Raw genomic sequence first — 57,373 nt, 5'->3', positions numbered from 1 at the left:
CGCGGCTACGACGACGATCGCCCGCGCCGCCGCGACTACGATGAGGACCGCTACGACCGTCGCCGCGACGACTTCCGCGGCGGCCGCGGCGGCAGCATCTGCGTCACCGCCCGCGGCAACTGCGTCACCCGCCCGGCGCCGTTCAACTCGTCCTGCGGCTGCGAAGTCCCGGGCTTCGGGTTCAAGCGCGGCGCCATCGGCCGCTGATCGGCGCGCTTCCGGATCGCGAGAAGCCGTCCGTCTCTTCGAGGGGCCGTCCAGCCATCCGGGTCGGGCGGCCCTTCGTGCTTCGGAAGCCCGTCGATCGGGATCCCCCCCGCGACTTCGTCCCGAGGCGCGCCCACCAGGCTGACGCCGCGACGGATGCGGGTGCGGGCGGGCGACGGAGCGTCCCCTCCCCCGGTCGCCGATCGGCGCGCCCCGGCCAGGGGGAGCCGGCCCGAGTCCTGAAAGGCGGCCCGCTTCGCTCAGGCGGCGCGGACGCCCGCCAGGAAGGTGCCGATCTCGGCGCGCAGCCGTGCCGACTGGTCGGCGAGCTCTTCGGAGGCCAGCAGCACCGCCGCGACCTCGGTGCCGGCGGCGTCCGCCGCGCGGGCGACGGCGGCGATGTCCGCCGTCATGGCGCCGGTGCCGGCCGAGGCCTGGCCCATGTTGCGCACGATCTCCTGGGTCGTCACGCCCTGCTCCTCCACCGCGGCGGCGATGCTGGTCGCCACCTGGTTCATCGCGTCGATCCGCCCGGTGATCGCGTGGATCGCCCCCGAGGCCTCCCCCGCGGCGGCCTGGATCGAGGCGATCTGCTGGCCGATCTCCTCCGTCGCCCGCGAGGTCTGCGCGGCGAGGTCCTTGACCTCGGCCGCCACCACCGCGAAGCCGCGGCCGGCCTCGCCCGCCCGCGCCGCCTCGATCGTGGCGTTCAGGGCCAGCAGGTTGGTCTGCCCGGCGATGGTCGAGACCAGGCCGACGACGTCGCCGATCCGGGTCGCGGCCGCAGCCAGCGCATCCATGGCGGCCTGCGTGCGGGCCGCCTCGCGCACCGCGCCGTCCGACATCTCCGCCGCCTGCTCGACCTGCCGCCCGATCTCCTGGACCGTGGCCCCGAGCTCCTCGGCCGCCGCGGCGACGGTGTTGACGTTGCGGGCGGTCTCGTGGGCGGTGCTCGCGACGCTGCTCGACCGCTGCGAGGTGCCCGCGACCGCGTCGCGCATGCCGCCCGAGGCGACCTGCAGGCCAGCCACCGAGCCCGCGACCCGCGCGACGATGCCGCCGACCGACCGCTCGAAGCGCTCGGCGAGGTCGCCGAGGAGGGCGCGGCGCGCCTGCGCCTCGCGCAGGCGCGCCGCCTCGGTGGTCTTCAATTGCTGCGCGGCTTCCTCGAGGGAGACGTCGCGGATCGTCACCACCGCCCGGGCGATGTCGCCGATCTCGTCGCGCCGGCCGCTGCCGGGCACCTGCTCCAGCGCCTGCCGGGCGGCCAGGGCCTTGAGCGCGGCGGTGAGCGCGCCGAGGGGCCGCGCGATCGACCGGGCCAGCAGCAGGCCGAGGATGGCGGTGCCGGGCCAGCACCCCGAGCCCGACCAGCGCCAGCGTCCGCGACAGGGTCGAGACGGCGCCGATCGCCTCGTCGAGGCTCTGCTCCGCGATCACCGTCCAGGGCGCGCCGAGCACCGACACGACCGAGGACGCCGCCAGGTGCCGGCCGTCCGCGCCCGAAAAGTCGAACGGCCGCCCCTCCGCGAGGCGGGCCGGGGCGATCCCAAGCGCATCGAGGGGGCTGCCGGCCTTGGCGTCCGGGTTCAGCGGCGGCCGGGTGCGCAGCAGGCCGTCGGCGCCGGCCGAGAGCGTCTGCCCGGTCTCGCCGAGGCCGGTGCGCTTCGACAGGGTGGGATCGAACAGGGCCGGCCCGACCCGCATCACGACGTAGCCGATGCGCTCGGCCGCCTGCGCCGTGCCCATGGCGACGTTGGCGCGCTTCGTCACCGCGCGGCCGATGAAGGCGGAGGGCCCGGCATCGACCGGATAGGCCGCGAAATCCTCGAACAGGGCGGCCTCGGGGTCGGCGGCCTTCAGGCGCTCGAACAGCCGCGCCAGCCCGGTTCCCCGCAGCGCCGGATCGGAGACCGGCCGCGCGAAATCCTCGCCCTTGGTGGTGGTGTAGACGATGCGCCCGCCCTCATCGAGCACCATCAGGTCGGCGTAGCCCGCCTGCGCCAGCAGCTTGCGGGCGACCTCCTGCACCTTCGCGTGCCGGCGCCCGTACATCGTGTTGGTCGCCGTGCCGTCGAGCGCGATGCGCGCCGCCGCCGTCTCCGGCGCCCGGAAGGCGGCCAGGAGGCCGGCATAGTCGGGCTTGGACGGGTCGAGGGTCTCGATCAGGTCGGCGACGTTCGACACCACCTGCGGGTGCGCCGCCACCGTGAGGAAGTCGGCCTGCATCCGGTCGGCGACCAGCTCGACCCCGTCGCGCCGCGCGTCGGCGGCAAGTTGCAGCCGCTCGCGCGCCGCCTCCATCAGCCCGGCGCGGGCCTGGTGCCAGCTGAAGCCGCCCATCGCCGTGGCGCTGAGGAGCGCGAGCCCGATGGTCATGGCGGGCAGGCGCGTCTCGAGACGTGAGAATGCCGACATCGATCCGTCTCGAAAATGCTCGGAGAGCTTGAGCCGGTCCTTAGGCGGGCGCGCGTTAAGATTCCCTGCTCGCGCGAGCCGCACAAGACAAGACGACGATTCTATAAAACCGTATCGATTGGGATTATCGGCGGTCTTCGCAGCCGCATCCGCCCGCGCTCGACTGCCCGGGCCCGGCCCGCGCCGCGCGAATGCAGGCGGGCGGGCGCTCGATACGGCGGGCGATTCAGGCCCGCACGCGCTCGATCCGCGCGCCGCAGCGGGCGAGCTTGGCCTCCAGCGCCTCGAAGCCGCGGTCGAGGTGGTAGACCCGGTTGATCTGGGTCTCGCCCTCCGCCGCCAGCCCCGCGATCACCAGCGACACCGAGGCGCGCAGGTCGGTCGCCATCACGGGCGCGCCCTTGAGGCGGTCGACGCCCTCGACGATGGCGAGGTCGCCCTCGAGGCGGATCCGGGCGCCCAGGCGCGCCAGCTCCTGCACGTGCATGAAGCGGTTCTCGAAGATGGTCTCGCGGATCTGCGACTGGCCGTTGGCCAGGGTCATCAGCGCCATGAACTGCGCCTGCAGGTCGGTGGGGAAGCCCGGGAACGGGTCGGTGGTCACGTCGACCGCCGCGATTCCCGCCCCGTTGCGCCGCACACGGATGCCGCCGGGAACCTGGGTGATCTCGGCGCCGGTGGTGGAGAGGATGTCGAGGGCCGAATGCAGCAGGTCGGCGCGGGTGTTCTCCAAGACCACGTCGCCGCCGGTCATCGCCACCGCCATGGCGTAGGTGCCGGTCTCGATCCGGTCGGGCAGCACCTCGTGGCGGGCGCCGTTCATGCGGGCGACGCCCTCGATCACGATGCGCGGGGTGCCGGCGCCCTGGATGCGGGCGCCCATCTTGGTGAGGCAGTCGGCGAGATCCACCACCTCCGGCTCGCGGGCGGCGTTGGAGATCACCGTGGTGCCGTAGGCGAGGGAGGCCGCCATCAGCGCCACGTGGGTGCCGCCGACGGTGACCTTCGGGAAGTCGATCTCGGCGCCGCGCAGGCCGTTCTTGGTCTTGGCGACGACGTAGCCGGCATCGATCTCGATCTGCGCGCCGAGCCTCTCCAGCGCCATGATCAGGAGGTCGACCGGCCGGGTGCCGATGGCGCAGCCGCCGGGGAGCGAGACCTTGGCCTCGCCGAAGCGCGCCAGCAGCGGCGCGACCACCCAGAAGCTCGCCCGCATGGTCGAGACCAGCTCGTAGGGCGCCGTGGTGTCAATGACGTTGGAGGCGGTGAGCCGGATGGTCTGGCCCGTCTCGGTGGTCTGCCCCGGGCGCTTGCCGACCACCATGTGGTCGACGCCGTGGTTGCCGAGGATCCGCGTCAGCGCGGCGATGTCGGCGAGCCGCGGCACGTTGGCGAGCTCCAGCGTGTCGCCGGTGAGCAGGCTCGCGATCATCAGCGGCAGGGCGGCGTTCTTCGCCCCCGAGATCGGGATCGTGCCGTTGAGCGGCACGCCGCCGGTGATGTGGATGCGGTCCATGGTCTCGTGATCCTCACGCGCCGCGCTTCGTCCCGCGCGCCGCCGGCCCTGCCCCTCGGGCGCTCGCCGCCCATGCTCGAGCGCAGCCTATAGGCGAGTTTTGTCCGAAAGGGGACCGCGCCGGCGCGCCGGGTCTTTGCTCGGTTCGCAGGCCGGCCTCGGAGGCGGGAGCATCGCGGCGCCGATCCGCGCCGCCCCTTCCGCTTCGCCCCGGACGATCCGGGAAGGACCCGGCCCGGCGACGGGACGCAGGCCCCTGCCGAGCCCGGCGAAACATGTCTCGCCTCATCCAAGAGGCGTCGCGGAAGAGGCGGCTCGACGGGCTCGGCCTGCAGACGCAGCGCCGATGCCTCGCGTGCCGCCTACGACGACGGCGCGTCCGACGGGGCCGGGTCGCGGTCGTCCGGCGGCTCGGCGGCGTCCTCCGCCGCGGCCTGCCCCTCCTCCTGCGCCGCCTCTTGCCCCGCCGGCTCGCCCCGGCCGCGGACCTGGCGCTTGCGCCGCCGCAGGTTCTCGCGCAGGGCCGCCTTGAGGCGGGCGGCCCGGGCCTCGTCGTTCTTCGTCGTCATGCGTCACGCGACCCATCGTCGCCTTCGACTCCTAGATCGTCCGCCGGCACCTCACAATCCATCCGTCGGGGCGATGGCCCCGGCGGCGTTCAAAGGGTCGCTCGAATGCCGGCGGCGGCCCCCCGTCGGCCTGCAAGGCAGGGATGACGCCCCGTCACCTTGAACCGATTCCAGATCCGGCTGTATCTTCCGGTCCGACGGCGCCACGCGACGCCGCCGGATTCCTCTCCACCCGATGCGCGATCGGGCGCGCCGGACCGTACCGGTCCTCGGCCGCGCCTTCCCGCATCCCGAACAGGCCCGGCCGACGACGATCCCGCGCCTCGGCGCATCCGACGCCCGGCCAGCCCCCAAGGACATCCATGCCCGAGACCCGGCCCGCCTCCACACCGGCCCCCATGCACGCGCACGGTTCCGAACGCGGCCCGGGCTCCGTGCAGGGCCAGATCGCGGCGCGGCGGGTGGATTACGAGGCGCATTTCCGCGGCGCGCTGGAGCGCCTGCACGGCGAGCGCCGCTACCGGGTGTTCGCCGACATCGAGCGCATCGCGGGCCGCTTCCCGATCGCGAACTGGCGCCGGCCGGACGGGGCGACCTCGGAGATCACCGTGTGGTGCTCGAACGACTACCTCGGCATGGGCCAGCACCCGGAGGTGGTCTCCGCGCTCACCGACACGGCCAAGCGCTGCGGCGTCGGCGCCGGCGGCACCCGCAACATCGCCGGCAACAACTCGCCGCTGGTCGACCTCGAGCGCGAGCTCGCCGACCTGCACGGCAAGGAGGCGGGCCTGGTCTTCACCTCGGGCTACGTCTCGAACCAGGCCGGCATCTCCACCATCGCCAAGCTGATCCCGGACTGCCTGATCCTGTCGGACGCGTTCAACCACAACTCGATGATCGAGGGCGTGCGCCACGCGGGCTGCGAGAAGCGGATCTTCCGCCACAACGACCTCGCGCACCTGGAAGCGCTGCTGGTCGAGGCGGCCGGCCGCAACGTGCTGATCGCCTTCGAGAGCGTCTACTCGATGGACGGCGACGTGGCGCCGATCGGCGCGATCTGCGACCTCGCCGAGCGGTACGGCGCGATGACCTACCTCGACGAGGTCCACGCGGTCGGCCTCTACGGGCCGCGCGGCGGCGGCATGGCCGAGCGCGAGGGCGTGATGCACCGGGTCGACGTGATCGAGGGCACGCTGGCCAAGGGGTTCGGCTGCGTCGGTGGCTACATCACCGGCTCGGCCGCGCTCTGCGACGCGGTGCGGAGCTTCGCCCCCGGCTTCATCTTCACCACGGCGATCCCGCCGGCGATCGCCGCCGCCGCGCGCGCCTCGGTGCGCTACCTCAAGCGCTCGACGGCCGAGCGCGAGGCGCACCAGCGCCAGGCCGCCGCGACCAAGCGCGCGCTGGAGGAGGCCGGCCTGCCGGTGCTCGCCACCGAGACGCACATCGTGCCGGTGATGGTGGGCGACGCCGAGCTGTGCAAGGCGGCCGCCGACCACCTGCTCGAGCGCCACGCGATCTACATCCAGCCGATCAACTACCCGACGGTGCCGCGCGGCACCGAGCGCCTGCGCATCACCCCCTCGCCGTTCCACGACGCCGCCCGCATCGCCACCCTGACGGCGGCGCTGGTCGAAACCTGGGACACCCTCGACCTGCCGCGCGCCGGCACGGTGTTCGCGCAGGCGGCGGAGTAGGCAGGCGCCGCCGGAAGAGCCGGAGGCTCAGTTCGGCTTCGGCTTGTTCCCGCCCGGCACCCAGCCGTGCGCCTCGGCGGTCGCGGCGAGCTTCGCCTGCATCTCGCCGGCCAAGCTGCCGATCCAGTGCTGCATGCCCGTCAGCTGCGCCTGGGCCAGCTGCGGCTGCGCCTTGGCCATGTTGCGGCCGGCCGGCGTGTCGTAGAACGCGGCGATGGCCTCCAGGTCCGCCTTCGACAGCACGGCCGCGAACGAGATCGCCTGCAGGTTGAGCAGCTCGTCGTAATGCTCGGAGAGGATCGGCATGATCACCTCCTGCACCATGACCTTGGCCCGATCGGGCTGCTTGAGCCCCATCTGCTGGACCATCGCCGTCATCGGCGCGGTCATCGCCTGGAGCGTGGTGTCGCGATCGCCCTGGGCGCGGGCGACCACCGCCTTTGCCGCCGCCAGGCGGGCCGGATCGAGGGTGACTTGAGGCGTGACCTGGGAAGGGACTTGGGAAGGGACTTGGGGAGCGACTTGGGGAACCGCCTTCTGCGGCGCCTGGGCGCGGGCGGGTCCCGCCAGCCCGAGGGCGAGGGCCATGAAGGTGAGGCTGGCGATGCGCATCACGCGTCCTCCGGAGACGAAAACCGCCGGCCGCGAATCGGGCCGCGCCGAAGCATAGGCGGTGCCGGCGGATCGGCCTAAAAGCTCGGCCGCGTTGCATCCGCGCGCCGGATGCGCTGTGACTGCGCCCGCACGAATCGAACGGGGAGCGTTGAGCGGATGTCGGGTGGTCACGGAGCGGGCGGGACGTCGAACAAGCGCGTCGCGCTGCTGATCTCGGTGCTGGCGCTGTTCCTCGCGTTCAGCGAGACGCTGGGCAAGGCGGCGCAGACCGACGCGATCGGCGCCAACGTCGAGGCGGCCAACCAGTGGGCGTTCTTCCAGGCGCGCACCATTCGCGCCACGGTGCTCAAGACCGCCGACGAGGCGGTGGCCCTGGTGCCGCCGGGGCCGAACCAGGACGCGATCGCGGCCAAGCGCGCCGAGTGGGCGAAGACGATGGCGCGCTGGGATTCCGAGCCCGCCACCGGCGAGGGGCGCAAGGAACTCGCCGAGAAGGCGAAGACCGCGCAGAACAACCGCGACCTCTCGCTGCTGCGCTACCACCATTACGAGCTGGCCTCGGCCGCCTTCCAGATCGGCATCGTGCTGGCCTCGGCCGAGGTGATCACCGGCATCGTCGCCCTGGTCTTCGCCGGCGGCCTGCTCGGCGCGGCCGGCGCGGTGCTGCTCGGCTTCGGCTACCTCGCGCCGCACGCCCTGCCGTTCCTCCACTGAGGGGACGGCCTCACCGGTCGCCGAACCAGTCGTCGAACCCCGGCTCGATGCACCGGTAGCCGACGAAGCAGCTCGGGTCGGTGCGTGTCGGCGCGTAGGCGGATCGCGTCACCTCGGTCGCCGCGCAGAAGCTGCGGTCGCGGACGAAGCGGTCGTAGGTCGGGCCGCCGGTGCCGAGCACGATGCCGCCGGCGCGGGCGACGGCGCCGCGGGCCTGCGCGCAGGTGAGCGTCGTGGTGTCGACGCGCTGCGCCTGAGCCGGGCCGGCGGCGGCCAGCAGCAGGGGGACGGCGAGAAGCAAGGGAGCGGCGATCGGCGGGCGGGTTGCGATCGGGCGGCGCACGGGCGGTCTCCTTCGGTGTGCCGGAGGAACGCCGCGTGCCGCCGCGCGGTTCAGGCCGCCCGGCGCACGGGGTCGGCGAGGCTCGGCTCCGGCGGCCGGCCGGACGGGGCGAGCAGGCGCCGGCGCAGCCGGGCGCAGGGGCGCTCCACCGCGACCTGCATCAGCGCGCAGAGGGCGAGCGTCGGCACCAGGCCGGCGGCGATCAGCACGAGCGGGCCCGAGCCCGGCCGCAGATGCAGCAGCAGCGCGATCACCGTCGGGTGCACCAGGTAGAAGCTATAGGAGTACAGCCCGAGCCGGCGCATCGGCGCGGAGCCCAGGGCCCGCACGACCCATCCGCGCCCCTGAAGCGCCGCCGAGAACGGCACGAGCAACGCCGCGCTCTGCAGGGTGTAGCGCAGGGTCTCGCGGAAGGCGGGGTCGCGCACCGCGAGGGTGGCGAGGATCACGGCGCCCGCCGCCGCCACGTGCCAGGGTTTCGGCCGCCAGGCGCGGTCGGCCGGGATCACCGGGTTGTTCCACAGGCCGAGGCAGCAGCCGAACAGGATCGCGTCGATGCGGGTGTGGGTCCAGGAGTAGTTCAGGCTGTAGTCGGCGAGCCGCCACACGTTGAGGCCGCGGATCGCCAGCACCGCACCGCACAGCGCCAGGCACGCCACGGCCGCCCGCCGCGGCGACAGGCGCCCGAGCCACGCGAGGTAGGCCAGCGGGAACAGCAGGTAGAAGTGCTCCTCGATGGCGAGGCTCCAGAGCGGCACCGGCAGCACCCGCTCGGTGCCGAGAAGGTCGGGATAGTTCGTCAGGAACGTCGCCTGCCCGAGCACCGCCACCGCGTCGACCGGCATCCAGTCGAGCAGACCGAGCCCGTGGAGCAGGCCGGACAACGCCAGCGCCAGGTACATCGGCGGCAGGATGCGCAAGCTTCGGCGCAGGTAGAACGCCGGCAGCGAGACCGTCCCGGTCCGCCCCCGCTCGATCCGCAGCAGCGTGGTGATCAGGTAGCCCGACAGGAAGAAGAACACCGTGACGCCGAAGCCGCCGGGCACGACGTGGCTCAGCCCGCAATGGGCGACGTAGACGATGGCGATCGCCAGCGCCCGCACCCCGTCGAGCTGCGGCAGGTAGGGCATCGCGGGCGGGACCGGGGCGGTGGGGCTCGGGATGGCAGGCTCCTCGCGGATCTTTCGACGATCGCCGGACAGGACAAGCAGGAAACCGGAAATTTTCTGTCCGCGCCATCCGCGCCGGCGCCGGAGGCGGGCGCCGCATCGTCCCTCCCCTTTCGTGGGGGAAGGGTGGGCCTCGGCTCACGCCAGGGTCGGGAAAGGAGGGACGAGGCGCGCGAATCTCCGCGAGGCTATCGCACCGTCCGCACGGGGATCGGGCCAATACATCGGCCGGTTCGTGCGCCGCCGCTGCATGCGACACTCGCGCGGTTGCCGTCCCGGTCGGGATGTATACGATTCTGCCATCGCGGCCCCAGTATTCGGCGCTCCGCGCCTGAGAGACGGATGCGCTCCCGCCTTCCACGCGTGGACAGCCTGTGCCCCGTTACTTCTTCGACATCCACGACGGCTTCCACCAGCGCGACGACGTGGGCACCTTGTGCGAGGACGTGCAGGCCGCCGCGCTCCAGGCCAAGCGCCTGCTGCCCGCCATCGCCGTCGACGAGAGCCCGGCCGAGGGCGAGCGCCAGACCATCACCGTGGTCGTGACGGACGAGGACGGATACGCCGTCTACTCGGCCGCCCTCGCCTTCGTCGGCACCTGGCTCCTGCGCTGACCTCGGCGCCTGCGCCGACCAAAGGCCTGCGCGCGCAGCTTGACCCTGTGAAAGGCCGCGACGGGCGATGAACGGAAGTCGGCTTGGCGCTTGAAAGCCGACGTTCGATTTCCTCCCCCGCTCGCTCGGCTCGCGCCGGCGGGCGCGGCGCAGGTCGCTCACGGCCCGAACCCTCTCGGATGCCCTGCGCCTCGGCCTCGGCGAGGGGCATTTGCCCACTTTGAATTTAGAATATTTTCAGATTTGAACCGTTTTAAGTGCTCGATCTATAACACGTTTTTGGCTTGCTCGCGGATCCGTGAAGGACGATCACACGGGTACTGCGCTCGTCCGAGCGCGCGCCAGCGTGATCCATGTCCCACCGCTCCTCGCTCCTCCCCGTCCTTCTCACCACCACAATCCTCGCCGGTCCCGTGGTGGCACAAGATGGCACCGTTCAGCTCAACGAGATCTCGGTCGAGGCGGTGGGACCCGGCAACGCCGCGCCGGCATCGGCCGGCTCCGGCGGCCTCAACGTCAGCGCCGGCGACGGCGGCACGGCCGCCACCAGCGGCGGCGGTGGCGGCCCCTCCGGGATCACCGGCTACACCGCGCGCGTCGCCACGGCCGCCACCAAAACCAACACCCCGCTGATCGAGGCCCCGCAATCGGTCTCGGTGGTCACCCGAGAGCAGCTGAACGACCGCAACGTCCAGACGTTCACCGACGCGGTCAACTACGTCCCGGGCGCCATTTCCGCCCGGTCGGGCTTCGACCCGCGCTTCGATCAGATCTTCATCCGCGGCTTCGACGTGCTCACCAACCAGGGCATCTATCGTGACGGCCTGCGCGTGATCGGCAGCGGCTTCGCCTTTCCCAAAAGCGAGCCCTACGGCGCCGAGGCGCTGACCATCCTCCGCGGCCCGGCCTCCGGCCTCTACGGCCTCGGGTCGCCCGGCGGCATCCTCGATATCACGAGCAAGCGCCCCGTCTTCGTGCCGTTCGGCGAGGTGCAGTTCCAAGCCGGCAGCTTCGGACGCTTCCAGGGCAATTTCGACGTCGGCGGCCCGGTCGAGGGTTCGGACGGCACCATGGCCTACCGCCTCACCGGCGTACGCCGCGAGGCCGGCACCTTCATCGGCCTCGGCACGAACGACGACCAGCTCAACATCGCGCCCGCCTTCACCTGGAAGCCGTCGGCCGACACGACGTTCACGTTCCTGAGCGAGTTCCAGGTCACCAACACGCCGGCGGCGACGTTCTTCTACAACGACCCGGGCTTCCGGGTGTCCAACTTCTACCAGGGCGATCCGCGCTTCATCGGCCTCGACCAGACTCAGTATCGGGTCGGTTACGCCTTCGAGCATTTCTTCACGCCGGACCTGGTTTTCCGCCAGAACTTCCGGCATTACGGGCTGTTCCTCAGCGCGAAGTACGTCGACATCAACAACGTCAACGACGCGCGCACGATCGGCACCCGCGACACCGGCTATATCCGCGAGGGCCTGGTGCAGCAGACGCTGGACAACCAGCTGGAGGCGCGCTTCGCCACCGGCCCGGTCGCCCACACCGTGGTCGGCGGCGTCGACTACGCCCGGTACAGCCTGAGCGCGCGCTTCGGCTTCGGCCTCGCCCCGGACCTGAACCTCACCACCCGGAACTACGGCCAGCAGTTCATCGCGACGCCGCCTCTTGGGTCCGCCTCGCGCCAGACCCAGGATCAGGTCGGCGTCTACCTGCAGGATCAGGCCAAGTTCGGCGACTTCATCCTGACCGTGAACGGGCGCCACGATTGGGTCTTCCAGGACAACTACGCCACGCCCGACAGCGCGGTCTCGCGCCAGGACAACAGCGCCTTCACCGGCCGGGTCGGCCTGGGCTACGTTCTGGCGCCAGGGCTGGTTCCGTACGCGAGCTATGCCACGACCTTCACCCCGCAGGTCGGCCAGGACCGAAACGGACAGGCGTTCAAGCCGGCCACGGGCGACCAGATCGAGGCGGGGGTGAAGTACCTGATTCCCGGGACCAACATCCAGACGGCGTTTGCCGGCTTCGACATCAACCAGTCGAGCATCCTGATCCCCGACGCGAGCAACATCGCGTTCCAGACCGCTGGCGGTGCCGTACGCTCGAAGGGCTTCGAGGCCGAGGCGACCGTCAACCTCGCGCCGGGCACGAACCTGACCATCGCCTACACGCATGTCGACATCCGGTTCGTGAACTCGACCTCGTTTGCCGGCGAGTCCCTCAACGGGAACCGCGTCTCCGGCATCCCCAGCGACACCTACGCGTCGTTCCTGACTTATGCCTTCCCGCCCGCCTCGGCCTTGCGCGGGCTGCAGATCGGCGGCGGCATCCGCTACATCGGCTCAAGCTACGCGGATGATCAGAACACCGTGCGCAATACCGCCGTGACGCTCTACGACGCCCTCGTTGCCTACGACTTCGCCGCGCTCGACCCGAAGTACAAAGGCTTCCGCGCGCAGATCAACGGCTACAACATCTTCAACCGAAACTACACGACCTGTTCGTTCGGTTTCTGCAACTTCAACCAGCCGGCAACGGTCATCGGCAGCCTGATCTATCGGTGGTGAGAAGGCTCGCCTCCGGCGGTCGGGGATCGACACGCCGCGCGCAGCGCCGACACGACGACCGAAGTCCGCATGGTGGCCTGCACTCGAAACGACGTGTGGGCGAGGCCGTGACGCGCCCGAGATCGGCCTGCCCCCGAGCCACCACGCCCCCTCCGCCTCGCTCGACTCCTGAAGCGCGCAGCGTCTCGGCCTGAAACCGTCGCGGTCGCGTCGGCATCGGCCGTATGTCCGCAACCGTGGCGGCCTGATCCTTCCCGGTCGCCAGGACCTCGTTCGCCAGGACCTCGGTCGCTAGGACGAAGTGCTCGCTTGGGACGGCGACAGCCCGATCTCGCTCCTGTCGAGAGACTTCAGCCCGTCATGGCCGATCGGCACGCTTCGATGCCGCGAACGATGGAACGTATGAGCGGTGGAGAGAGGGTCGCATCGGGCGCCGACCATACGGGCGGTCGGCAGATCTTCCGCGGATCTGAAACGCATCGAACGTGACCCTCGCGCGGCCAAGCCGATGGGGGCCGAACCCTCGGGCGGCCACAAGGGATCGGTAACCATCGGGCCGGCATGATCCGGCTCGGAACCGCCCGGTCGCGGGGCCGAGATCGGGGTTGCGTGATGTTCTCTGCCGCCTTCCTGCGCGCGGGCCTGTCGCCGCTGGCGCTCGCCGCCGCGCTGAGCGCCGCGGCCGCGCAAGGCGCGCCGCCGCCCGCCGCGATGCCCGCCCCGGCGCAGCCCGCGCCCGCCCTGCCCGCCGTGCCGCCATCCGCGCCGCAGGGCGTGCCGGCGCCGGCACCGCTCGCGGCCGCCGCCCCGGAGGCGGCGCCCCGCGAGGCGGGGAAGCGCAGGCCCGAGCCGGAGCTGGTCTACGCCACCGTCTCGGCCGACCCGCGCCCGACGCTGACGCAGAAGACCTTCACCGACACCCTGCGCGCGGCCGACCTGTACCAGGCCTTCGCCGATGCCGGCGGCTGGGCGCCGGTGCCCGAGAGCACGGTGTTCAAGCCGGGCGCGTCGAACCCGGCGATCCCGGCGCTGCGCCACCACCTCACGCTCACCGGCGACCTGCCCGCAGACGCGCCCCCGAGCGACCGGCTCGATCCGCCGCTGATCGCGGCGGTGACGGCGTTCCAGGCCCGCCACGGCCTGCCGGAATCCGGGCTGATCGGCCGGCTGACGATCGCCGCGCTCAACGTGCCGGCCTCCGTCCGCCAGCGCCAGCTCGCGGCCTCGGCGGCGCGGCTGATGGGCTCCAAGTTCCCGTTCGGCGAGCGCTACGTCGTCGTCAACATCCCGGCGGCCACCGTCGAGGCGGTGGAGAACGGCCAGGTCGCGCGCCGCTACGTCGCCGTGGTCGGCAAGCCCGACAAGGCGACCCCCAGCGTCGAGACCCGGATCACCGACATCAACTTCAACCCGACCTGGACGGTGCCGGTCTCGGTGGTGAAGAACGAGATCATCCCGCGGATGCGCAAGGAGCCGGGCTATCTCGCCAAGAACCACATCCGCATCCTCGGCCCCGGCGGCGTCGAGGTCGACCCGACGGCGGTGAACTGGAACACCGAGAAGGCGGTCGCCTACACGCTGCGCCAGGATTCCGGCTTCGACAACTCGCTCGGCCAGGTGCGGATCGACATGCCGAACCGCTTCGCGGTCTACATGCACGACACGCCCTCGAAATCGCTGTTTTCCCGCAACGTCCGCTTCCACAGCCACGGCTGCGTCCGCGTCGGCGGGGTCAAGGAGCTGGTCGGCTGGCTGCTCCAGGGCGTCGAGGGGCCGAACGGGCCGGGCTCGGCCTGGGGCCCGATCGAGATCGAGACCGGCATCGCCGACGGCGAGCGCCGCGACCTCAAGCTGGTCAAGCCCGTCCCCGTCACCTTCGTCTACCTCACCGGCTACGCCACGCCGGACGGCCGCGTCCATTTCCGCGACGACATCTACGGGTTGGATACGCCGGGCGGGCCGGTGCCCTCGGCGGCGACCGAGCCGGCCGCCACCGGCGCGATCGCGCCGCGCGCCACGATCCGCCCGGCCAAGCCCGACCAGCGCCCGCCGGTGGCCGCCGACCTCAAGCCGGCGGTCGCGCCCCGGGCTGCCGTGCCCGCGCCCGCGCGGCCGGCGCCGCGGCCGCAGGCGACGCAGCTCGGCGACGGGCCGGCCCCGCGGCCGCCGGGCGCGATCCCGAACTGAGCGGACCCGCGCCGCCGCCTGGAATGGTTCCAGCCTGTGCACCAGCGGCACCCCTGCCCCGCGCCGCGGGCCGGCCCTGGAACAATCGCCGCCACCGCTCATTCTGCCGGGTGAGGGATGCCGGGGCCGTCGCGGCGGCCGCCCGGCGTTCGCCCCCGACAGACCCAAACGGAGCGACCACCATGGCGAAGGCCAAGCCCATCACTCGCATCGAGAGCGATCGCCTCAACACCCCGACCGACCTCGACCCGGCCGACACCAAGAAGATCGCCGAGGGCCTCGCGGTCCTGACCTCGGACCTGTTCGCGCTCTACATCAAGACCAAGAACTTCCACTGGCACATGAGCGGCCCGAACTTTCGCGACTACCACCTGCTGCTCGACGAGCAGGGCGAGCAGATCTTCGCGATCATCGACGACGTGGCCGAGCGCGCCCGCAAGATCGGCGGCACCGCGCTGAAGTCGCTGGGCCAGGCGAAGTCTCTAACCCGCGTCGCCGACAACGACGCGGAGTACGTCTCGCCGCTCGACATGCTGCGCGAGCTGCGCGACGACAACAAGACGCTCACCGCCAACATGCGCGAGCTGCACGAGGTCACCGACGAGGCCAACGACGTCTCGACCACCTCGCTGCTCGAGGAGTGGATCGACCAGTCGGAGGAGCGCACCTGGTTCCTTTACGAGTCGACCCGCAACGCCACCGAGGGCGGCCACTGATCTCTTACGCGTGACGCGAGATGCGGCCCCGCTTCCGATGAGGAGGCGGGGCTTTTTTCATGGCGCCCGCGGCGTCCCGAGCACCTGCAGCGCATGGGCGGGATCTGCGGCCACCAGGGCCAGCAGCGTGCGCGCCGCGGGATCGGGTGGCGTGCGGCCCTGTTCCCAGTTCCGCACCGTCCCGATCGGAACCCGGAGCAGGGCGGCGAAAGCGGCCTGCGTCAGGCCCAGGGTCCGCCGCAGGTCGTGGGGAGGCGGAACCAGCCGGTAGCCCTCGGCCTCCGCATCGGGGTCGTCGCCGTCGGCGACGGCCTGCGCGCGGATCTCCGCTTCCGTCGTCGCCAGGATGCGCGCGCGGTCGATGTCCGGCGGCGACGCGAGGAGGTCCGTCAGCGATGTCCGAGCCGATGTGCGAGCCGATGTACGAGTCATGGCCGTCTCCCCTCACCCCCGCAACCCCAGCCGCACCTTCACCACGCCGACGTCGTCCGGGTCGCGGCTCTGCGAGAAGCCGAGGCGGCGGCACACGGCGAGCATCGCGCGGTTCTCGGCGAGCACCGTGCCCTCGACGGTGCCGATGCCCTCCGAGCGCGCCCAGTCGAGCATGAGCCGCATCAGGGCGAGCGCGAGGCCGGTGCCGCGGGCCTCGGAGCGGACGAGGATCGCGTACTCGCCGCTGGTGCCGTCGGCGTTGGCGTGCAGGCGCACCGCCCCGAGCATGCGCTTCGCCCCCTCGCCGGCGCCCGCCTCGGTCTCGTCGAGGGCGACGAAGGCGATGGCGCGGGCGTAGTCGAGCTGGGTCAGGCGGGCGAGGAAGGCGTGGCTGAAGTCGCGCACCGGGGCGAAGAAGCGCAGCCGCACGTCCTCCGGGTCGATCGTGGCGAAGAAGGCCCGGAACAGCGGCTCGTCCTCGGGCCGCACCGGGCGCACGGCGATCGCCCGGCCCTTCAGCGTCAGCGCCCGCACCCATTCGGCGGGATAGGGCCGGATCGCGAAGCGCGGATGGCCGCCGGCCCGGCGCGGGCTGGCGCGCAGGCGCACCCGGGCGTCGAGGGCGACGACGCCGTCGGCGTCGGCGAGCAGCGGGTTGATGTCGAGCTCGCGCACGTCCGGCAGGTCGGCGGCGAGCTGGGCGAGCTTCACCAGCGTCAGCGCGATCGCGCCGCGGTCGACCGCCGGCACGTCGCGATAGGCGGCGAGCCGCCGGGCGACGCGGGTGCGGCCGATGAGGTCGTCGGCGAGCGCGAGGTCGAGGGGCGGCAGGCCGAGGGCCCGGTCGTCGATCACCTCCACCGCCGTGCCGCCGCGGCCGAACACCACCACGGGCCCGAAGACCGGATCCTCGGCGAGTCCCGCGATCAGCTCGCGGCGCTGGCCCTTGCGCACCATCGGCTGCACGGCGAACCCCGTGACCCGGGCATCGGGCCGCTCGCGCCGGGCGCGCACCAGGATCTTCCGCGCGGCGTCGCGGACGTCCTGCTCGCTGGTGAGGTCGAGGTGGACGCCGCCGATGTCGGACTTGTGCACCACGTCGGGCGAGACGACCTTCAGCGCCACCGTGCCGCCGGCGGCGATGATCGTCCAGGCGGCCGCCGCCGCCGCGTCGATGTCGGGGGCGAGCGTCAGCGGCACGGTCTCGATGCCGTAGGCCGCGAGCAGGCCGGCGACCGCGACCGGATCGAGCCACGCCGCCCCCTGCCGCAGGGCGGCGGCGACGATCGCCTCGGCGGCCGCGGTGTCGGGCGAGAAGTCGCGCGGCAGCGAATCCGGCGTGCGCATCAGGTCGTCCTGCGCCTCGCGGTAGCGCACCAGGTGCAGGAAGCCCTCGATCGCCTCGGAATCGGTGGCGAAGTGCGGGATGCCGGCGCCGGCCAGGATCGCCGCGGCCGCCTCGCCGTGGGACACCGCGAAGACCGGCTTCTTGCGCGCCTGCCCGCGCCGCGCCCGCGTCACCGTGTCGGCGACGGCCTGCGCCACCGCGGCCGCGTCCGAGCGGGCGGTGGGGACGTGGACGGTCAGCACCGCGTCGCCGGCATGGTCGGCCAGCATCGGCGCGAGGGCGGCGGCGTAGGCCGGCCCGTCGGCGGTGATGCCGAGATCGACCACCGGCCCGTCCGCCGGGACGCCGCCGCGGTCGGCGAGCCGGTCGGCGGCGAGCAGGCCGATGCCGCGGCCGTTGGTGAGGATCGCGAGGCGCTTGCCCGCGAACGGGCGCTGGTGCGACAGGGTCTCGGCGGCCGAGAACATCGCGTCGAGATCCTCGACCGCGAGCAGGCCCGCCCGGCGGAACGCGGCGGCGTAGACCGCGTCGGGCCGGGCCAGGGCGCCGGTATGGGTCTCGGGGTTCCGCCCGTCGCGGGCATGGCGGCCGGCGCGCAGGATCACCACCGGCTTGGTGCGCGCGGCGGCGCGGGCGGCGGACATGAAGCGGCGGGCGTCCGACACCCCGTCGAGGCACAGCAGGATCGCCCGGGTGCGCAGGCAGTTGGCGAAGTGGTCGAGGCAGTCGGCGATGTCGACGTCGCAGGCGCTGCCGAGCGCCATCACCGCCGAGAACCCGGCCCCGTGCCGGGCGCCCCACTCGACGATCGCCCCGGCGACCGTGCCCGATTGCGAGACCAGGGCGAGGTCGCCCGCCCGCGGCGCGCGGGCGAGCAGGCTGGCGTCGAGCCGGTGGCCCGGCACCGCGAGGCCGGCGCTGTCGGGCCCGAGCAGGCGCAGGCCGTGCTCCCGCGCGATCCGCGCCGCGCGCGGGCCGGGATCGTCCGGCTCGGTGCCGAGGCCGGCGGTGAGCAGGATCGCGGCGCGCACGCCCGCCCGCCCGGCCTCCGCGACGATCCCGGGGATGCTCTCGGGCGGGCTCGCCACCACGGCGAGGTCGGGCACCGCCGGCAGGTCGGCGATCCGCGCCACGCAGGCCACGCCGTCGGCCTCGGCATCCTGCGGGTGGACCGGGTGGACCGGCCCGGGAAAGCCGCCCGCGCGGATCTTGTCGAACACCGCGCGCCCGAGCGAGCCGGCGCGGGCGCCGGCGCCGACCACGGCGACCGAGCGCGGGGTGAGCAGGGCCTCGAAGCGGTAGGTGCTCACGCGGGGCCTCCGAGCGGGGGGCCGGCCGCCCGGCGGAAGGCGGTCACGGCCGGTCCATCGGCATCATGCGATCCTTCTCGTCTGCCCGCCCGGTCGCGAATCGACGGGGGCGGGCCAATCGTCCGGTGCGCCCGCCTCTTCAACAGAGCAACCCGCGCCAGGGCAAGTCCTCATGTCGGCGCGCGCGGCGGCACGACCGGTCGCGCGGGTGCGGCCGCGCGGACCGGCGGCTCGGGAGCACGGGCAGGCCCTGGCCGCTCCGCCGCCGCCCGCGCAGGATCGCTCGCGATCTCGTTGCGGACACAACGAAGTTTTCAAGCCCGAGGCCGGAATCGAACGAGGGTATTGGCGCGCCGGGACGGAAAAGCAGGCGACTAATACCGAATCCGCGAAGGCTCCGGCCGTCTCGACGACCGGCTCCGCCATTGGACACCAGCGCCGCAGGGGGTCGGACTGGACTCCGGGTGCGGCGCTACACTCGTTTTTTTGTGTTGGAAGCCTTTCCATCAAGTTTAATCGAACGGAAACAGACCTTGCGCATTGCGTTGAGATGTTAGACATCATAGCCGCCTTGCCTGAACAAGCTGGCGTCAGCTGAAAATTTCCCAACCCTTGGGCTGCGTTGACGTCGGACGTGTCGAGGGAAGTCGGACCGGGGAACGATCGATGATGAACGACAACGGCATGGAACCGGATTACATCGCTCTGGCGGCAGAGATCGTGTCGGCCTTCGTGAGCAAGAATTCCGTTCCGGTCCCGGAATTGAACGGGCTCATCGTCTCGGTGCACACGACGCTGGCCCAGCTGGGGAACGGCGCCGCCGCCGAGAAGGTCGAGCCGCCGACGCCCGCGGTCTCGATCAAGCGCTCGGTCACGCCGGACTTCATCATCTGCCTGGAGGACGGGAAGAAGTTCAAGTCGCTGAAGCGCCACCTGCGCACGCGCTACGACATGACCCCCGACGCGTATCGCACCAAGTGGAACTTGGCGGCCGACTACCCGATGGTCGCGCCGAACTACGCCGCCGCCCGCTCCGAGCTCGCCAAGACGATGGGCCTCGGCCAGCAGCGTCGCAAGACCCGCGGCAAGGCCGCGCCCGAGGCGGCCGCCGCTTCGGCCCCGCGCCGCAGCCGAGGCCGCAGCGCCGCCGAGGGCTGATCGCCGGGTTCTCCCGGTCGGGCCCGGCAGAACCCGCGTCCCGTCCCCCGTGGGAGACGGGCGGGTTGCGGGGCACGACCCGTCCGGGTGGGTCATGCCCCTCGCCCCGGCCCTCTCCTCCGGGAGGGGGAGCCGGACAGCGCGACGCGATCCGCTCGCGGGCGCCCGCCCCCGGGAAATCCACAGCTTTCCGCGGCGCTCGCCGGGCCGATTCAGGGATCGGGCATCGCCGGGTGCGATGGCTGTCGGCGAGGAGCCGGCCGGTGGGGCCGGCCGCGTGAGGCGTCGTTCATGCCCGGCCAGCCCAGCCTCGTCGCCCGCCTGTTCTGGATCGCGGTGGTCGGCGGCGGCCTGTCGCTCCGGTACGGGCGCGGCGGCCTCCTGCTCTCGGGCGCGGCGCTCGGCCTCGTCCTGCTGCGCCATCTCGGGCGGCCCCGGCGCTTCCGCGCCCGGGTGCGCAAGCTCGCCCGCCGCCACGCCCGGACGCTCGCCCTGCGCCGCCGGCAGGAAAGCTTCGTCGACGCCTACGGCAACCGCATCGTCGACGGCTGGCTGCGCGAGCGCGACTACTTCGTCGCGCGCACCGTGGTGCCGGACCTGACCGCGCGCGGCTTCGCGGACCTGTGCGCGGCGCGGGCGGACACGATCCTGTCCATCGTCGAGGCGGTGGCCGAGGCGGTGGACCTGCCCGAGGACGACGCGGCGCCCGAGGAGGGCGTGCCCTACGAGCGGTTCTGCGCCGCGCGGCTCGAGCGTGCCGGCTGGCGCACGCACCCGACCCCGGCGAGCGGCGACCAGGGCGCCGACATCGTCGCCGAGCAGGGCCGCACCCGCCTCGTCGTCCAGTGCAAGCGCTACGGCCGCCCGGTCGGCAACGCCGCGGTGCAGGAGGCGGCCGCCGCCGCCCGCTACTGGTCCGGCGACATGGCCGCCGTGGTCACGAATGCCGGCTTCACCCCCGCCGCCCGCAAGCTCGCCGCCGCCACCGACGTGCTGCTGCTGCACCACGACGATCTCGACGACCTGCGCCCGATGCGGACCGTCCTGGCCGCGCGGGGCTGACGGCTCTTCTCCTCTTCCCTCCCCCGACGGATCTCGGGCTTGCCCGAGGTCCGCACCCCGTGTGCCCAAGTCGGGCAGGCCCGACTTGGGTGCGGGGGAGGGAAAGACGCGTCGCGTGCGCCCCTAGAACAGCCCGTCGATCTGGCCGTTCGCGTCGAGGCGGATCGTGTCGGCGGCCGGCACCCGCGGCAGGCCCGGCATGGTCATGATCTCTCCGCAGATCACCACGACGAAGCCGGCCCCGGCCGAGAGGCGCACGTCGCGCACCGCGACCACGTGGCCCTCGGGGGCGCCGATCAGGGTCGGGTCGGTCGAGAACGAGTATTGGGTCTTGGCCATGCAGACCGGCAGGTGGCCGTAGCCGTCCTTCTCGAAGGTGGCGAGCTTAGCCTGAGCCTTGGACTCGATCTGGATGTCGGCGGCGCCGTAGAGCTTGGTCGCGATCGCCTTGACCTTGTCCGACAGCTTGGCCTCGGCCTCGTAGGTGTAGGCGATCGGCTTCGGCGCGCCCTGGGAGAGCGCCACCACCGCATGGGCCAGGGCCTCGGCGCCGGCGCCGCCCTCCGCCCAGTGCTTGCAGGTGATCGCCTCGACGTCGAGGCGTTCGCGACAGAGGTCGCGCAGCTTGGCGTGCTCGGCATCGGTGTCGGCGTGGAAGTGGTTGACCGCCACCACCACCGGCAGGCCGAAGCCGCGCACGTTGGCGACATGGCGCGCCAGGTTGGCGAACCCCTTCTCGAGGGCGTCGACGTTCTCGGCCCCGAGGTCCTTCTTGTTGACCCCGCCGTGCATCTTCAGCGCCCGCACCGTCGCGACGATGACCACCGCGGACGGCGACAGGCCGGCCTGCCGGCACTTGATGTCCAGGAACTTCTCCGCGCCGAGGTCGGCGCCGAAGCCGGCTTCCGTCACGGTGTAGTCGGCGAGCCTGAGGCCGGCGCGGGTGGCGATCACCGAGTTGCAGCCGTGAGCGATGTTGGCGAAGGGGCCGCCGTGGATCAGCGCCGGGTTGCCCTCCAGCGTCTGCACCAGGTTCGGCTGCAGCGCGTCCTTCAGCAGCACCGTCATCGCGCCGGTGGCCTTGACGTCCTTCAGGGTCACGAGCTTGCGGTCGCGGGTCTCGGCGACGACGATGCGGCCGAGGCGCTCCTCGAGGTCGGCGAGGTCCTTGGCGAGGCAGAACACCGCCATGACCTCGGAGGCCACGGTGATGTCGAAGCCGTCTTCCCGCGGAAACCCGTTGGCGACGCCGCCGAGCGACTGGGTGATCGCGCGCAAAGCCCGGTCGTTCATGTCGACGACCCGGCGCCAGTGGATGCGGCGCACGTCGATGTTGAGCTCGTTGGCCCAGTAGACGTGGTTGTCGATCAGCGCCGCGGCGAGCGCGTGCGCCGAGGTGATGGCGTGGAAGTCGCCGGTGAAGTGCAGGTTGATCTGCTCCATCGGCACGACCTGGGCCTTGCCGCCGCCGGCCGCGCCGCCCTTCATGCCGAAGCAGGGCCCGAGCGAGGGCTCGCGCAGGCAGATCATGGTCTTCCGGCCGATGCGGTTCAGCGCGTCGCCGAGGCCGACCGTCGTCGTGGTCTTGCCCTCGCCCGCCGGGGTCGGCGAGATCGCGGTGACGAGGATCAGCTTGCCCTCGGGCTTGCCCTCGAGCCCGCCGATGAAGCCGTGATCGAGCTTGGCGATGTGCTTGCCGTAATTGTGCAGGGCGTCGTCGGGGATGCCGAGCTTCTCGGCGACCTGCGCGATCGGCTGCAACGTCGCCGCGCGGGCGATCTCGATGTCGGAGGGCATGGTTTCCTCAACCTTTGGCACGAGGGCGTCGTGTGGCGTCCGGTTTTGTCCGCGACGTCCGTTCAAGCCGGCGTTGTGCCGTGCGACGGGCGCAAGACCAAGCGCAACGCCCGGCCGATTCCGACATTTTGCGTCAGCTCCGGTCGAAAAGCGCGTCGAAATTATTCGCTGCGCCGACAAATTCGATTTGGCGCGCCTTCAGCCGGTCATCGCGGTGGCGGTGTAGCCGGCCTTGGTCAGCGCCTCGGCCAGCACGAGGCTCTGGGCCGAGGTCCGGATCGCGACGCGCTCGTGCGCCCGGTCGACCGCGACCTCCGCCGCCGGATCGATCCGCTGGACGATGCGGCGCACCGACGCCTCGCACCCGCCGCAGGTCATGCCCTCGACCCGCATCAGAAGTTCGCCCTGCGCGTCCATGCCGTCGCTCCGTCGATCGATCGCCTGCCACCGATCTCGGGCGCCGGGCCGGGCGCGGCAAGGGCGGAGCAGGGCGAGGATTGGGCGCGCGAAGCCGCAAGCGGGCGAAGAAACTTCCGGATGTCACACTCGCGGAAAACCGCCGCGCCGGCTCACCTGCGCGCTTGCGGCCCCGCGGGCCCTCGGCGACAAAAGGGCTCCGCGGCCCCGATCAGGCAGGCCCGGGCTCCCCCCGAATCCAGGCAAGAAGGCACCCGTGGCGAACCGACCCACAGCCCGGAGGATCGGCCGGCATGCGGGCCTGTGGTCGATGGGTCTGCTCGGCCTCGTTGCGCTCGCGCCGCTCGCCGCCCTGATGCCCACGGTCGGCGCGCTCGCGCTCGGGGGGCTCGCCGCGTTCGGCGCGCTCGCGGCCCATGCCCGCGCGAGCGGGCTGAAGGCACGCTGCGACAAGCTCTCGGCCGAGCTCGACACCCTGTCGAAGCGCCTGCTCAAGGCCGAGGCGGCCGGCCGGGCCGATCCGGCGCAGGCCGGGCTGCCGCGCGACGTCGAGGAGCTGACCGTCGAGATCGGCCTGCTCAGCGGCATCGTGCGCGACCTCGCGGCCGTGGTCGGCACGCAGGACGGCGAGGTCGCGCGGCTGAAGCAGCAGGCCGCCGACCTGGCCGCCTCGAAGCCGGCGCCCGCCCCGGAACCGCCGCCGGCCCCAACCTTCGCGCCGGCCCAAGTCTTCGCATCGGCCCCCGCCTACGCGCCGGCCCCCGCCTCGGTTCAGCCGCCGGTCTACGTGCCGCCCGCGGCGCCGGAGCCCGAGCCGGCGCCGATGCCGGTGCCGCGCCTCTTCCCGCCGCGCGCCCTGCCCCGGGCGGACGCGGCCGCCCGGGGCTCGACCGAGGACGAGGCGGTGATCGCGGCCTTCGACGGCGACGGCCTCGAGGTCCACCTCCAGCCGCTGGTGACGCTGCCGCAGCGCAAGGTCGCGTCCTACGAGGCCCTGGCCCGCCTGAGGCTCGCCGGCGCGGTGCTGACGCCGGAAGCGTTCCTGCCGGTGCTGGAGCGGCACGGCCGCTCGACCGAGCTCGACCGGCGCATGCTGCAGCGGGTCGCCACCATCGCCCGCCACCTCGTCGGCCGCGGCAGCGAGGCGGCGGTGGCCTACGGCCTGTCGCCGCTCTCGCTCTACGAGCCCGGGTTCCTGCGCGGGATCGCGCGGCTGGTCGCGGCCGAGCCGGCCCTGGCCGGCCGCCTCGTCGTCGCCCTGCCGCAGGCGAGCTGGCGCAACCTCGACGCCGAGCAGGCCGGCGCCGTCGCCGCGCTCAAGGGCCGGGTCGGCTTCACCCTCGACCGGCCGGCGGACCTGCGCTTCGACGCCGCGGCGCTCGCGGGCTACGGCGTCGGCCAGGTCAAGGTCCCGGCCGGCCTGCTGCTGCGCCCCGGCCCGGCCCGGCGCAGCCTGTCGGACATCGCGATCGAGGACCTCGTCACCGCGCTCGCGCGGGCCGGCATCCGCCTGGTCGCGACCGACGTCGCGGCCGAATCCGACGTGCCCGACCTGATCGACCTCGACGTGCCGTTCGCGCAAGGGCCGGTCTTCGCCCCGCCGCGCCCGGTGCGGGCCGACGTGCTCGCCGCGCAGGCCCCGCCGGTCCCCTCCGCCCCCCCGACCCCGGACGACCCGCCCGAGCCGACGCCGGAGCGCCGCCCGTTCCGGGCCTTCCTGCGCCGGGCGAGCTAGAGGGGTCGTACCCGATCCGGAGGGTCCCTTCGGGATGGCAGATCGGGGAGAAGCCGTGCCAGGGGCGAGGATGCCGGGCGAGCAGGGCCTCGAACAGCGCCGGGCGGCAGCGGAAATTGGTCGCCCGGAGCCGTGAAACGGCATCGTGCACATCGAGGAGGCCGCGCCGCACGGCGAGGTCGACGATGCCGAGCGTGCCCGTGACGGCGCCCCCCCTGGCCCGGGCGGCGGCGGCGCCGGCACGGCCATCCATGAGGATCAGGTCCGCCCCGGGCGCCGTCGCCAGCCGGATGGCTTCCCGTTCCCCGGCATCCAGTGGCCCGAGCGACGGGTCCGACCCGACCGGATCGGGCTCGACCGCGAGCCAGGCCGGCGGCGCCGACATCCAGCGTCGCACGGCCGCGGGAGCTTCGGGATGGCGCCACTCCCGGCATACCGTGTCGGGGGTCGCGACCCCGGCCAGCAGCGTCGGCAGCACCGCGATCCGGTCGATCAGCACGAGATGATGGATCGGCCCGGCATCGGCGACGGCACGCAACGGATCACAGGCCGAGGCGGTCGAGATCGCGGCGGTCGTCGTCCGGGTCGGTGAGGTCGTCGTCGACGAAGACGTTGCGGGCCTTGAGGAAGGCGTCGAGCGCCGCGCGGGTGCCGAACCCGAGCAGCGTGCGCAACTCGGGGGGCGTCAGCCGCCCGGCGCGAAACTCCTCGACCGCGAAGGCCTCCAGCGCGCGGCGCGCGAGGTCGCCGCCATCCGCGGCGAGGCGGCGGGCGAGGTCGTCGGGAATCGGGACCGTCACGTTCATGCCGCGAGGCTACGCCGGGTCGCCCGATCCCGCAAAGCCCCGCGCGATTGCCAACCCCGGCCGGCGCGCCTAACCCGGCCGGCGCCTTCCCCGACAGATCCGCCCGAGACCGCCGATGCCCGATCCGATCCCGACGCTGCCCGGCCTGTCCGGCATCGCGGATGCCTACGACCTGATCCTGTGCGACGTCTGGGGCGTGCTGCACGACGGCACCCGCGCCCACACCGCCGCCGGCGCGGCGCTGATCGCCTTCCGCGAGCGGCCCGGCCCGCGCCCGCGCCGGGTGGTGCTGGTCTCGAACGCGCCCCGCCCCTGGGCCGGCGTGCAGCGCATCCTCGACGGCTACGGCGTGCCGCGCGCCGCCTACGACGCGATCCTGACCTCGGGCGACCTCACCCGCGAGCTGATCGCCCGGCGGCCGGGCGCGCGGATCCACCATCTCGGCCCGGAGCGTGACGGCCCGATCTTCGAGGGGCTCGACCTCACGCTGGTGCCGGCCGACGCCTGCGATCTCGTGGTCAACACCGGCCTGTTCGACGACGCCACCGAGACGGCCGAGGATTACCGGGCGACGCTGGCCGCGCTGAGGGCCCGCGACGTGCCGATGATCTGCGCCAACCCCGACCTCGTGGTCGAGCGCGACGGCCTGCTCATCCCCTGCGCCGGCCTGCTGGCCGAGGCCTATGCCGCGATCGGCGGCGCGGTGACCTATGCCGGCAAGCCGCACCGGCCGGTCTACGAGGCCGCGCTCGCGCTCGCCGCCGGCCTCGACGCGGGCGCCGCGCCCGATTCCGCCCGCGTCCTGGCGGTGGGCGACGCGATCCGCACCGACATCGCCGGCGCGCGCGGGTTCGGCATCGCCAGCCTGCTCGTCGCCCGCGGCATCCACGCCGAGGAGCTCGGCGTCTCGGCCGCCCACCACACCCTCGGCGACGTCGCCGCCTGGCTCGCGCGCCAGCCGGTGCAGCCCGACGCGGTGATCGAGCGGCTCGCCTGGTAGCCCGCCGGCCGCGGCACGGCCCTCGCACGGCGGCGCGCGGTTTCGGGGCGGTCGATCGCCCCGGCGGCACAGCCGATCCCCACTTCGAGTTGCCCGACGATGCGCCGCCCCGCTTCCACGCCGCCCCGATCGGTCAGGCCCCTCGGATGAGCGGTCTCGCCCAGCGCGATCCGGCGGCCTTGCGCTCCCAGGACCGCATCGTCGCGCGCATCGGCTCGCTGCGGCAGCTCCAGCTGTTCAACGATCGCGGCGGCATCGCCGTCAACTTCGACATCCTGCGCTCGGCGGCGCCCGACATCCGCATCGCCGGCAGCCAGAGCGAGACCTTCAGCCTGTGGGAGACCACCTCGGCGAGCGGATTCGTCACCAAGCCGAAATTCGACGCCGACCTCGTCACCATCCGCTTCGTCACGAGCGGCAGCATCGCCTACCGCTACCGGGCCGGCGAGGCCATCGGCCTGCCCTCCCACGCCACGCTGGTCGGCTTCGAGGACCTGCGCGAGGTCCAGGCCTCGAGCGGGTTCGGCGCCATCAGCGGGACGATCCCGGTCGCCGCCCTGATGGCCGCCAACGCGGCGCTGACGGGCGGCGGCGACCGCGGCTTCGCGCCGCTCGCGCCGATCGCCGCGATGACGCCCCCCGGCGTGCAGATGCTGTTCTGCACCCTGCGGCAGATCCATGCGCACAGCCACGGACCGAGCCGGCGCGGGAACCTGATCGTCCCGTTGATCCAGGAGATCCTGAGCTACCAGCTGCTCTCGGTCTGGCCGAAGCGGGACATGCCGGCGCCGCAGGAGAGCCAGGACGTGCCGCTCCGGCGCATCCGCGCCGCCCTCGACTACATCGAGGCGCACCTGTCCGACCCGCTGACGCTGGCCGACATCGCGACCGCGGCCGGGATCAGCGTCCGCTCGCTGCAGGACAGGTTCCGGCAGGCGATCGGGCAGACGCCGGTGCAGTTCATCATCGATCGCCGCCTGCGGAAGGTCCACCACGACCTGACCGCGCGCGGCGGCGCGACGCTCTCGATCGCCGAGGTCGCGGCGCGGTGGGGGTTCGTCCACATGAGCGACTCCGGGCAGCGCTACCGGCGGCTGTACGGCTGCGCGCCGTCCGAGACCCGGCGCGACGCCGGCCGGCCGCGCTGAATGCGCCCCGGGCGGTGAGGGGCCCGCGGCGCTTCGGGGCCGCGGGCCCGGATGCGGAGGCCTGCCGGCCGAGCGCCGGGGCCCTATCCGGGCTGGCTATCAATATAGCGCAAGACAGTATAAATATCGCGCGAATTTGACACTTCTAGTTTAAAACAGGATACCAACGTATGTGAGTGCAACTTCGATCCCATTTTGGATTCGATATCCGGTCTCTCATCGATCGGCGGTCTCGAAGGTAGGTCCAAATCCTGCATCGTCGCCGGATCGGAGCTGCCGAATATATAGCGAACGGTCTTTGTAAGGTATTTATTCAAAATACACTGTAACTTATAGATCGATTATCCTACGCACCTCGAGCGCGTCGCACGGGAACCCGCATGCTGGATCTTGCGAACAACGATGCCTGCACCCGCAAGACGATCCCGGCTCGTCCGCCGGCGGATCGCGATGCGGCCGTGACGACGCCCGGTCCGACCGCAGGCGCCGGCATGCCCCCCCGCGGCCGGCGCACGATGCAACCCGCGCACCGGCCGGGTCGCCCGGGCGCGGGCCGGCGCCCGACCCGGCCTGCCGCATGCCGGCCTTCCGCGCCGTCCCACGCACGCCGGGCCGCGTGATGCCGATGCCCCATCGAGATCGACGCATGACAGAACTCCTGCCGTCGGAGCGCACCGCTCAGACGCTGAAGCGCATCGCCACGGCCCTGGGCTGCACCGTCGAGGAGCTGGTGAGCACCCGGGAAGGCGGCTGCCCGGCCCAGGAAACCCGGGAGCTGCTGACGCTATGGGACGCGATCCGCAGCGACGCGGACCGCCGGATCGTGCTCGACACCGCCCGCGAGGTCGTGCGGGCGCAGGAGGCCTCCGCCGCGCCCTGAGGCCGGCGGCGGCTCCCGCGGCCAAGCCGTCACCTTATGATCGAGCGGCCGACTCGGGGCCAAGCGGCCAGGTTACGGCCAAGCTGCCATCTTGCGGCCCAGCCCGCCCCGGATGCTGTCGCCGACGGTCGCCGTCCGGACGAGGGCGGGACCACGAGGGGGCATCCCGATGACCGAATCCGTGCCGGCCCGCGCCGTGAAGGCCCACGACGAGCAGCGCCTGGAGCGCTCCGTCGCCGCGACGCTGCGGGTGATCGCCGCCGCCCATGCCGAGCGCGAGGCGCCTCCCGTCCACGCCGCCCGCCGGCGCCTCGGCGAGGTCTACGGCGCGACCCGCCTCGCCCGCCGGCTGGAGCGGGCGCAGCGCGCCTGACGGGAGGTTGCCGGGTCGGCGCCGCGGCGCTAACCCGATCCGCGATGCGGTATTATCTCGGCCTCGCCACCACCTTCCACGACCCGGCGCTCGCGCTGATCGGGCCCGACGGCACGGTCCTGTTCGCCGAGGGCGCCGAGCGCTTCCTGCAATACAAGCGCGCCCCGAACTGCGAGCCGGACCCGGCCACCCGCATGGTCGGGCTGCTCGCCGAGCTCGTGCCGGAAGGCTCCGAGCTCGTCGTCGCCTCGACCTGGGGCCAGCAATTCACCGAGTTCCTCGAGGGGCAGGGGCGCACCGGCGCCTTCACCCTCGAAGCCCTGGGCCGGCACGCGCCGGTGCTCAACCGCTCGTTCGTGCCCGAGCGCGCCGAGCGCATCTTCGTGGCCGAGATGGCGATCGCCCAGGCGCGCGCCGGCTACGGCACGCTGCTGGCCCTCGACCAGGAGACGCGGGGCCGGGGCGGCGCGGCGCGCGCGCGGATCGTGCGGCAGGACCGCTTCCCCCACCACCTCACCCACGCCGCCTACGCCCTGTGGGGCAGCCCGTTCTCGGACGCGACCGCGGTGATCGTCGACGGCATGGGCGAGACCGGCGCGGCCGCGCTCTACCGGATGGAGGCGGGCCGCATCGCCGAGGTGCGGCGCCACCGCGGCCGCGGCTCGGTCGGCTTCCTCTACGGGCTCGTCACGGACCTCGCCGGCTTCGACCAGCTCAAGGGCGAGGAATGGAAGATCATGGGGCTCGCGCCCTACGGCCGCTCCGATCCCGCGCTCGTCGCGCAGCTGCGCCGCCTGTACACGGCGGAGGGCGGCCGCCTGAAGTTCACCGACGACGCCACCGTGCGCGACGTGGTCGCGACGATCCTGAGCCGCCGCCCGGCCGATCTCGGCGAGGCCGGCTGGGCCGATCTCGCCAGGAGCGGCCAAGAGGTGTTTTCGGAGTTGATGGACATCCTCGTCGCCGAGGCCTGGGCGCTCAGCCCGCACGAGAACCTGGTGATCGCCGGCGGCTGCGGCCTCAACTCCTCCTACAACGGGCGGGTGCTCGAGCGCTCGAGCTTTTCCCGCCTGCACGTGCCGTCCGCGCCGGGCGACGACGGCAACGCCGTCGGCGCGGCCTGGCTCGCCTACGCCGCCGACAACCCAGGCTGGACCGGGCCGGCGCCGGAGGCGCGCCCGCTCACCCCCTATCTCGGCTCGCGCGTCTCGACCGCGCCGATGGAGCGGCTGGCCGAGTGGGAGCCGCGCGCGCGCAAGGTCGGCCATGCGGCGGCGACCCGGGAGGCGGCGCGGATCCTCGCGGCCGGCGGCCTCGTCGGCTGGGTCCAGGGCCGGGCCGAGTTCGGCCCGCGCTCGCTCGGCAACCGCTCGATCCTCGCCGACCCGCGGCCGGCGGGCGCGAAGGACGCGCTCAACGCCAAGGTGAAGTACCGCGAGGCCTTCCGGCCCTTCGCCCCCTCGATCCTGGCCGAGGCCGGCCCCGACTGGTTCGAGGCCTACGCCGACAGCCCGTACATGGAGCGCACCCTGGTCTGGCGCGAATCCAAGCGCGACCAGGTCCCGGCGGTGGTGCACGCCGACGGCACCGGCCGGCTCCAGAGCGTGACGCCGGCGCGCAACCCGGCCTACGCCGCGCTGATCGCCGCCTTCGCCGAGATCACCGGCGTGCCGATCCTGCTCAACACCAGCTTCAACGTGATGGGCAAGCCGATCCTCCACACGGCGGAGGACGCGATCCTGATGTTCACCACCACCGGCCTCGACGCCCTGGTGGTGGAGGACTGGATCGTGGTGAAGTGAGGGGTCGGTCGACGCGCGGGAGCCTTACAGGACCATGGCGGTGCGCCCCGCGCGCATCCCCTCGCCCCGCACGCGGGGAGAGGGCCGCGACGACCCCGTCGTCGGCGCGGCGAGGCGGCAGCCGACGGTGAGGGGGCTTCGACGGCGGAGCCTCGTCCGGTGCCTTCCCCTCACCGCCGCTTCGGCTTCGCCTGCGCTTCCCGGCTGCACGACGAGGTGCAGCCGGGCCTCTCCCCGCGTGCGGGGAGAGGGGAACCCGCACCCCATGCGATCCAGGTGAGATGGGGGAGCCGACGCCCCGCCTCAGAACAAGCCCGCGAGATCCGACAGCACCGCCACCGGCGCGAGGTCGGCGTACTCGTCCGGCTTCCCCGTGCGGTTGATCCAGGCGCAGGCGAAGCCGAAGGCGGTGGCGCCGGCGATGTCCCAGCGGTTCGAGGAGCAGAACAGCACCGCCTCGGCGGGCACGCCGAGGGCGTCGAGCGCCACGGCGTAGGCGCGCGGATGGGTCTTGAAGACGCCGGCCGCGTCGGCCGAGAGCACCGCGTCGAGGCGGGACGCGAGGCCGGCCGAGGCGACCGAGCGGCCGAGCATGGCGTCGTCGCCGTTGGAGAGGATGGCGGTGGACAGGCCGCGCGCGCGCAGACGCTCCAGCACGCCCAGCACCTCCCCGTAGGCGTCGAGGTCGCGATAGGCGTCGAGCAACCGGTCGCGCAGGCCCACGTCGACGTCCGGGTGGCTCGCCAGGGCGAAGTCCAAGGCCCGCTCGGTGAGCTGCCAGAACGGGGCGGTGCGGCCGATCAGCGACAGGGTCCAGCTGTATTCGAGCTGCTTCACCCGCCACAGCTCCGACAGCCGCGACGCCGCCGGCCCGACGGCGTCGGCATGGCGCTGCACCGCCGAATGCACGTCGAACAGGGTGCCGTAGGCGTCGAACACCACGGCGCGGCGGCCGGCGAGAAGCGGTCTTTCCGACATCGCGGGCGCTACTTCTTCTCGAGCACCTCGATCGGGTTGGTGCGCTGGCTCGCGGCCGGCTCGCGCGTGAGGTTCTGGCTTCCCGCTTCCTGCGGGGCCGCCTTGCCGCCCGGCGCGCCGGGACCGCCGGTGGCGGTGCCGCCGGAATTCGGCTGGGTCGGCACCGTGCCGCTGGCGAGCTCGAGGCAGGTCACCATCTCGACGTAGGACGGGTAGCCGCCGGCCTTGTACTGGTCCTCGCACTGGCGCTTGGCCGAGGGCGTGTAGTCGCCCCAGCGGCGCTCGGCCTCCTTCTTCGCGTCCCGCTCCGAGCGCAGGCAGCCCTCGATGTTGGCGTTGTCGCTGACGCTGACGTTGGCCCGGCTCGCCGACTGGCAGGTCTTCTTGATGTCGAGGTTCGGGACCGTGTCGGCCCGCGCGGCGGTGGAAGCCGCCGGTGCGGCGAGGAGGGCGAGCGCCAGGGCCCCGGTGAGCGCGGCGCCGGCAAGGATGCGTGTCGTCATGGTCCGCTCGTCGTCTCTCGGCGTGGGATGCTCGGAAGCTGTGAGGCACAACGCGCGGCACGCCGGAGGGTCCCGCCCGCGGGACAGGAATCCGAGCCCGCCACGCTCAGGGGCCCGCGTGGGCGGCCCGGAGCGCCGCGTCGAGGTCGGCGAACAGGTCGTCGGGGTCCTCGAGCCCGGTCGAGAGGCGCAGCAGGTCGGGCGGGCACGGCGTGCCCGGTCCCTCGACCGAGGCGCGGTGCTCGATCAGGCTCTCGACGCCGCCGAGCGAGGTCGCGCGCTTCCACAGGCGCACGCGCGCGGCGGTGGCGATCGCCGCGGCCTCGCCCCCGGCCACCCGGATCGACAGCATCGCCCCGAACCCCTGGTCCATCTGCCGCGCGGCGACCGCGTGGCCCGGATCCTCGGGGAGCCCCGGATAGAGCACCCGGGCGACGTGGGCGTGCCGGGCGAGGCGGCCCGCGAGGTCGAGGGCGCCGGCCGATTGCGCGGCGGCGCGCAGGGGGAAGGTGCGCAGGCTCCGCATCAAGAGGTAGGCCTCGAACGGCCCGAGGATCGCGCCGCCGCTCGCGCGGATCGCGCCGATCCGGGTCCAGGCGGCGTCGCGGGCGGCGGTGGCGAGCACGCCGGCGATCACGTCGGAATGGCCGTTCAGGATCTTGGTGCCGGAATGCATGACGAGGTCGGCGCCGAGCCGCAGCGGCCGGGTGTGGAACGGCGAGGCGACGGTGGAGTCGACCGCCAGCCGCGCCCCGGCCGCATGGGCGATCTCGGCCGCGGCGGCGATGTCGGTGACCGTCCAGAGCGGGTTGCCAGGAGTCTCGATCCAGACGAGCTTGGTCCGGCCCGGCCGCATCGCGGCGCGCAGGGCGTCGAGGTCGTCCATCGCCACGAAATCGAGGTCGAGCCGGCGCCGCGGCGCCTCCTCGCGCAGCCAGCGCTTGAGGGCCCAGTACATCACCGCCGGCGCGACCACGTGGTCGCCGGGCTCCAGCGCGCCGAACACCGCCGTCGCCGCCGCCATGCCGGAGCCGAACAGCATCGCGGCCGGCGCCTCCTCCAGCATCGCCAGCACGGCTTCCGCCTCGCGCACCGTCGCGTTGTCGGGCCGCGCGTAGGAGAAGCCGGAGGAATAGCCGTTGTCAGGGTCGCGGATGAAGGTGGTCGAGACGTGCAGCGGCGCCACCACCGCGCGGGTCACCGGCTCGACATGCCCCATCGCCTGGGCGGCGAGCGTCCGCTTCGACCATCCGGCGGCGCGAGGGTCGGCGTCGTCCGTCGGGTTGCGTGAGGTCATGGCCGCGTCCGATGTTGCGTGGCGGGAGATCGTTCGACGGTCCGGATGCGGCTCGCGCCGCGTCCCTTCCCTTCCCTTCATCGTCCCTTCCCCGCACGAGGGGAGGAAGACGCGCGGGTTTCCTATAGCCTCCGAACGCCGCGGCTGCCACGATCCGGGCCGGGGCCGCCTCCGAGGTCCCCGTCGGGTTTCGTCCATGCAGACCGCCAGCCGCGCCGCGTCCACGCAGGCCTCGTCCACGCAAGCCTCGCCGCCGCGGGTTCCGATCCGCCCGGCCCTTCCCAGGTGGCTGCGCCTGCCCGCCGCGATCCTGCCGGTGGGGGCGACCTCGCTCATCGGCGGGCTGTCGACGGCCCCCGAGATCGACGGGTGGTACGCCGGCCTCGCCAAGCCCGCCTTCAACCCGCCGAACGCGGCCTTCCCGATCGCCTGGACGATCCTCGACGTGCTGATGGTCGTCTCAGCTTGGCGCCTGCTCGGCGCCCGCCCGGCCACCGGCCCGTCGCGCCGGGGCTGGTGGCTGGCGATCGCCGCCTTCGGCGTGCAGCTCGCGCTCAACGCCGCCTGGACGCCGGTGTTCTTCGCCCGCCACGCGCTGGGTGCCGGTCTGGTGGTGGTGGCGGCCCTCCTCGTGATGATCCTGTGGTCGATCCGCCTGAGCTGGCGGATCGACCGGATCGCGGCGGCCCTGCTGCTGCCCTACGCCGCCTGGGTCGCCTTCGCGAGCCTCCTCAACGCGGCGATCTGGCGGCTGAACTGACGCGGCGCGCCGGCACCCCATGCCCCGGACCGTGGGGCCAAAAAATTCTCGCCGTCCGGCGTGGCGCCCGGGCCCGGCCCGATGCTGCCGTGCGCCCATGCCCGCCGGTGACTGGCCCCGGTTCGTCGGCGTCGGCGCCTCCGGGGCCGAGGGCCTTCGCGACATCCGGGCGCTCCTCGTCGCCCTCCCGGCGCCGCTCCGGGCCGTCCTCCTCGTGCTGCTCCGCCCCTGGGACCGGCCGAGCCACCTCCGCGCGATCCTGGCGCAGGCCTGCCCGCACCCGGTCCTGATCGCGGACGCGGGCGAACGCTTCGAGCCGGGCCGCATCGACATCGGCGAGCCGGCCCGGCACCCGATCCTGGCCGACCGCAGCTTCGGCGAGATCGTCGCCGACCCGATGCGGCTGCACAGCAACCGCACGGTCGACCTGCTCTTCCATTCCGTGGCCCGGCACGGCCGCGGGCGGATGATCGGCGTGGTGCTGTCCGGCTCCCTCGACGGCGGCGCCCGCGGGCTCGCCGCGATCCATCGCGCCGGCGGGCTCACCATGGTGCTCACGCCCGAGCCGCCGCCCCGCCACGGCATGCCCGAGAGCGCGATCGCTCGCGACGGCCCGATCGCCACGATCGGCAGCCCGAGGACGATCGCCGCGGCGATCGCGGCGGACGATCCTCCGGGGATCGCGGGGGAGGCGGCGCCGCAGGCGGAGCCGGCCCGCGCGCCGGCCGCGCCCGCTCTGGCCCCCCTCCCCCATCCGGGTTAGACACCGCGCCCCACGCCATCTGCAGGACGCGACCGGATGATCGGCATCACGCAGCGCATCGCCACCGAGCTCCGCGTCGCCGAGGCGCAGGTGAGGGCGGCGGTCGACCTCCTCGACGGCGGCGCGACGGTGCCGTTCGTCGCCCGCTACCGCAAGGAGGCGACCGGGGCGCTGGACGACGCGCAGCTGCGCACCCTGGAGGAGCGCCTCGGCTACCTGCGCGACCTCGAGGAGCGCCGCGCCGCCGTGCAGGACGCGATCCGGGCCCTCGGCAAGCTCGATGCGGACCTCGCCCGGAAGATCGCGGCGGCCGAGACCAAGGCGCGGCTCGAGGACCTCTACGCGCCGTTCAAGGTCAAGCGCCGCACCAAGGCGCAGATCGCCCGCGAGGCCGGGCTCGGGCCGCTCGCCGAGGTGCTGCTGGCGCGGCCGGACCAGGCGCCCGAGCAGGCGGCGAAGAGCTTCTCGGGCAAGGACGGCTTCCCCGACGTCGAGGCGACCCTGGAGGGCGCCCGCGCGATCCTGATCGAGCGCTTCGGCGAGGATGCCGAGCTGGTCGGCGGCCTGCGCGAGGAGACCTGGCGGCGCGGGCGGATGCGCGCCTCGGTGCGCAAGGGCAAGGCCGCGCCCGGGCAGAAGTTTGCCGACTACTTTTCATTCGAGGAGCCGCTCGCCCGCCTGCCCTCGCACCGGATCCTGGCGCTGTTCCGCGGCGAGAAGGAGGAGGTGCTCGATCTCGACCTCACCGACGCCGAGACGCCGCCGCCCGGCCGGCCGGGCTGGCAGGAGGCGCGGATCGCCCAGACCTTCGGCATCGCCGAGCGCGGACGGCCGGGCGACCGCTTCCTCACCGAGACGGTGCGCAAGACCTGGCGGACCAAGCTGAAGCCGGCGATCGACACGGACCTGCGGGCCCGGCTCTGGGCGGTGGCGGAAGCCGGCGCGATCTCGGTCTTCGCCGGCAACCTGCGCGACCTGCTGCTGGCCGCGCCCGCCGGCGCGCGGCCGACGCTCGGGCTCGATCCGGGCTTCCGCAGCGGCGTGAAGGTCGCGGTGGTCGACGCCACCGGCAAGGTCGTGGCCACCGACGCGATCTTCCCGCACGAGCCGCGGCGCGACTGGAACGGCGCCCTGGCGACGCTGGCCAAGCTGTGCCGCGCGCATCGGGTCGAGCTGATCGCCATCGGCAACGGCACCGCCTCGCGCGAGACCGACAGGCTGGCCGCCGAGCTGCTGGGCAAGCACCCGGAGCTGACGCTGACCAAGGTGATGGTCTCGGAGGCCGGCGCCTCGGTCTACTCGGCCTCGGCCTACGCCTCGGCCGAGCTGCCGGGCCTCGACGTGACCCTGCGCGGCGCGGTCTCGATCGCGCGGCGGCTGCAGGACCCGCTGGCCGAGCTCGTGAAGATCGAGCCGCGGGCGATCGGCGTCGGGCAGTACCAGCACGATCTTGCCGAGGGGAAGCTGTCGCGCTCGCTCGACGCGGTGGTGGAGGATTGCGTCAACGGCGTCGGCGTCGACGTCAACGTGGCCTCCGCGCCGCTGCTCGCCCGGGTCTCGGGGCTGAGCGAGCGGGTGGCGGCCAACATCGTCGTGCACCGCGACGCCAACGGCCCGTTCCGCTCGCGCGCCGCGCTGAGGAAGGTCGCCGGCCTCGGGCCGAAGGCCTACGAGCTCGCCGCCGGCTTCCTGCGGCTTCGCGGCGGCAGCGATCCGCTCGACGCCTCCGGCGTGCACCCGGAGGCCTATCCGGTGGTGAAGAAGATCCTGGCCGCCACCGGCCAGCCGATCGGCGCCCTGATCGGCAATGGGGGCGTGCTCAGGGCGCTGAACCCGCGGGCATTCGTCGACGCCACCTTCGGCCTGCCGACGATCGGCGACATCATCGCCGAGCTCGAGAAGCCCGGCCGCGACCCGCGCCCGGCCTTCCGCACCGCGACCTTCCAGGACGGCGTCGAGACGATCGCGGACCTGAAGCCCGGCATGCGGCTCGAGGGCGTCGTCACCAACGTGGCCGCGTTCGGCGCCTTCGTCGATGTCGGGGTGCATCAGGACGGGCTGGTGCACATCTCGGTGCTCGCCGACCGCTTCGTGAAGGACCCACGCGAGGTGGTGAAGCCCGGCGACGTGGTGCAGGTCCGCGTCGTCGAGGTCGACCCGGCGCGCAAGCGCATCGCCCTGAGCATGCGCGCGGAGGACGGCGAGCGGCCGGCGCGCCGCGAGCAGGGGCGCCAAGACCAGGCACGCCAGGACCAGGCACGCCAGGAGCGCGCGGCGTCGACGCGCGGGCCCGCGCCGCGATCCGCCGCCGCGCCGGCGCCGGAATCGGGGGGGGCCCTCGCTGACGCGTTGCGCCGGGCGGCGACCGCGCAGGGACGCGGACGTTCCTGAGATGGGAGGCCCGCACGGGATGGGAGGCCTCCGGGACGCCGGCCCCGCGAAACCGTTGCCGCGGCAACGGAATTCTCGTAAAGCGGATCGGAGAACGGCCGAGCTTGGCCGGCGGTGCGATCGCGGCGGCATCCATGCAGGCGGATACCGCTGGAGAGCCAACGGGTTATGAGGGTGACAAGCCGTGCGCCGGCAGCTAAGCTTGCGCAGGGCGAGGTCGCGGATGGTCGATGATTCCGCGTCCTTGGGGGCGCGCACGCGAGACGAGTGATGGCAGGCCAGAAGACGGATCAACGGGACGTTTATGTCGGGCAACGCATCGCGGAACAACGGCGCAAGGCGTCGTTGACCCAGCGCCGCGTCGCCCAGAGCTTCGGCATGTCCGCGGCGCAGCTGCAGAAGTACGAGAAGGGCACCAACCGCATCAGCGCGATCCATCTCGACATCTTCTCGCGCATGACCGGCGTGCCGCTGGACCACTTCTTCAACGGGATGCCCCGGGACGAGGACCACGCCGTCGAGGGTTTCGGCGACACGCCGCAGCGCCCGCTCGACGCCGGCTGGCAGGGCGTGGCCGAGATGGTGGCCCGCCACGTCTCCGAGAACTGCTCGGCCGACACGCGGCGCGACCTCGCCGCCGCGGTCCAGGCCCTCGAGCGCAAGTTGAGCGGCTGAGGCCACCGCGTCCCTGTGGTAGCACCTTCGGACCGATCGGCCGTCCGCTTCGTACGGTATAACGGATCCGTTCGGCATTCCACCTTGACCCTGCCGGGAGCCGGTGCCAGAACTCCGGCCCTCACAACCGGGTCAAGCGCCGCGATCAGGAAGGCGCACCCGTCAACCGGGGTGCTCTCACGATGCCGCGTTCGGACTTCCTGTTCACGAGCGAATCCGTCTCCGAGGGCCACCCCGACAAGGTGAGCGACCGGATCTCCGACACCGTGGTCGATGCCTACATCGCCGCGATGCCGGAAGCCCGCCTCGGCGTCGAGACGCTGACCACGACCAACCGCGTCGTGATCGCCGGCGAGGTCCGCGGCCCCGATTCGGTGACCTTCAAGGACCTCGAGGCGCTGTCCCGCGAGGCGGTGAAGGACATCGGCTACGAGCAGTCCGGGTTCCACTGGAAGAACAACGACGTGCAGATCTACCTGCACGCCCAGTCGGCCGACATCGCCCAGGGCGTGGACGCGGCCGGCAACAAGGACGAGGGCGCGGGCGACCAGGGCATCATGTTCGGCTACGCCGCCGACGAGACCCCGGAGCTGATGCCGGCCCCGATCTTCTACGCCCACAAGATCCTCAAGGACCTCGCCGACGCCCGCAAGGCCAGGCAGGGCGACGCGGCCAAGCTCGGCCCCGACGCCAAGAGCCAGGTCACGGTGCGCTACGCCAACGGCCGCCCGGTCGAGGCGACGCAGATCGTGCTCTCGACCCAGCATCTGGACGAGTCGCTCGATTCGGCCGACGTGCGCGCCATCGTCGAGCCCTACATCCGCGCGGCCTTGCCCGAGGGCTGGATCAACGAGGGCACGGTCTGGCACGTGAACCCGACCGGCAAGTTCGTCATCGGCGGCCCCGACGGCGATGCCGGCCTCACCGGCCGCAAGATCATCGTCGACACCTACGGCGGCGCGGCGCCCCACGGCGGCGGCGCCTTCTCGGGCAAGGACCCGACCAAGGTCGACCGCTCGGCGGCCTATGCCGCGCGCTACCTCGCCAAGAACGTCGTCGCCGCCGGCCTCGCCTCGCGCGCCACGATCCAGCTCGCCTACGCCATCGGCGTGGCCAAGCCGCTGTCGATCTACGTCGACCTGCACGGCACCGGCAAGGTCGACGAGACCAAGCTGGAGGGCGTGCTGATGGACGCCCTCGACCTCTCGCCCCGCGGCATCCGCCTGGCGCTCGGCCTCAACAAGCCGATCTACGCCCGCACCTCGGCCTACGGCCATTTCGGCCGCGCCCCGGACGCCGACGGCGGCTTCTCCTGGGAGCGCACCGACCTCGCCGACAAGCTGAGATCGGCCCTGGCGTAAGGGTTTCGACCCCGCGCCGGCGGCCCCCTCTCCCGAACGGGAGAGGGGCCTGCGCCCGATCCGGTCGCCGATCGAGGCGTGAGCCTCCCAACGAGTTTCCCCGTGACCGACACCAGCCTCCCGGCCGACGCCTCAGAGCGGGCCTTCTTCGGCCGACGCAAGGGCAAGCGCCTGCGCGGGCTGCAGGAGCAGCGCCTGTCGGACTTGCTCCCGCGCCTGCGCGTCGACCCGCCCGCCGACGGCCGCCCCCTCGACCCGGCGACGCTGTTTCCCGGCCTCGCCCGAGGCCCGTCGGAGGTCTGGCTCGAGATCGGCTTCGGCGGCGGCGAGCACCTGGCGGCGCAGGCGGCGGCCCATCCCGAGATCGGCATCATCGGCGCCGAGCCCTTCGTCAACGGCGTCGCCAAGCTGCTGCGCGCCGTCGACGAGCGGGCCTTGCGCAACGTCCGCATCCGCGACGAGGACGTGTCGCCGCTGCTCGCCGCCCTGCCGGAAGCCAGCCTCGCGCGGGTCTACCTGCTCTACCCCGATCCCTGGCCGAAGCGGCGCCAGCGCAAGCGCCGCTTCGTCTCGGACGAGTCGCTCGCCGAGATCGCCCGGGTGCTGCGGCCCGGCGGCCTGTTCCGCTTCGCCAGCGACATCGATGACTACGTCGGCTGGACCCTGGTCCGCACCGCCCGCTGCCCGCACCTGCGCTGGACGGCGCGCACGGCCGCCGACTGGACGCAGCCCTATCCCGGCTGGCCCGGCACCCGCTACGAGGCGAAGGCGATCGCGGCCGGGCGCCGCCCGACCTACCTCGAGTTCGCGCGCGTCGCGCCGGGCTGAGGCCCCGTCCGCAGGCGACGATGCGTGAGGTCGCGGGGCCGGCCACCGGGAGCCGGAGGAGAGCGCCGGTGGCCCGCGCAGGCGACCCGCACGATCCTCGCGGCGGCCTCGGGCGGCGTTCGGCGGCTTTCTTCGAGGATCGGCCGGGGCGACGGGGTCAACTAAGCTGTTGTCGAAGCCGCAGGCGCCGCTGGGCGACTTGCCCCGCTTCGGCCCCGGCCCCATCTTGGGCGCGCTCCTGTCGGGCGCCCGCTCGGTGCCTCCGTCGGGGCGACGCTTTTCGAGACGGCGCGACCGCGCGTTCGAGGGGACGGTGTGACCGACAGGGACGATCACGGCCCGGTGGACGACCCGCGGCGCGCGGCCTTCGAGGAGGCCGCCATCGGGCTGGCCGTGCTGTCGCAGGACGGCGCGCGCCTGCGCGACGCCAACCCCGCGCTCTGCGCCCTGCTCGGCCACCCACCCGGCGCGCTCGCGGGGCGGCCGGCCGCCGACCTCGTCGGCGGCGGCCGGATCGCCGACGGCATCCATCCCTGGCTCCATGCCGACGGCGGCTCGGTCGAGGTGCGGGTGCGCCGCTCCGGCGCCGGCGGGACCGTCCTCGTCGTCGAGGCGGTGGATGCCGACGAGGCGGCCCGCTCCGAGGAGAACCGCCAGGACCTCGCCGCGGCGGGCCTCGGCGAGTGGCGCTGGGAGCGGAGCACCGGCCGCCTCGTGCTGTCGCGCCGCGCCGCGCAGATCCTCGGCCATCCCCCCGGCTCCTCCGCGACCTGGGACATCCTGCGCGCCGGCCTCTCCGCGGGCGAGCCCGACCGGATCCAGGCCGTGGTCCGGGACGCGATGGCGCGCGACGGCGCCTACCGCTTCGAGACCCGCCTGACGCGGGAGGCGGACGGGCGCGAGATCATCGTCGACGTGCGCGGCCGCCCGGTCCATGCCGAAGACGGGCGCCGCACCGGCATGGTCGGCGTGGTGCAGGACGTGACCACGCGGGTCGAGGCCCGCGACGGGCTCGCCGCCCGCGACCAGCGCCTGCGGGTCGCGACCACGGTCGCCCGGCTCGGGATCTTCGAGTGGCACATGCTCGAGGACCACGCGATCTGGGAGAACGAGCGGATGTTCGAGATCTTCGGGCACACGCCCGAGGACGGCACCATCGGCAAGACCGAGTTCCTCCGCAATACGTTGCACCCGGACGATCGCGCCGCGGTGCGGCTGGCGATCTCGCAGGCGCTGCGCGACGACGCGATCCTGCACACCACGGGCCGCATCCGCCGCCGCGGCGACGGCGCGTGGCGCACCATCGACCTCGCCGGCCGCTTCGAGCGCGACGCCCCGAACCGGCTGCCGCGGCGGCTGATCGGCCTCGTCGCCGACGTTACCGACCAGCGCCTGGCCGAGGAGCGGCAGGCGCTGCTGATCCGCGAGCTGCACCACCGGGTGAAGAACACCCTGGCGACGGTGCAGGCGATCGTCGGCTCGACCGCGCGGACGGCGTCCAGCATCGAGAGCTTCTACGAAGCCTTCGTCGGCCGCATCAAGTCGCTCGCCCACACCCATTCGGTGCTCACCGAGGCGACCTGGCAGACGGCGGACCTGCGCACGCTGCTGCTGAGCGAGCTGCGCCCCTACGCCGAGGCGCAGGCGGGCGAGGGCGAGGCCGCCGATGCGGACGGGGCCCTCGACGGCCGCATCGTGCTCGACGGGCCGGACACGGCGCTGCCCTCCGAGATCGCGGTGCCGATCGGCATGGCGATCCACGAGCTCACCACCAACGCCGCCAAGTACGGTGCGCTGTCCAACCGGCGCGGGCGGATCTCGGTCGCCTGGGCGGTCCTGCCGGGCGGCCCGGCCGGGATGCTGCGCTTCGCCTGGCGCGAGAGCGGCGGCCCGGCGGTGGAGCCGCCCCGCCGCCAGGGCTTCGGCTCGCGCCTGCTGCAGCGGGTGCTGACGACGCAGGTGCAGGCCGAGGTCGAGACCCTCTACGCCCCCGGCGGCTTCGCCCTCACGATGCTGGCCCCGCTTCCGGTGCGGAACGCCAGCCTCGACCCGCCGGGCTGACGCACGGGCACGTGCCCCTTCCCCCTCTGCGGGGGAGGGAGCGCGCGCGAAACGCCTTCAGGCGGCGCCGCGGCTGCCGGCTTCGCCGCCGCCCTCGACGAAGGCCTTCAGCTCGTCGAGGGAGGCGAAGGTGAAGCGGCCCTGCGGCGTGTCCGCCTCGATCGCGCCGTCGGCGTACATCACGTAGGTGTTGCCGCCCGAGGCGTAGCGGCCGACGACCTCGCGGGTGTCCGGCTCGGGCTCGGGGGCCTCCCGCGCGGGCTCGGCATCGAGGCTCCGGCGCAGGGCCGGCGGCTCGGTCGGGGCGAACAGGTCGTCCTCCGGCTCGGGGGCGAGCGGAGGCGGGGGCGGCGGGACGTGCGCGGCCGGCTCCGGCTCCGGCGGCGTGAGGCCGGGGAGCGGCAGCTCCGGCTCGGCCTGCGCCTCGGCCGGCATCGGGGCGGCGGGCTCCGGCTCGTGCGCCGCGGGGGGCGGGACCGCCGGTTCGGGGTGCGGGACCGCCGGCTCGGCATGGGCCTCGGCCGGCTCCGGCATCGAAGGCTCGGGGATCGACGGCTCGGCGTAGCCCTCCGTGAAGACCGGATCGGTCCGGCTCTGGCCGCCGAGCAGGCCGGCGCCGGCGGCCGGCACCAGCACGTTGGGCAGCATCGGGCGGGCCGGCGCCGGGTCGGTCGGCGCGGGCGCGGCCGGGACCGCGAGGGACGCCGGCGCGGGGGCCGCCGGCGCGGGGGCCGCCGGGGGCAGGCGGACCCCGTCCTGCATCGTGCTGACGGCGTCGACGATGCGGCGGGCGTCGAAGGCGTGGGCGACCCGGCGCAGGCCCATCGCCACCACCGCGAGGCCGGAGAGCACCGCCCCGGCCGAGGCGACGGTCGCGCCCGCGATCACCATGGAGAGCCCGCTCTCCAGGCGGACGAAGGGGAACCCCTGGATCACGGCGACGACGCCGCCGATCACCATCGCGGCACTGAGCGCGAACAGCGCAATGATCATGGAACTCTCGAAGTCGGGGCCGGATACGCCAGGATCGTAGTAAGACCTTGCCGGCGTTTTGCAAAACGCCGGCGACCCGGAGTCGGCCCCGCGGCGTAGCGGTTTCCACGGGCTTCGTGCCGGTTCCGGCGTTGCCGCGGCGGGGGCACCGACTTACCTTCCGGTCGTTACCCCGTCGAGCGCGGCGCGCGGCACGATTCCGCACGCCCGTCCAGAAGACCTCGACAAGACGGAGAATCTGATGACCTTCACCCTGCCGGAACTGCCCTACGCCTACGACGCGCTGGCCCCGTACATGTCGAAGGAAACCCTCGAGTTCCACCACGACAAGCACCACAAGGCCTACGTCGACACCGGCAACAAGCTGCTCGAGGGCACCGGTCTCGAGGGCAAGAGCGTCGAGGAGATCGTCACGGCGAGCTACGGCAACAACCAGCCGCTGTTCAACAACGCCGGCCAGCACTTCAACCACCTGCACTTCTGGCAGTGGATGAAGCCCAACGGCGGCGGCGCGATCCCGGGCAGCCTCGCCAAGAAGATCGACGAGGATCTCGGCGGCGCGGAGAAGTTCAAGGCGGACTTCATCCAGGCCGGCATCGGCCAGTTCGGCTCGGGCTGGGCCTGGCTCGCGGTCAAGGACGGCAAGCTCGCCATCATGAAGACCCCGAACGGCGAGAACCCGCTGGTGCACGGCGCCAAGCCGATCCTCGGCGTCGACGTGTGGGAGCACTCCTACTACATCGACTACCGCAACCGCCGCCCCGACTACCTCAAGGCGTTCCTGGAGAACCTCGTGAACTGGGAACACGTCGAGACGCTGTACGGCGAAGCCACCGCCTGAGACGGCGTAGCGGAGGTCGCCGCTGGGCGGGCCGGGCGTCGCACCTCGCGGCGCCACGTCCCGGATCGGCGACGGCCTTCACCCATCTCTTGGACGATCACGCCACCGCCTCTTCCCTCCCCCCGACGGATCTCGGGCTTGCCCGAGATCCGCAACCCCGTGTGCCCAAGTCGGGCAGGCCCGACTTGGGTGCGGGGGGAGGGAAGCCACCCCTGACAGGCGTCGTCCCGCCCCGAGGCGTCCAGCACCGGCCGTTTTCGTCGCGTTCGATCGCACGGCCGGTGCGTGTCCACCAACGGGCCGCGTCCAAGCTTGGCGACGGCGGCGTCCATCCGCCTACGACGCACATTGTCCCGCCGGTCGGGAGCGCCCGTTTCCCGGCGCAGGTCTCCGAGGGGGAAATCGATGCCCGGCGACCTCGCAGGTCTGCTCGACGGCTCGGCCAACTGGATCGCCGACCGAACCGGAACCAGGCTGGCCCTTCCCCTTCTCGGCGCCCTGGCCGGTTTTGCGGCCGCGGCTCTGCGACTGTACTTCTCGCATCGGCGGAGGCGGATCGAACTCAAGCCCGATCTCAGGAAGCTCGAGGCCAAGCGTTGGAATGAGCACATCAAGCTCTATGGCAGCTTCTCGAACACGCTCGGGATCGCTATCGTAGGTGCCGCCTTCATCGTACCCTACGTCAAGGATCACAACTGGCCGCAGGGCGAAGCCATCTGGTGGATGCTCCTCGGCGCCGCGCTGCCCGCCTCCGGGCAGTTCGTCATTCGGTTCATCCAGAGCGAGAGTTGAGCGATGCCCGACACGAATCTCCTCCTTCTGCTGGTCGGCGTCGTCATCGGCGGGGCCGTGGGTTTCTTCGCTCTCGGCAGCCGGGCGTTCCGCCCGCGCGGCGCGGAACAGGGCTCGGCCAGCAAACCCGTCTCTGCGCATCGCTGATCCGCCCCCCGGCTCAGACGGGCAACAGCCTTCATCCATCCAGGCGACGGTGAATCCACCCCAACTTCCCTCCCCCCTCTGCGGGGGAAGGTGAGCCTCGCGTCAGCGAGGGTCGGGTGAGGGGAGCGCCATATCCGGACAGCGCGCTCCCCTCTCCCGACCCGCTTCGCGGGCCACCCTCCCCCGCACCCAAGTCGGGCCCGCCCGATTTGGGCACACACGGTGCGGATCTCGGGCAGGCCCGAGATCCGTCGGGGGGAGGGAGAGGCGCTTCCGCTTCGGTCGCGGCGCATGACGTCGGCTTGCTGAGCCGCCGGCTCGCATCCGATCCGGCGAAAACCGCGCCCTGTGCGCCACCTCACACCGGCCCCGATCACCGCGCTTGACGCAGACCATGATGGTCATCATGTCGGCTTATACATGATGACCATCATGTTCGAGCAGGAGAGATCGGCCATGTCCACCAAGCCCGCAGTTCTCGTCACCGGCGCCTCGTCCGGGATCGGTGCCACCTATGCCGACCGCTTCGCGCGGCGCGGCCACGACCTCGTGCTGGTCGCCCGCGACGGGCAGCGCCTCGAAGCCCTCGCCGACCGGCTGCGGCGCGAGGCCGGAATCGCCGTGGACGTGGTCCAGGCCGACCTGACCGTGGAGGCCGACCTCGCCGGCGTCAAGGCGCACCTGCGTGAGGACGCGCGCATCGGCGTGCTCGTCAACAATGCCGGCGCGGCGGTGCTGGGGCCCTTCGTCGATCAGAATCCCGGTCCGCTCGCCGCCCTCATCGCCCTCAACGTCACCGCGCTGACGCGGCTCGCCAACGCCGCGGCGCCGCGCTTCGTCCGGGCCGGCACCGGCGCGATCATCAACATCGGCTCGGTCGTCGGCCTCGCCCCGGAACTCGGCATGTCGGTGTACGGGGCGACCAAGGCCTTCGTGCTCTATCTCAGCCAGGGGCTGCATCTCGAGCTCGGGCCCAAGGGGGTGCACGTCCAGGCGGTGCTGCCGGCCGCCACCCGCACCGAGATCTGGGAGCGCTCCGGCGCCGACGTGAACACCCTCGACAACGTCATGGAGGTCGGCGAGCTGGTGGACGCCGCCCTCGTCGGCTTCGACCGGCGCGAGACCGTGACGATCCCGCCGTTGCCCGATGCCGGGCAGTGGAGCGCCTACGAGGCCGGGCGCCAGGCGATGCTGCCCAATCTCGGGCGGCCGCATGCGGCGGAGCGCTACCGCGCGGCCTGAGCCGCCGGCGGCTCAGGCCAGCGCGGCGGCGGCGAGCCCGGCCTCGGTCAGGTAGGGCCGGAACAGGCTCGCCACCTGGGCCGCGCCCCAATCCAGGTGCTCGCGCCGGACCTCGCCGAGGCCGCGGCGCGAGCGCAGGTAGTCGATCCAGTAGGTCGAGACGATCCAGGCGTTGACGATCAGGTGCTCGGTCTCCGCCGGGCCTGCCCTGAGCAGGCCCGCCGCCTTCATCCCGGCGAGCGCCTGCCGGACGTGGTCCTGGCCGGAATCGCTGACCGTCTTCAGCCGCGGCCGCAGGGCCGGCGCGAGCCGGAAGATCGTGCCGCCGTCGCGGTAGAAGAAGCGCCACTCCCACATCAGCGTGAACCAGCCGGCGAGGTAGGGGGCGTAGCGCGCCTCGCCCGCCTGCGTCGCGTAGGCCGTCGCCACCGCCTCGAGCCGTTGCTCGAAGGCCGAGAACAGCGCCTCCAGGATCTGCTCCTTGCGCTGGAAGTGATAGTAGAGATTGCCCTCGTTGATGCCGACCGCGGCGGCGATCTCGGCGGTGGTGACGGCGGCCGGACCGCGCTCGTTGAACAGGTCGCGGCAGGCCGCGAGCACGCGGTCGCGCGTGCCGGGCTTCGCGACGCGCGTCGCGCCGCTCCTGCCCGCGGCCCCGGCAACGCCCTTCGGCAGATCCTTCGCGCGCGCCGCAGGGCCCGTCCTCATCGCCCCGCCCTCATCGCCTCAGGCCCGCCGTCCGACTTGGCCGCCCCATCGATCCACCTGCACCCTGATCCGGCCTGCGATCCGCCGAGCGCGGGGCGCGTCCGGCACCATCACGTTTCGCGCCAGATGCATTTTACGGTGGTAGCCCGTTGACGTCTATAAGGTGTCCACCTTAAATCGGGGCGACGCGCGAAACCGCCGGAGCCCGATGCCATGAACGACGCCTCGCACCCCACGAGTCCGCCTCGGGCGCCCGCCTCCGCCGCGGACGCCGCCCGGCATTTCGACGTGCTGGTCGTCGGCGCCGGGCTCTCCGGCATCGTCATGGGGCACTACCTGCAGACCGAGTGCCCGCGGAAGACCTACGCCATCCTGGAAAGCCGCGACGCGATCGGCGGCACCTGGGACCTGTTCCGCTATCCCGGCCTGCGCTCGGATTCCGACCTCTACACCTTCGGCTTCAGCTTCCGCCCCTGGCGCAGCGACCGGGCGATCGCCGACGGCGCCTCGATCCTGAGCTACGTCCGCGAGACCGCGCAGGCCGAGGGCATCGACCAAAAGATCCGCTTCGGCACCCGGGTGATGCGGGCGGCCTGGGATTCGGCCGCCGCCCTGTGGACCCTCGACGCCGAGGTCGGCGAAGCCGCCGAGCCGGTGCGCTACACCTGCGCGGTCCTGTCGGTGTGCAGCGGCTACTACGCCTACGACCACGGCTACAGCCCGGACTTTCCCGGGCGCGAGCGCTTCGCCGGGCCGGTGGTGCACCCGCAGGCCTGGCCCGAGCACCTGTCCTGGGACGGCAAGCGCGTGGTGGTGATCGGCTCGGGCGCCACCGCGGTGACGCTGGTGCCGGCGATGGCCAAGACCGCGCAGCACGTCACGATGCTGCAGCGCTCGCCGACCTACATCGTCGCCCTGCCGAGCCGGGACAGAATCGCGCATTGGCTGCGCGAAAAGCTGCCGGCCGGCCTCGCCCACCGGCTGACGCGGGCGAAGAACGTCGCGCTCGGCATCTTCTTCTACCAGTTCGCGCGCAAGAAGCCGGCGGCGATGACCAAGCGCATCCTCGACGGCGTGCGCGCGCAGCTCGGCCCCGACTACGACGTCGCCAAGCACTTCACCCCGAGCTACAAGCCGTGGGACCAGCGCCTCTGCCTCGTGCCGGACGGCGACCTGTTCAAGGCGATCCGCTCCGGCGCCGCCTCGGTCGAGACCGACACGATCGCCAGCTTCACCGAGGACGGCGTCCGGCTCGCCTCCGGCAAGACGCTGCCGGCCGACATCGTCGTCACCGCCACGGGCCTCCGGATGAAGATGATCGGCGGGATGACGCTTTCCGTCGACGGCAGTGCGGTCGAGCCGGAGAACACGTTCCTGTACAAGGGCATGATGCTGTCGGGCGTGCCGAACTTCGCAGTGACGATCGGCTACACCAACGCCTCGTGGACCCTGAAGAGCGAGCTGACCGCGCGCTATCTTTGCCGGCTCATCAACCACATGGACGCCAACGGCTTCGCGCGCTGCGAGCCCCTGGCGGATACCGGCCGGCTCAACACCGAGCCGACCCTGCCGCTGACCTCCGGCTACGTCACCCGCGCCGCGCACCTGCTGCCGAAGCAGGCCGACACCAAGCCGTGGAAGCTGCACCAGAACTACATCCTCGACACCGCCGCCCTGAAGTTCGGCCGCCTCGACGACGGCACGATGCGGTTCTCGCGCCGCGAGACGGCCAAGCGCGCGGCGTGAGCCTCCCTTCCCTCCCCCCGACGGATCTCGGGCTTGCCCGAGATCCGCACCCTGTGTGCCCAAGTCGGGCAGGCCCGACTTGGGTGCGGGGGAGGGTGGGCCTCGGCTGACGCGAGGGTCGGGAGAGGGGAGCGACAGTGCCGGATGCGGCGCTCCCCTCTCCCGACCCGCTTCGCGGGCCACCCTCCCCCCGCAGAGGGGGAGGGGAAGTGGACCGCGCGTTTCATCCACCAAACATGCAGCGAGCCCCCATGCCGAACTGGAACCTCGAGAACCGCACGGCCCTGATCACCGGCGCGGCGAGCGGCATCGGCCGTGCGCTGGCGGTGGGGCTGGCCGCGCGCGGCTGCAACCTGGCGCTGGCCGACCGCAACGTCGCCGGGCTGGAGGAGACCGAGCGGATGATCGCGACGAACCGGGTCCGCATCAGCCGCCACCCCCTCGACGTCGCCGACCGCGACGCCATCGCCGCGCTGCCGGCCGCGGTCGAGGCGGCCCATGGCGGCCTCGACGTGCTGATCAACAATGCCGGCGTGGCGCTCGGCGGCACCTTCGAGAACGTGACGGAGGCCGATTTCGAATGGCTGTTCGAGATCAACTTCTGGGGCGTGGTGCGGATGACCCGCGCCTTCCTGCCGCTGCTGCGGGCGCAGCCGGAAGCGCGGATCGTCAACCTGTCGAGCCTCTACGGGCTGATCGCGCCGCCGGGCCAGACCGCCTATTCCGCGAGCAAGTTCGCGGTGCGCGGCTTCTCGCAGGCGCTGCGGCACGAGCTCGCCGGCACCGCGATCGGCGTCACCGTGGTGCATCCGGGCGGCGTCGCCACCTCGGTCGCCGACAGCGCCCGCCTGCCCGCGCACATGACCGCCGAGGAGGCCGCCCGCGGCCGGGCCGCCGCCAACAGGATGCTGAAGCTCGCCCCGGAGCGGGCGGCCGAGATCATCCTGGCGGCGGTGGAGCGCCGGCAGGGCCGGGTGCTCGTCGGCTCGGACGCCAAGCTGATCGCGCTGATCGAGCGCCTCGTGCCGGTCTCGTACTGGAACGTCATCCAGAAGCTGCTGCCGCGCGACCGCGCCGCGACCTGAGCGCGGATCGCCGCGGGCCACGGCGAAAGCCTTGCCGCGCGGAGAGCGAGGCACACCTCCCCTCGACCGGTCCCGGACCGAAGCGAAGTGGAGCGCGCCGATGGATCACCCGATCGCCGACCCGGCCCAGGCCGGTGCCGAGGAAGGCCTGCTCGGGCGCCCGCAGGTGCGGGTCGACGGCCCGGCCAAGGTGACGGGCCGGGCGCGGTTCTCCTCCGACGTCGCGCTGCCGGGGCGTGCCCACGCCGCGCTCGTCACCAGCACGATCGTGCGCGGGCGCATCCGCGGCTTCGACCTGGCCGCCGCCGCGGCGACGCCGGGCTGCCTGCGGATCTTCACCCATCGCGACCTCGCCGGGCGGATCGCGCCGGTGAAGCACCTGATGGCCGGCGGCTACGCCAACAGCGCGCACCTGCCGCTCGGCTCGGACGAGGTCGCCTATGCCGGCCAGATCGTCGCCCTCGTCGTCGCCGAGACGCAGGGCGCGGCCGAGGAGGCCGCCGCCCGCGTCCGCGTCGCCTACGCGGAGGCGTCGTTCGCGGCCACCTTCGACGAGGCCGGCGCCGAGACCGTGCGGCTGGCCGACCTGAAGCCCGAGCACGCGGATCCGCGCCGGGGCGATGCCGACGCCGCGCTCGCCCGGGCCGATATGCGGATCGCGGCGCGCTACGAGACGCCGGTGCAGCACCACAACCCGATGGAGCTGTTCACCACCGCCTGCGCCTGGGACGGCGGCCGGCTCACCGTGCACGAGCCCTCGCGCTACGTCGGCGCGCTGCAGCACGGGCTCGCCGCGCAGCTCGGCATGGACCCGGCCGACATCCGCGTCGTGTCGGGGCCGATCGGCGGCCATTTCGGCTCGAAGCTCGCGCTGTCGCAGCACACGGCGCTGGTCGCCCTCGCCGCCCGCGACCTCGGCCGCCCGGTCGCGCTGGTGCCGACCCGGCGGCAGGGCTTCACCATCGCGAACCACCGCCCGGAGACGCGCCACGACCTCCGCCTGGGCGCCGACCGCACCGGGCGCTTCACCGCCCTGGTGCACGAGGCGGCGATGACGACCTCGCGCTTCGACGCCTTCGCGATGGAGGGCACCGACGTGACCGCGAGCCTCTACGCCTGCCCCGACATCCGCACCGACGAGCGCGCCGTGCGGGTCGACCGCAACACGCCGGGCCCGATGCGGGCGCCGCCCGAGGTGCCCTACCTGTTCGCCCTCGAGAGCGCGGTCGACGAGATGGCCTGGGCGCTCGGCCTCGACCCGATCGCGCTGCGCCGGCGCAACGACACGGTGACCGACCCGGTCTCGGGCAAGCCGTTCTCGTCGCGTCCGCTGATGGCCTGCTTCGATGCCGGCGCCGAGGCCTTCGGCTGGTCGCGCCGCATCCCCCGCCCCGGCGCGATGCGGGACGGGGCCTGGCGGGTCGGGCTCGGCTGCGCCACCTCGGTGCGGCCGGTGAAGATCGCCCCCGCGACGATGCGCGTCGCGCTTCGACCCGACGGCCGCGTCGCCGTCGAGACCGCGCACCACGAGATCGGCAACGGCATCACCACGCTGCTGGCGATGGCCGCGGCCGACGGGCTCGGCGTGCCGATCGCGGCGGTGACGGTGCGGCTCGGCGACACCGCGCTGCCCCCGGCCGGCATCTCGGGCGGCTCCTCGACCACGACGAGCCTCCTCAGCACCCTGGCGCTCGCCTGCGAGCAGCTGCGCGCGCGGCTGGCCGCCGCCTGCACCGCCGCCGGCGCGCCGCTGGCCGGCGCCGACCCCGCGCGCCTGCGCCTCGTCGGCCGACGGCTGGCGCGGGCCGACGGGGGCGGCGTGGCGCTCGACGAGGCGGTCGCCCGGCTCGACCCCGCCGGGATCGAGACCCTGGCCGAGTTCGTCCCCGAGGGCGGCGGCGCGAAGAGCCTCGACGCGCTGCGGGCCGGCCACATCACCCTCAGCAGCGGCGGCGAGCACCTGTCCTGGGCGTTCGGCGCGCAGTTCGCCGAGGTCCGCGTCCACGCCGAGACCGGGGAGATCCGGGTTTCGCGCCTGCTCGGGGCGTTCGCGGCCGGGCGCATCCTCAACCCGCTGACCGCCCGCAGCCAGCTCGCCGGCGGCATGATCTGGGGCCTCGGCTCGGCGCTGCTGGAGGAGACCGTGCTCGACCGGGGCCACTACCGCAACGCGGATCTCGCCGAATACCTCGTCGCCACCGCGGCCGACACGCCCGAGATCGAGGTCCTGTTCGTCCCCGACGAGGACCGGAAGGTGAACCCGCTCGGCCTGAAAGGCTTGGGCGAGCTCGGCATCATCGGCGTCAACGCGGCGATCGCCAACGCGGTCTACCACGCCACCGGCCAGCGCCACCGCCGCCTGCCGATCCGCGGCGAGACCCTGGCGTGACGGGGCCCTAGCGGCCGCACGCTTGCGTTGCCGGCGGCCGCGACCGTAAGCCTCCGCCGGGCTTCAGCAACGGTGGGCGGCGTGACGGCACTCGCATTCGGGACGAACCGGTGATCCGCGCGATCCTCTCCGTCGGGGGCTGGACGCTGGTGTCGCGGGTCACAGGCTTCGGCCGCGACGTGGTGATGGCGGCGGTGATGGGGGCCGGGCCGATGGCCGATGCCTTCGTCGTCGCCTTCCGCCTGCCGAACCATTTCCGCGCGATCTTCGGCGAGGGCGCGTTCAACACCGCCTTCGTGCCGGCCTATGCCGGGCTGTCGGAGGCCGGCGCGGACGGCGCGGCGCAGCGCTTCGCCGACCGGATCTTCACGCTGATGCTGGCGGTGCAGATCGCGCTGCTGGCGCTCGCGCTGCCGCTGATGCCGTGGGTGGTGCGGGCGCTGGCGCCGGGCTTCTCGCAGGATCCGCAGCGCTTCGACCTCGCGGTGGCGCTCACCCGCATCACCTTCCCCTACCTGCTGTTCATGACGCTGGTGACGCTGCTCTCCGGCGTGCTCAACGCGCAGCGCCGCTTCGCCGTGGCGGCGGGCGCGCCGGTGCTGCTGAACCTCGCGATGCTGGCGGCGTTCGCGCTGGCCTTCCTGTTCCCCGACGCGGCGCACGCCGCCGCCTGGGGCGTCGCGGTCTCGGGCGTGCTGCAGTTCGGGCTGCTGTGGTGGGCCTGCCGGCGGGCCGGCGTCGCGCCGCGGCTCACCGCGCCGGCCGTCCGCGATCCGGCGATGCGCCGGTTCTTCACCGTGCTCGGGCCGGCGGTGATCGGCGCGGCCGGGTTCCAGATCGCGACGTTTGCCGACACCATCATCGCGAGCTGGCTGCCGACCGGCGCGGTCTCGGCCCTGTGGTACGCCGACCGGCTCTACCAGCTGCCCTTCGGCGTCATCGCCATCGCCGCCGGCACGGTGCTGCTGCCGGAGATGAGCCGGCGGATCGCGGCCGGCGACGTCGCCGAGGCGCACGCCGCCCAGAACCGCGCCGCCGGGTTCTCGCTCGCGCTCTCGGCCCCGTTCACGGTGGCCTTCCTGACGCTGCCCGGCCTGACCATGGCCGCCCTGTTCCAGCGCGGCGCCTTCTCGGCCGAGGATGCCGCGCGGGCCGCCTCGGTGCTGGCCGCCTACGGGCTGGCGCTGCCGGCGGTGGTGCTGGTGCGCTCGGCGGTGGCGAGCTTCTACAGCCGGCAGGACACGCGGACGCCGCTCTGGGCCTCGCTCACCGCCATCGCCGTCAACGTCGTGCTCAAGCTCTGGCTCACCGGCCCCTACGGCGTCGCCGGGCTCGCGCTCGCCACCGCGATCAGCCAGTGGGTCAACCTCGCGCTGCTCGTCGCCCTCGCTTGGCGCCGCGGCTGGACCGCGCCGGGGCGCACGCTCGGCCTCACGGTGCTCGGCGTCGCGCTCGCCTGCGCCGGCTTGGCGCTGGTGGCGGTCTACGGCCTGCCGCTGGCGGAATCCGTCGTGCCCGCCCTGCCGCGCGGCCGCGAGATCGCGGTGCTGGCGCTCCTCGGGATCGCCGGCGCGGCGATCTACGGCGGCCTGCTCGCGGGCCTGCTCCACCTGTTCGGGCTGCGCCTGCGACGCGCCTGAGATGGGCGGCGGCCGCGATCGCGGCGGTCGCGATCGCGGCAGTCTTGCAGCCCGGAAGATTGCACACCAGCAGTTGAGCTATCGTTCTCTATTTCACTCTTGAATTTAGATCTTCCAGGAAACGAGGACAAACAATTGCACGTCTTCGAATTCAGCGTCATTTAAGTCCTTCGCACTAGGATGACCTCAGTCGCACAATCCGAGGACCGTCCCATCATGCGGTTGACCATCAAGGCCGCGCTGATCGGCGTCATCGGCATCCTCACCGTCGGCATCGCCGGGCAGGGCCGGTTCGCCGCCTCCAAGCTGCGCGCCGTCAACGCCAGCGCGACCGAGATCGCGACGAACTGGCTGCCGAGCGTGCGCTGGCTCGGCGAATTGAAATACGCCACCGCCCGCCTCCGCCTCGTCGACGCGCGCTACGTCCTGGCGGCCGAGCCGCCGGCGGAGCTCGACGCGGTCGGCGCCACCCGCCTCGCGGCGATCGCGAAGGCCGTGACGTCCTACGAGCCGCTGATCTCGAGCCCGGAGGAGGCCGCCCTGTGGGACGGCTTCAAGGGGCAGTGGGCCGCCTATCTCGACCTGCGCGGCCAGCTCGTCGCCGCCGCGCGGGACGGCGACAGGGCACGCATGGTCGCCGCCTTCGACCGCTCGCGGATGCCGTTGGACGCGGCCTTGAAGGTGCTCGACGCGGATTCCGCCCTGAACGACCGGGGCGGCGACGCCGCCTCCGCCGACGCCGCCCTCAGCTACGACTCCGCCCTGCGGCTCACGGTGGCGGTCTGCGCCGGCGCCCTGCTCTGCGCGCTCTGCGGCATCGCCTTCGTGATGCGCGGCATCGCCCGGCCGCTCGACCGCATCATCGCCGCGATGGGGCGGATCGCCGGGGGCGACGCCACCGTGGCGGTGCCCGGCCGGGGGCGCCGCGACGAGGTCGGCGCGATCGCCGCCGCGATCCAGGTGTTCAAGGACAACCTGATCCACGCCCGCACCCTCGAAGCGGAGAGCGAGGCGGCGCGGGCCGGCGCCGCGGTGCAGCGCGCCGCCGCGATGCGCGCCGTGGCCGACGGCTTCGAGCAAGCGGTCGGCGGGATCGTCGGCACGCTCGCCGCCTCCGCGACCGAGCTGCAGGCCACCGCCCGGACGATGACGGCGACCGCGACGGAGACCGCCGACCGATCCGCCACCGTGGCGGCGGCGGCCGAGGAGGCGGCCTCGAACGTCAACACCGTCGCGGCGGCCGCCGAGGAGCTCGGCGCGTCGGTGGCCGAGATCGGGCGCCAGGTCAGCGGCTCGGCCGACCTCGCCCAGGCCGCCGTGGCGCAGGCGGACGACACCGTCCGGCTCGTCGACGCCCTCAGCCGGTCGGCCGGGCGGATCGGCGACGTCGTCGGCCTGATCGCCGACATCGCCGGCCAGACCAACCTGCTCGCGCTCAACGCCACCATCGAGGCGGCGCGCGCCGGCGAGGCCGGCCGCGGCTTCGCGGTGGTGGCCTCCGAGGTCAAGGCGCTCGCCGCCCAGACCGGCCGGGCGACGGAGGAGATCGCGGGCCAGGTCACGCAGATCCAGGGCGCGACCGGCCACGCGGTGGAGGCGATCGCCGCGATCACCCGCCGCATCCGCGACATCGACGCGATGGCGACGACGATCGCGGCGGCGGTGGAGGAGCAGGGCGCGGCGACCCGGGAGATCGTGCGCAACGTCGGCCAGGCGGCGACGGGGACCGGCGCGGTGACGAGCACCATCGCCGGCGTGTCGAGCGCGGCCGAGGAGACCGGCGCCGCCGCCGCCCAGGTCCTGACCTCGGCCGGCGCGCTGTCGCGCCAATCCGGGCACCTGGGCGCGGAGGTCGACCGCTTCCTCGCCACGGTGCGCGCCGCCTGACGGCGTCAGGCCTTGCGCGACGGGCCGGCTACTCGTCCGGGTGCACCGCCGGCGACAGGTCGATCGGCAGGCGCGGGCCCTTCAGCTCGGCATCGCTCGGCAGCGCGCGCGCGTCCCAGCCGCCGCCGAGCGCCCGGATCAGGCCGACGGCGGTGGTGAAGCGGGCGAGCCGCACCTGCAGCGCCGCGACCTCGTTGTTGAGCTGCAGCGCCTGGGCGGTGACGACGGTGGTGAAGTTCTGGGTGCCGGCGCGGTACTCGTTCAGGGTGATCTCGACGGCGCGGCGGGCCAGCGTCACGGCCTCGTCCTGCGCCACCTGCTGGCGGGCGAGGATGCGCACGCCGACGAGGCCGTTCTCCACGTCGGCGAAGGCGGCGAGCACGGTCTGGCGGTAGTTCGCCACCGCCGCGTCGTAGGCCGCCCGCGCGGCGGTGATCGCGGCCGAGCGCGCGCCGCCGTCGAACAGCACCTCGCTGCCGGCCGCCGACACCGCCCAGACCTGGTTGGCCGCCGAGAGCAGGCCGTTGCTGGTGAGCCCCGAGATCCCGCCCGAGGCCGAGAGCGTCACGGTCGGATAGAGCGCGGCCACCGCGACGCCGATCTGCTCGCTCTGCGCCTGGACGGTGCGCTCGGCCTGGGCCACGTCCGGGCGGCGCTCGAGCAGGGCGGCGGGGATGCCGACCGGCACCGCGGGCGGCACCAGCGCCAGCGGCGCCACCGGCAGCGACAGCTCCGAGGGCGGGCGGCCGACGAGCGTGGCGATCGCGTTCTCGAACTGGGCGCGGGTGAGGGTCGCGGCGATCGCCGAGGCCTGGGTGGTCTGCACCTGCGTCTGCGCGGTGATCACGTCCGAGCGCGCGGCGACGCCGGCATTGTACTGGTTCTCGGTGATCGCCACCGTGCGCTTGAAGTTCTCGACGTTGGCGTTGAGCACCCGCACCAGCGAATCGGCGTAGCGCAGCGACAGGTAGTTGTTGGCCACCTCCGCCTGGATGGTCAGGCGCGTCAGCGCCAGCGTCGCGGCGTCGGCCTGGGCCAGGGCCGCCTCGGTCTCGATGGTCCGGCGGATGCGGCCGAACAGGTCGAGCTCCCAGCTCGCCTGCCCCTGGATCGACACGGAGGTGCGCTCGGAGCCCAGCGTGCGCGAGCGGGTGATGCTCGGGGCGCCGATGACCGTCGGGTAGAGCGCGGCCTGGGCCGACTCGACGATCGCCCGCGCCTGCCGGTAGTTCGCCACGGATTGGCGCAGGCTCTGGTTGTCGACGTCGACGAGGCGGATCAGCCGGTCGAGCGCCGGGTCCTTGAACACCCGCCACCAGTCGCCGCGCTCGGCCGCGTCGTTGGGGAGGCCGGGGCGCCAGTTCTTCCGCGACGCGACGAAGGCGACCGAATCCTCGCGGGCGCCGCCCTGCTTGAACGCCAGCGGCGTCTCGACGGACGGGCGCGCGTAGTCTGGGCCGACGACGCAGGCCGACAGGGCGGTGGTGAGGGCGACGAGACCGCCCGTCCTCAGGACATGGCGCCAAGCTGGGTGCGCATCCCCTCTCCCCGCGCGCGGGGAGAGGGGGGTGCGCCGACCCCGTCCTGCATCGATCGAAACCGCATCATTCCCCCGCCGGCAGGGCCGCTGCGCCGCCGCGGCGGCGGGCGTTCACCCGGTGCCGGAGGCGGTCGAGGCAG

47 protein-coding genes and 2 pseudogenes (1 of these 49 cut by a window edge) are annotated in these 57,373 nt (G+C 73.1%); 31 read left to right on the top strand and 18 right to left on the bottom strand.

Translation table 11 applies throughout. The features are described from left to right. On the top strand, positions 1-207 hold the 3' portion of the coding sequence (locus MKK60_RS28290; protein WP_405041724.1) for a hypothetical protein. The gene continues 117 nt to the left of window position 1, outside the view; the window shows 207 of its 324 coding nt (coding positions 118-324); its start codon lies beyond the left edge, outside the window; the stop codon is at positions 205-207. A gap of 260 nt (positions 208-467) precedes the next feature. Here the strand turns inward: MKK60_RS28290 and MKK60_RS28285 are convergent. From MKK60_RS28285 to MKK60_RS28275, 3 genes and pseudogenes are all read right to left on the bottom strand, one after another. Beyond that, positions 468-2,625, bottom strand: a pseudogene (locus tag MKK60_RS28285) (methyl-accepting chemotaxis protein). Between the two features lie 226 nt (positions 2,626-2,851). Next, positions 2,852-4,141 (bottom strand): UDP-N-acetylglucosamine 1-carboxyvinyltransferase, encoded by a 1,290-nt coding sequence (murA, locus tag MKK60_RS28280; RefSeq protein WP_147843963.1) that lies wholly within the window; start codon positions 4,139-4,141, stop codon positions 2,852-2,854. Between the two features lie 362 nt (positions 4,142-4,503). Further along, on the bottom strand, positions 4,504-4,710 hold the full coding sequence (locus tag MKK60_RS28275; RefSeq protein WP_147843962.1) for a hypothetical protein: 207 nt from the start codon (positions 4,708-4,710) through the stop codon (positions 4,504-4,506). A gap of 398 nt (positions 4,711-5,108) precedes the next feature. Between MKK60_RS28275 and hemA the strand changes: the two genes are divergently transcribed. Further along, the gene (gene hemA, locus MKK60_RS28270) at positions 5,109-6,407 is read left to right on the top strand and encodes a 5-aminolevulinate synthase (RefSeq protein WP_147843966.1); all 1,299 of its coding nucleotides are present in this window, start codon (positions 5,109-5,111) and stop codon (positions 6,405-6,407) included. A 27-nt stretch (positions 6,408-6,434) separates the two neighbouring features. On the opposite strand, the gene MKK60_RS28265 is transcribed toward hemA, so the two are convergent. Next, the gene (locus MKK60_RS28265) at positions 6,435-7,019 is read right to left on the bottom strand and encodes a DUF2059 domain-containing protein (RefSeq protein WP_243989362.1); all 585 of its coding nucleotides are present in this window, start codon (positions 7,017-7,019) and stop codon (positions 6,435-6,437) included. Between the two features lie 159 nt (positions 7,020-7,178). On the opposite strand from MKK60_RS28265, the gene MKK60_RS28260 reads away from it, so the two are divergent. Beyond that, positions 7,179-7,736 (top strand): DUF4337 domain-containing protein, encoded by a 558-nt coding sequence (locus MKK60_RS28260; RefSeq protein ID WP_147729230.1) that lies wholly within the window; start codon positions 7,179-7,181, stop codon positions 7,734-7,736. A gap of 10 nt (positions 7,737-7,746) precedes the next feature. On the opposite strand, the gene MKK60_RS28255 is transcribed toward MKK60_RS28260, so the two are convergent. Together MKK60_RS28255 and MKK60_RS28250 are read right to left on the bottom strand one after the other, a co-directional pair. Beyond that, entirely contained in the window at positions 7,747-8,037 is a 291-nt protein-coding gene (locus MKK60_RS28255) for a hypothetical protein (protein WP_409567468.1), read from the bottom strand. A gap of 92 nt (positions 8,038-8,129) precedes the next feature. Next, positions 8,130-9,209, bottom strand: coding sequence for an acyltransferase family protein (locus MKK60_RS28250; RefSeq protein ID WP_243989361.1), 1,080 nt, complete (start codon positions 9,207-9,209; stop codon positions 8,130-8,132). 413 nt (positions 9,210-9,622) lie between these two features. On the opposite strand from MKK60_RS28250, the gene MKK60_RS28245 reads away from it, so the two are divergent. From MKK60_RS28245 to MKK60_RS28230, 4 genes are all read left to right on the top strand, one after another. Beyond that, complete coding sequence (locus tag MKK60_RS28245) at positions 9,623-9,862, top strand: DUF6894 family protein (RefSeq protein WP_147728815.1); 240 nt, start codon at positions 9,623-9,625, stop codon at positions 9,860-9,862. A gap of 353 nt (positions 9,863-10,215) precedes the next feature. Beyond that, on the top strand, positions 10,216-12,435 hold the full coding sequence (locus MKK60_RS28240) for a TonB-dependent siderophore receptor (RefSeq protein ID WP_243989360.1): 2,220 nt from the start codon (positions 10,216-10,218) through the stop codon (positions 12,433-12,435). 612 nt (positions 12,436-13,047) lie between these two features. Beyond that, positions 13,048-14,622 (top strand): murein L,D-transpeptidase, encoded by a 1,575-nt coding sequence (locus MKK60_RS28235; RefSeq protein ID WP_243989375.1) that lies wholly within the window; start codon positions 13,048-13,050, stop codon positions 14,620-14,622. Between the two features lie 182 nt (positions 14,623-14,804). Next, positions 14,805-15,338, top strand: coding sequence for a Dps family protein (locus MKK60_RS28230; RefSeq protein WP_147729700.1), 534 nt, complete (start codon positions 14,805-14,807; stop codon positions 15,336-15,338). Positions 15,339-15,395: 57 nt separating this feature from the next. Here the strand turns inward: MKK60_RS28230 and MKK60_RS28225 are convergent, their stop codons facing one another. Both MKK60_RS28225 and MKK60_RS28220 read right to left on the bottom strand, forming a co-directional pair. Further along, a complete protein-coding gene (locus MKK60_RS28225) occupies positions 15,396-15,770 on the bottom strand; it encodes a helix-turn-helix domain-containing protein (RefSeq protein ID WP_243989359.1) in 375 nt (124 codons plus the stop codon). Positions 15,771-15,782: 12 nt separating this feature from the next. Then, positions 15,783-18,428, bottom strand: coding sequence for a bifunctional acetate--CoA ligase family protein/GNAT family N-acetyltransferase (locus MKK60_RS28220; protein WP_243989358.1), 2,646 nt, complete (start codon positions 18,426-18,428; stop codon positions 15,783-15,785). A 666-nt stretch (positions 18,429-19,094) separates the two neighbouring features. Between MKK60_RS28220 and MKK60_RS28215 the strand changes: the two genes are divergently transcribed. Together MKK60_RS28215 and MKK60_RS28210 are read left to right on the top strand one after the other, a co-directional pair. Next, on the top strand, positions 19,095-19,586 hold the full coding sequence (locus tag MKK60_RS28215) for a MucR family transcriptional regulator (protein WP_279593397.1): 492 nt from the start codon (positions 19,095-19,097) through the stop codon (positions 19,584-19,586). A 291-nt stretch (positions 19,587-19,877) separates the two neighbouring features. After that, positions 19,878-20,648: a restriction endonuclease gene (locus MKK60_RS28210; protein WP_147860280.1), complete on the top strand. Its 771-nt coding sequence runs from the start codon at positions 19,878-19,880 to the stop codon at positions 20,646-20,648. A 123-nt stretch (positions 20,649-20,771) separates the two neighbouring features. Here MKK60_RS28210 and MKK60_RS28205 read toward each other — a convergent pair whose 3' ends face one another. Both MKK60_RS28205 and MKK60_RS28200 read right to left on the bottom strand, forming a co-directional pair. After that, positions 20,772-22,445, bottom strand: a complete 1,674-nt coding sequence (locus tag MKK60_RS28205) for a formate--tetrahydrofolate ligase (RefSeq protein WP_243989357.1) — start codon at positions 22,443-22,445, stop codon at positions 20,772-20,774. Positions 22,446-22,643: 198 nt separating this feature from the next. Next, positions 22,644-22,862, bottom strand: coding sequence for a heavy-metal-associated domain-containing protein (locus MKK60_RS28200; protein WP_147729049.1), 219 nt, complete (start codon positions 22,860-22,862; stop codon positions 22,644-22,646). A 310-nt stretch (positions 22,863-23,172) separates the two neighbouring features. On the opposite strand from MKK60_RS28200, the gene MKK60_RS28195 reads away from it, so the two are divergent. Beyond that, positions 23,173-24,597 (top strand): EAL domain-containing protein, encoded by a 1,425-nt coding sequence (locus MKK60_RS28195; RefSeq protein WP_243989374.1) that lies wholly within the window; start codon positions 23,173-23,175, stop codon positions 24,595-24,597. A gap of 88 nt (positions 24,598-24,685) precedes the next feature. Here the strand turns inward: MKK60_RS28195 and MKK60_RS28190 are convergent. Beyond that, positions 24,686-24,850, bottom strand: a pseudogene (locus tag MKK60_RS28190) (DUF3368 domain-containing protein); the annotation flags it as partial. 289 nt (positions 24,851-25,139) lie between these two features. After that, the gene (locus MKK60_RS28185) at positions 25,140-25,403 is read right to left on the bottom strand and encodes a UPF0175 family protein (RefSeq protein WP_243989356.1); all 264 of its coding nucleotides are present in this window, start codon (positions 25,401-25,403) and stop codon (positions 25,140-25,142) included. Positions 25,404-25,518: 115 nt separating this feature from the next. Here MKK60_RS28185 and MKK60_RS28180 point away from each other — a divergent pair, with 115 nt between their 5' ends. The 5 genes from MKK60_RS28180 to MKK60_RS28160 all read left to right on the top strand — a co-directional run bounded on the left by MKK60_RS28180 (position 25,519) and on the right by MKK60_RS28160 (position 30,606). Continuing rightward, positions 25,519-26,403 (top strand): TIGR01459 family HAD-type hydrolase, encoded by an 885-nt coding sequence (locus MKK60_RS28180; RefSeq protein WP_243989355.1) that lies wholly within the window; start codon positions 25,519-25,521, stop codon positions 26,401-26,403. A 146-nt stretch (positions 26,404-26,549) separates the two neighbouring features. Further along, positions 26,550-27,551 (top strand): helix-turn-helix domain-containing protein, encoded by a 1,002-nt coding sequence (locus MKK60_RS28175; protein ID WP_243989354.1) that lies wholly within the window; start codon positions 26,550-26,552, stop codon positions 27,549-27,551. A 646-nt stretch (positions 27,552-28,197) separates the two neighbouring features. Further along, entirely contained in the window at positions 28,198-28,431 is a 234-nt protein-coding gene (locus MKK60_RS28170) for a hypothetical protein (RefSeq protein ID WP_147730013.1), read from the top strand. A gap of 169 nt (positions 28,432-28,600) precedes the next feature. Next, positions 28,601-28,804, top strand: coding sequence for a hypothetical protein (locus MKK60_RS28165; protein ID WP_147844666.1), 204 nt, complete (start codon positions 28,601-28,603; stop codon positions 28,802-28,804). 44 nt (positions 28,805-28,848) lie between these two features. Next, a complete protein-coding gene (locus MKK60_RS28160; RefSeq protein ID WP_147860266.1) occupies positions 28,849-30,606 on the top strand; it encodes a carbamoyltransferase in 1,758 nt (585 codons plus the stop codon). Between the two features lie 303 nt (positions 30,607-30,909). On the opposite strand, the gene MKK60_RS28155 is transcribed toward MKK60_RS28160, so the two are convergent. From MKK60_RS28155 to MKK60_RS28145, 3 genes are all read right to left on the bottom strand, one after another. After that, positions 30,910-31,584 (bottom strand): haloacid dehalogenase type II, encoded by a 675-nt coding sequence (locus tag MKK60_RS28155; RefSeq protein ID WP_243989353.1) that lies wholly within the window; start codon positions 31,582-31,584, stop codon positions 30,910-30,912. 8 nt (positions 31,585-31,592) lie between these two features. Then, positions 31,593-32,087 carry a hypothetical protein gene (locus tag MKK60_RS28150; RefSeq protein ID WP_147844330.1) on the bottom strand — a complete coding sequence of 165 codons (495 nt, stop codon included), beginning with the start codon at positions 32,085-32,087 and terminating at the stop codon, positions 31,593-31,595. Positions 32,088-32,193: 106 nt separating this feature from the next. Further along, the gene (locus tag MKK60_RS28145) at positions 32,194-33,384 is read right to left on the bottom strand and encodes a trans-sulfuration enzyme family protein (protein ID WP_147860269.1); all 1,191 of its coding nucleotides are present in this window, start codon (positions 33,382-33,384) and stop codon (positions 32,194-32,196) included. 196 nt (positions 33,385-33,580) lie between these two features. Between MKK60_RS28145 and MKK60_RS28140 the strand changes: the two genes are divergently transcribed. The 7 genes from MKK60_RS28140 to MKK60_RS28110 all read left to right on the top strand — a co-directional run bounded on the left by MKK60_RS28140 (position 33,581) and on the right by MKK60_RS28110 (position 42,223). After that, entirely contained in the window at positions 33,581-34,144 is a 564-nt protein-coding gene (locus MKK60_RS28140; protein ID WP_243989352.1) for a TspO/MBR family protein, read from the top strand. Positions 34,145-34,241: 97 nt separating this feature from the next. Further along, complete coding sequence (locus MKK60_RS28135; RefSeq protein ID WP_243989351.1) at positions 34,242-34,907, top strand: chemotaxis protein CheB; 666 nt, start codon at positions 34,242-34,244, stop codon at positions 34,905-34,907. Between the two features lie 36 nt (positions 34,908-34,943). Beyond that, positions 34,944-37,298 (top strand): Tex family protein, encoded by a 2,355-nt coding sequence (locus MKK60_RS28130; protein ID WP_243989350.1) that lies wholly within the window; start codon positions 34,944-34,946, stop codon positions 37,296-37,298. 270 nt (positions 37,299-37,568) lie between these two features. After that, positions 37,569-37,973, top strand: coding sequence for a helix-turn-helix domain-containing protein (locus MKK60_RS28125; protein ID WP_147729573.1), 405 nt, complete (start codon positions 37,569-37,571; stop codon positions 37,971-37,973). A 182-nt stretch (positions 37,974-38,155) separates the two neighbouring features. After that, positions 38,156-39,334, top strand: a complete 1,179-nt coding sequence (gene metK, locus MKK60_RS28120) for a methionine adenosyltransferase (protein ID WP_243989349.1) — start codon at positions 38,156-38,158, stop codon at positions 39,332-39,334. Positions 39,335-39,436: 102 nt separating this feature from the next. Continuing rightward, positions 39,437-40,162, top strand: coding sequence for a tRNA (guanine(46)-N(7))-methyltransferase TrmB (locus MKK60_RS28115; RefSeq protein WP_243989348.1), 726 nt, complete (start codon positions 39,437-39,439; stop codon positions 40,160-40,162). A 315-nt stretch (positions 40,163-40,477) separates the two neighbouring features. After that, positions 40,478-42,223 (top strand): HWE histidine kinase domain-containing protein, encoded by a 1,746-nt coding sequence (locus MKK60_RS28110; protein ID WP_243989347.1) that lies wholly within the window; start codon positions 40,478-40,480, stop codon positions 42,221-42,223. 57 nt (positions 42,224-42,280) lie between these two features. On the opposite strand, the gene MKK60_RS28105 is transcribed toward MKK60_RS28110, so the two are convergent. Next, positions 42,281-43,216, bottom strand: a complete 936-nt coding sequence (locus MKK60_RS28105) for a hypothetical protein (RefSeq protein WP_243989346.1) — start codon at positions 43,214-43,216, stop codon at positions 42,281-42,283. A gap of 241 nt (positions 43,217-43,457) precedes the next feature. Between MKK60_RS28105 and MKK60_RS28100 the strand changes: the two genes are divergently transcribed. The 4 genes from MKK60_RS28100 (at position 43,458) to MKK60_RS28085 (ending at position 46,238) form a co-directional block, all read left to right on the top strand. Continuing rightward, on the top strand, positions 43,458-44,057 hold the full coding sequence (locus tag MKK60_RS28100) for a superoxide dismutase (RefSeq protein WP_147729591.1): 600 nt from the start codon (positions 43,458-43,460) through the stop codon (positions 44,055-44,057). Positions 44,058-44,462: 405 nt separating this feature from the next. Next, entirely contained in the window at positions 44,463-44,849 is a 387-nt protein-coding gene (locus MKK60_RS28095) for a hypothetical protein (protein ID WP_243989345.1), read from the top strand. A gap of 3 nt (positions 44,850-44,852) precedes the next feature. Further along, on the top strand, positions 44,853-44,996 hold the full coding sequence (locus MKK60_RS28090) for a hypothetical protein (protein WP_187274983.1): 144 nt from the start codon (positions 44,853-44,855) through the stop codon (positions 44,994-44,996). A gap of 456 nt (positions 44,997-45,452) precedes the next feature. Further along, positions 45,453-46,238: an SDR family NAD(P)-dependent oxidoreductase gene (locus tag MKK60_RS28085; RefSeq protein WP_243989344.1), complete on the top strand. Its 786-nt coding sequence runs from the start codon at positions 45,453-45,455 to the stop codon at positions 46,236-46,238. 12 nt (positions 46,239-46,250) lie between these two features. Here MKK60_RS28085 and MKK60_RS28080 read toward each other — a convergent pair whose 3' ends face one another. Continuing rightward, positions 46,251-46,946, bottom strand: a complete 696-nt coding sequence (locus MKK60_RS28080; protein ID WP_147844384.1) for a TetR/AcrR family transcriptional regulator — start codon at positions 46,944-46,946, stop codon at positions 46,251-46,253. Positions 46,947-47,159: 213 nt separating this feature from the next. On the opposite strand from MKK60_RS28080, the gene MKK60_RS28075 reads away from it, so the two are divergent. From MKK60_RS28075 to MKK60_RS28055, 5 genes are all read left to right on the top strand, one after another. Beyond that, positions 47,160-48,692, top strand: coding sequence for a flavin-containing monooxygenase (locus MKK60_RS28075; protein ID WP_279604285.1), 1,533 nt, complete (start codon positions 47,160-47,162; stop codon positions 48,690-48,692). 251 nt (positions 48,693-48,943) lie between these two features. Then, positions 48,944-49,777, top strand: coding sequence for an SDR family NAD(P)-dependent oxidoreductase (locus MKK60_RS28070; protein ID WP_243989343.1), 834 nt, complete (start codon positions 48,944-48,946; stop codon positions 49,775-49,777). A 100-nt stretch (positions 49,778-49,877) separates the two neighbouring features. Next, positions 49,878-52,166 (top strand): xanthine dehydrogenase family protein molybdopterin-binding subunit, encoded by a 2,289-nt coding sequence (locus MKK60_RS28065; protein WP_243989342.1) that lies wholly within the window; start codon positions 49,878-49,880, stop codon positions 52,164-52,166. Positions 52,167-52,276: 110 nt separating this feature from the next. Next, positions 52,277-53,806, top strand: a complete 1,530-nt coding sequence (gene murJ / locus MKK60_RS28060) for a murein biosynthesis integral membrane protein MurJ (RefSeq protein WP_243989341.1) — start codon at positions 52,277-52,279, stop codon at positions 53,804-53,806. Between the two features lie 216 nt (positions 53,807-54,022). Continuing rightward, positions 54,023-55,693 (top strand): methyl-accepting chemotaxis protein, encoded by a 1,671-nt coding sequence (locus MKK60_RS28055; protein ID WP_243989340.1) that lies wholly within the window; start codon positions 54,023-54,025, stop codon positions 55,691-55,693. Between the two features lie 28 nt (positions 55,694-55,721). On the opposite strand, the gene MKK60_RS28050 is transcribed toward MKK60_RS28055, so the two are convergent. Then, positions 55,722-57,206: an efflux transporter outer membrane subunit gene (locus MKK60_RS28050; RefSeq protein ID WP_147863002.1), complete on the bottom strand. Its 1,485-nt coding sequence runs from the start codon at positions 57,204-57,206 to the stop codon at positions 55,722-55,724. Between the last annotated feature and the right edge of the window lie 167 nt (positions 57,207-57,373).

The organism is Methylobacterium sp. J-092, from assembly GCF_022829325.1.
GTDB lineage: Bacteria > Pseudomonadota > Alphaproteobacteria > Rhizobiales > Beijerinckiaceae > Methylobacterium.
This window is presented reverse-complemented; position numbering and strand designations above follow the sequence as displayed.

Coding starts and splice junctions, on each gene's coding strand:
- murA (WP_147843963.1), bottom strand. CDS start 4,141: ATGGACCGCATCCACATCACCGGCGGCGTGCCGCTCAACGGCACGATC.
- MKK60_RS28275 (WP_147843962.1), bottom strand. CDS start 4,710: ATGACGACGAAGAACGACGAGGCCCGGGCCGCCCGCCTCAAGGCGGCC.
- hemA (WP_147843966.1), top strand. CDS start 5,109: ATGCACGCGCACGGTTCCGAACGCGGCCCGGGCTCCGTGCAGGGCCAG.
- MKK60_RS28265 (WP_243989362.1), bottom strand. CDS start 7,019: ATGCGCATCGCCAGCCTCACCTTCATGGCCCTCGCCCTCGGGCTGGCG.
- MKK60_RS28260 (WP_147729230.1), top strand. CDS start 7,179: ATGTCGGGTGGTCACGGAGCGGGCGGGACGTCGAACAAGCGCGTCGCG.
- MKK60_RS28250 (WP_243989361.1), bottom strand. CDS start 9,209: ATGCCCTACCTGCCGCAGCTCGACGGGGTGCGGGCGCTGGCGATCGCC.
- MKK60_RS28240 (WP_243989360.1), top strand. CDS start 10,216: ATGTCCCACCGCTCCTCGCTCCTCCCCGTCCTTCTCACCACCACAATC.
- MKK60_RS28235 (WP_243989375.1), top strand. CDS start 13,048: ATGTTCTCTGCCGCCTTCCTGCGCGCGGGCCTGTCGCCGCTGGCGCTC.
- MKK60_RS28230 (WP_147729700.1), top strand. CDS start 14,805: ATGGCGAAGGCCAAGCCCATCACTCGCATCGAGAGCGATCGCCTCAAC.
- MKK60_RS28225 (WP_243989359.1), bottom strand. CDS start 15,770: ATGACTCGTACATCGGCTCGCACATCGGCTCGGACATCGCTGACGGAC.
- MKK60_RS28215 (WP_279593397.1), top strand. CDS start 19,095: ATGATGAACGACAACGGCATGGAACCGGATTACATCGCTCTGGCGGCA.
- MKK60_RS28210 (WP_147860280.1), top strand. CDS start 19,878: ATGCCCGGCCAGCCCAGCCTCGTCGCCCGCCTGTTCTGGATCGCGGTG.
- MKK60_RS28205 (WP_243989357.1), bottom strand. CDS start 22,445: ATGCCCTCCGACATCGAGATCGCCCGCGCGGCGACGTTGCAGCCGATC.
- MKK60_RS28200 (WP_147729049.1), bottom strand. CDS start 22,862: ATGGACGCGCAGGGCGAACTTCTGATGCGGGTCGAGGGCATGACCTGC.
- MKK60_RS28195 (WP_243989374.1), top strand. CDS start 23,173: ATGGGTCTGCTCGGCCTCGTTGCGCTCGCGCCGCTCGCCGCCCTGATG.
- MKK60_RS28185 (WP_243989356.1), bottom strand. CDS start 25,403: ATGAACGTGACGGTCCCGATTCCCGACGACCTCGCCCGCCGCCTCGCC.
- MKK60_RS28180 (WP_243989355.1), top strand. CDS start 25,519: ATGCCCGATCCGATCCCGACGCTGCCCGGCCTGTCCGGCATCGCGGAT.
- MKK60_RS28175 (WP_243989354.1), top strand. CDS start 26,550: ATGAGCGGTCTCGCCCAGCGCGATCCGGCGGCCTTGCGCTCCCAGGAC.
- MKK60_RS28170 (WP_147730013.1), top strand. CDS start 28,198: ATGACAGAACTCCTGCCGTCGGAGCGCACCGCTCAGACGCTGAAGCGC.
- MKK60_RS28165 (WP_147844666.1), top strand. CDS start 28,601: ATGACCGAATCCGTGCCGGCCCGCGCCGTGAAGGCCCACGACGAGCAG.
- MKK60_RS28160 (WP_147860266.1), top strand. CDS start 28,849: ATGCGGTATTATCTCGGCCTCGCCACCACCTTCCACGACCCGGCGCTC.
- MKK60_RS28155 (WP_243989353.1), bottom strand. CDS start 31,584: ATGTCGGAAAGACCGCTTCTCGCCGGCCGCCGCGCCGTGGTGTTCGAC.
- MKK60_RS28150 (WP_147844330.1), bottom strand. CDS start 32,087: ATGACGACACGCATCCTTGCCGGCGCCGCGCTCACCGGGGCCCTGGCG.
- MKK60_RS28145 (WP_147860269.1), bottom strand. CDS start 33,384: ATGACCTCACGCAACCCGACGGACGACGCCGACCCTCGCGCCGCCGGA.
- MKK60_RS28140 (WP_243989352.1), top strand. CDS start 33,581: ATGCAGACCGCCAGCCGCGCCGCGTCCACGCAGGCCTCGTCCACGCAA.
- MKK60_RS28135 (WP_243989351.1), top strand. CDS start 34,242: ATGCCCGCCGGTGACTGGCCCCGGTTCGTCGGCGTCGGCGCCTCCGGG.
- MKK60_RS28130 (WP_243989350.1), top strand. CDS start 34,944: ATGATCGGCATCACGCAGCGCATCGCCACCGAGCTCCGCGTCGCCGAG.
- MKK60_RS28125 (WP_147729573.1), top strand. CDS start 37,569: ATGGCAGGCCAGAAGACGGATCAACGGGACGTTTATGTCGGGCAACGC.
- metK (WP_243989349.1), top strand. CDS start 38,156: ATGCCGCGTTCGGACTTCCTGTTCACGAGCGAATCCGTCTCCGAGGGC.
- MKK60_RS28105 (WP_243989346.1), bottom strand. CDS start 43,216: ATGATCATTGCGCTGTTCGCGCTCAGTGCCGCGATGGTGATCGGCGGC.
- MKK60_RS28100 (WP_147729591.1), top strand. CDS start 43,458: ATGACCTTCACCCTGCCGGAACTGCCCTACGCCTACGACGCGCTGGCC.
- MKK60_RS28095 (WP_243989345.1), top strand. CDS start 44,463: ATGCCCGGCGACCTCGCAGGTCTGCTCGACGGCTCGGCCAACTGGATC.
- MKK60_RS28090 (WP_187274983.1), top strand. CDS start 44,853: ATGCCCGACACGAATCTCCTCCTTCTGCTGGTCGGCGTCGTCATCGGC.
- MKK60_RS28085 (WP_243989344.1), top strand. CDS start 45,453: ATGTCCACCAAGCCCGCAGTTCTCGTCACCGGCGCCTCGTCCGGGATC.
- MKK60_RS28080 (WP_147844384.1), bottom strand. CDS start 46,946: ATGAGGACGGGCCCTGCGGCGCGCGCGAAGGATCTGCCGAAGGGCGTT.
- MKK60_RS28075 (WP_279604285.1), top strand. CDS start 47,160: ATGAACGACGCCTCGCACCCCACGAGTCCGCCTCGGGCGCCCGCCTCC.
- MKK60_RS28070 (WP_243989343.1), top strand. CDS start 48,944: ATGCCGAACTGGAACCTCGAGAACCGCACGGCCCTGATCACCGGCGCG.
- MKK60_RS28065 (WP_243989342.1), top strand. CDS start 49,878: ATGGATCACCCGATCGCCGACCCGGCCCAGGCCGGTGCCGAGGAAGGC.
- MKK60_RS28055 (WP_243989340.1), top strand. CDS start 54,023: ATGCGGTTGACCATCAAGGCCGCGCTGATCGGCGTCATCGGCATCCTC.